General features: G+C 72.2%; 56 protein-coding genes (2 of these 56 only partly in view). 29 read left to right on the top strand and 27 right to left on the bottom strand.

The genetic code is table 11. The features are described from left to right. The 4 genes from pqqD to I4Q55_RS32710 all read right to left on the bottom strand — a co-directional run. Positions 1-214: the 5' portion of a pyrroloquinoline quinone biosynthesis peptide chaperone PqqD gene (gene pqqD, locus I4Q55_RS32725; RefSeq protein ID WP_206793354.1), read on the bottom strand. The gene continues 53 nt to the left of window position 1, outside the view; the window shows 214 of its 267 coding nt (coding positions 1-214); the start codon lies at positions 212-214; its stop codon lies off the left edge, out of view. Continuing rightward, positions 211-900, bottom strand: a complete 690-nt coding sequence (gene pqqC / locus I4Q55_RS32720) for a pyrroloquinoline-quinone synthase PqqC (RefSeq protein WP_206793352.1) — start codon at positions 898-900, stop codon at positions 211-213. Before pqqC ends, pqqD begins: the two co-directional genes overlap by 4 nt. Positions 901-903: 3 nt before the next feature. Further along, entirely contained in the window at positions 904-990 is an 87-nt protein-coding gene (gene pqqA, locus I4Q55_RS32715) for a pyrroloquinoline quinone precursor peptide PqqA (protein ID WP_043776987.1), read from the bottom strand. A gap of 107 nt (positions 991-1,097) precedes the next feature. After that, entirely contained in the window at positions 1,098-2,462 is a 1,365-nt protein-coding gene (locus tag I4Q55_RS32710; RefSeq protein ID WP_206793350.1) for a wax ester/triacylglycerol synthase family O-acyltransferase, read from the bottom strand. A gap of 80 nt (positions 2,463-2,542) precedes the next feature. Between I4Q55_RS32710 and I4Q55_RS32705 the strand changes: the two genes are divergently transcribed. From I4Q55_RS32705 to I4Q55_RS32665, 9 genes are all read left to right on the top strand, one after another. Then, positions 2,543-3,718, top strand: coding sequence for an FAD-binding oxidoreductase (locus I4Q55_RS32705; protein ID WP_206793348.1), 1,176 nt, complete (start codon positions 2,543-2,545; stop codon positions 3,716-3,718). A 44-nt stretch (positions 3,719-3,762) separates the two neighbouring features. Next, entirely contained in the window at positions 3,763-5,385 is a 1,623-nt protein-coding gene (locus I4Q55_RS32700; protein WP_307793369.1) for a thiamine pyrophosphate-binding protein, read from the top strand. Then, complete coding sequence (locus tag I4Q55_RS32695) at positions 5,382-7,400, top strand: hydantoinase/oxoprolinase family protein (protein ID WP_206793346.1); 2,019 nt, start codon at positions 5,382-5,384, stop codon at positions 7,398-7,400. Before I4Q55_RS32700 ends, I4Q55_RS32695 begins: the two co-directional genes overlap by 4 nt. Further along, entirely contained in the window at positions 7,397-9,097 is a 1,701-nt protein-coding gene (locus tag I4Q55_RS32690; RefSeq protein WP_206793344.1) for a hydantoinase B/oxoprolinase family protein, read from the top strand. Before I4Q55_RS32695 ends, I4Q55_RS32690 begins: the two co-directional genes overlap by 4 nt. Before the next feature lie 2 nt (positions 9,098-9,099). Beyond that, entirely contained in the window at positions 9,100-9,879 is a 780-nt protein-coding gene (locus I4Q55_RS32685) for an SDR family NAD(P)-dependent oxidoreductase (protein WP_206793342.1), read from the top strand. 4 nt (positions 9,880-9,883) lie between these two features. After that, positions 9,884-10,597 (top strand): GntR family transcriptional regulator, encoded by a 714-nt coding sequence (locus tag I4Q55_RS32680; protein ID WP_206793340.1) that lies wholly within the window; start codon positions 9,884-9,886, stop codon positions 10,595-10,597. A 279-nt stretch (positions 10,598-10,876) separates the two neighbouring features. Beyond that, a complete protein-coding gene (locus I4Q55_RS32675) occupies positions 10,877-11,854 on the top strand; it encodes a helix-turn-helix domain-containing protein (RefSeq protein ID WP_206793339.1) in 978 nt (325 codons plus the stop codon). Positions 11,855-11,868: 14 nt separating this feature from the next. Then, on the top strand, positions 11,869-13,050 hold the full coding sequence (locus I4Q55_RS32670) for a CaiB/BaiF CoA-transferase family protein (RefSeq protein ID WP_206793337.1): 1,182 nt from the start codon (positions 11,869-11,871) through the stop codon (positions 13,048-13,050). Positions 13,051-13,083: 33 nt separating this feature from the next. Then, entirely contained in the window at positions 13,084-14,352 is a 1,269-nt protein-coding gene (locus I4Q55_RS32665; RefSeq protein WP_206793335.1) for an aspartate aminotransferase family protein, read from the top strand. A 199-nt stretch (positions 14,353-14,551) separates the two neighbouring features. On the opposite strand, the gene I4Q55_RS32660 is transcribed toward I4Q55_RS32665, so the two are convergent. The 6 genes from I4Q55_RS32660 to I4Q55_RS32635 form a co-directional block, all read right to left on the bottom strand. Continuing rightward, complete coding sequence (locus tag I4Q55_RS32660; protein WP_206793471.1) at positions 14,552-14,968, bottom strand: VOC family protein; 417 nt, start codon at positions 14,966-14,968, stop codon at positions 14,552-14,554. After that, positions 14,968-15,165, bottom strand: coding sequence for a hypothetical protein (locus tag I4Q55_RS32655; RefSeq protein WP_004561810.1), 198 nt, complete (start codon positions 15,163-15,165; stop codon positions 14,968-14,970). Before I4Q55_RS32655 ends, I4Q55_RS32660 begins: the two co-directional genes overlap by 1 nt. 133 nt (positions 15,166-15,298) lie before the next feature. Further along, entirely contained in the window at positions 15,299-15,802 is a 504-nt protein-coding gene (locus I4Q55_RS32650; protein WP_307793367.1) for a GNAT family N-acetyltransferase, read from the bottom strand. Between the two features lie 31 nt (positions 15,803-15,833). Then, entirely contained in the window at positions 15,834-16,619 is a 786-nt protein-coding gene (locus tag I4Q55_RS32645; protein ID WP_206793469.1) for an IclR family transcriptional regulator, read from the bottom strand. A gap of 164 nt (positions 16,620-16,783) precedes the next feature. After that, on the bottom strand, positions 16,784-18,244 hold the full coding sequence (locus tag I4Q55_RS32640; protein ID WP_242547225.1) for a PH domain-containing protein: 1,461 nt from the start codon (positions 18,242-18,244) through the stop codon (positions 16,784-16,786). A 71-nt stretch (positions 18,245-18,315) separates the two neighbouring features. Beyond that, a complete protein-coding gene (locus tag I4Q55_RS32635; RefSeq protein WP_206793333.1) occupies positions 18,316-18,825 on the bottom strand; it encodes a PH domain-containing protein in 510 nt (169 codons plus the stop codon). Positions 18,826-18,998: 173 nt separating this feature from the next. Here I4Q55_RS32635 and I4Q55_RS32630 point away from each other — a divergent pair, with 173 nt between their 5' ends. Further along, complete coding sequence (locus I4Q55_RS32630) at positions 18,999-19,916, top strand: proteasome assembly chaperone family protein (protein WP_206793331.1); 918 nt, start codon at positions 18,999-19,001, stop codon at positions 19,914-19,916. After that, positions 19,913-20,647, top strand: coding sequence for a class I SAM-dependent methyltransferase (locus tag I4Q55_RS32625; protein ID WP_206793329.1), 735 nt, complete (start codon positions 19,913-19,915; stop codon positions 20,645-20,647). Before I4Q55_RS32630 ends, I4Q55_RS32625 begins: the two co-directional genes overlap by 4 nt. A gap of 4 nt (positions 20,648-20,651) precedes the next feature. On the opposite strand, the gene I4Q55_RS32620 is transcribed toward I4Q55_RS32625, so the two are convergent. Next, the gene (locus tag I4Q55_RS32620; RefSeq protein ID WP_307793366.1) at positions 20,652-21,074 is read right to left on the bottom strand and encodes a MarR family winged helix-turn-helix transcriptional regulator; all 423 of its coding nucleotides are present in this window, start codon (positions 21,072-21,074) and stop codon (positions 20,652-20,654) included. A 64-nt stretch (positions 21,075-21,138) separates the two neighbouring features. Between I4Q55_RS32620 and I4Q55_RS32615 the strand changes: the two genes are divergently transcribed. After that, positions 21,139-21,546, top strand: coding sequence for a PaaI family thioesterase (locus tag I4Q55_RS32615; protein ID WP_206793325.1), 408 nt, complete (start codon positions 21,139-21,141; stop codon positions 21,544-21,546). Between the two features lie 728 nt (positions 21,547-22,274). On the opposite strand, the gene I4Q55_RS32605 is transcribed toward I4Q55_RS32615, so the two are convergent. Both I4Q55_RS32605 and I4Q55_RS32600 read right to left on the bottom strand, forming a co-directional pair. Continuing rightward, positions 22,275-23,246: an MCE family protein gene (locus I4Q55_RS32605; protein ID WP_206793323.1), complete on the bottom strand. Its 972-nt coding sequence runs from the start codon at positions 23,244-23,246 to the stop codon at positions 22,275-22,277. A 4-nt stretch (positions 23,247-23,250) separates the two neighbouring features. Next, complete coding sequence (locus I4Q55_RS32600; RefSeq protein ID WP_206793321.1) at positions 23,251-24,486, bottom strand: FAD-dependent monooxygenase; 1,236 nt, start codon at positions 24,484-24,486, stop codon at positions 23,251-23,253. A 114-nt stretch (positions 24,487-24,600) separates the two neighbouring features. On the opposite strand from I4Q55_RS32600, the gene I4Q55_RS32595 reads away from it, so the two are divergent. Further along, positions 24,601-25,260, top strand: a complete 660-nt coding sequence (locus I4Q55_RS32595) for a TetR/AcrR family transcriptional regulator (protein WP_206793318.1) — start codon at positions 24,601-24,603, stop codon at positions 25,258-25,260. Here I4Q55_RS32595 and I4Q55_RS32590 read toward each other — a convergent pair. Both I4Q55_RS32590 and I4Q55_RS32585 read right to left on the bottom strand, forming a co-directional pair. Beyond that, a complete protein-coding gene (locus tag I4Q55_RS32590) occupies positions 25,257-25,532 on the bottom strand; it encodes a YggT family protein (protein WP_206793316.1) in 276 nt (91 codons plus the stop codon). The two genes, I4Q55_RS32595 and I4Q55_RS32590, sit on opposite strands and share 4 nt — an antisense overlap. 113 nt (positions 25,533-25,645) lie before the next feature. Further along, complete coding sequence (locus I4Q55_RS32585) at positions 25,646-26,809, bottom strand: right-handed parallel beta-helix repeat-containing protein (RefSeq protein ID WP_206793314.1); 1,164 nt, start codon at positions 26,807-26,809, stop codon at positions 25,646-25,648. 255 nt (positions 26,810-27,064) lie between these two features. On the opposite strand from I4Q55_RS32585, the gene I4Q55_RS32580 reads away from it, so the two are divergent. From I4Q55_RS32580 to I4Q55_RS32570, 3 genes are all read left to right on the top strand, one after another. Next, positions 27,065-27,397, top strand: a complete 333-nt coding sequence (locus I4Q55_RS32580) for a hypothetical protein (RefSeq protein ID WP_206793312.1) — start codon at positions 27,065-27,067, stop codon at positions 27,395-27,397. Between the two features lie 82 nt (positions 27,398-27,479). Beyond that, entirely contained in the window at positions 27,480-28,067 is a 588-nt protein-coding gene (locus I4Q55_RS32575; RefSeq protein WP_307793365.1) for an RNA polymerase sigma factor, read from the top strand. A gap of 34 nt (positions 28,068-28,101) precedes the next feature. After that, a complete protein-coding gene (locus I4Q55_RS32570; protein ID WP_206793308.1) occupies positions 28,102-28,860 on the top strand; it encodes a hypothetical protein in 759 nt (252 codons plus the stop codon). A gap of 107 nt (positions 28,861-28,967) precedes the next feature. On the opposite strand, the gene I4Q55_RS32565 is transcribed toward I4Q55_RS32570, so the two are convergent. Beyond that, positions 28,968-29,930 carry a zinc-binding dehydrogenase gene (locus tag I4Q55_RS32565; RefSeq protein WP_206793306.1) on the bottom strand — a complete coding sequence of 321 codons (963 nt, stop codon included), beginning with the start codon at positions 29,928-29,930 and terminating at the stop codon, positions 28,968-28,970. Between the two features lie 81 nt (positions 29,931-30,011). Here I4Q55_RS32565 and I4Q55_RS32560 point away from each other — a divergent pair, with 81 nt between their 5' ends. Further along, positions 30,012-30,593 (top strand): TetR/AcrR family transcriptional regulator, encoded by a 582-nt coding sequence (locus I4Q55_RS32560; protein WP_206793304.1) that lies wholly within the window; start codon positions 30,012-30,014, stop codon positions 30,591-30,593. A 43-nt stretch (positions 30,594-30,636) separates the two neighbouring features. Here the strand turns inward: I4Q55_RS32560 and I4Q55_RS32555 are convergent, their stop codons facing one another. Continuing rightward, positions 30,637-31,299, bottom strand: coding sequence for a TetR/AcrR family transcriptional regulator (locus I4Q55_RS32555; protein WP_206793302.1), 663 nt, complete (start codon positions 31,297-31,299; stop codon positions 30,637-30,639). A gap of 110 nt (positions 31,300-31,409) precedes the next feature. Between I4Q55_RS32555 and I4Q55_RS32550 the strand changes: the two genes are divergently transcribed. Both I4Q55_RS32550 and I4Q55_RS32545 read left to right on the top strand, forming a co-directional pair. Then, positions 31,410-34,088 carry an MMPL family transporter gene (locus tag I4Q55_RS32550; protein WP_206793300.1) on the top strand — a complete coding sequence of 893 codons (2,679 nt, stop codon included), beginning with the start codon at positions 31,410-31,412 and terminating at the stop codon, positions 34,086-34,088. Continuing rightward, the gene (locus I4Q55_RS32545) at positions 34,088-36,046 is read left to right on the top strand and encodes a YhgE/Pip family protein (protein ID WP_206793298.1); all 1,959 of its coding nucleotides are present in this window, start codon (positions 34,088-34,090) and stop codon (positions 36,044-36,046) included. Before I4Q55_RS32550 ends, I4Q55_RS32545 begins: the two co-directional genes overlap by 1 nt. A 49-nt stretch (positions 36,047-36,095) precedes the next feature. Here I4Q55_RS32545 and I4Q55_RS32540 read toward each other — a convergent pair whose 3' ends face one another. The 5 genes from I4Q55_RS32540 to I4Q55_RS32520 are packed head-to-tail and all read right to left on the bottom strand — an operon-like array spanning position 36,096 to position 41,086. Further along, a complete protein-coding gene (locus I4Q55_RS32540) occupies positions 36,096-36,641 on the bottom strand; it encodes a TetR/AcrR family transcriptional regulator (RefSeq protein WP_206793296.1) in 546 nt (181 codons plus the stop codon). Then, positions 36,641-37,918, bottom strand: a complete 1,278-nt coding sequence (locus I4Q55_RS32535) for an amidohydrolase family protein (protein WP_206793295.1) — start codon at positions 37,916-37,918, stop codon at positions 36,641-36,643. Before I4Q55_RS32535 ends, I4Q55_RS32540 begins: the two co-directional genes overlap by 1 nt. After that, positions 37,915-39,402, bottom strand: a complete 1,488-nt coding sequence (locus I4Q55_RS32530) for an FAD-dependent oxidoreductase (protein WP_206793293.1) — start codon at positions 39,400-39,402, stop codon at positions 37,915-37,917. The genes I4Q55_RS32535 and I4Q55_RS32530 overlap by 4 nt, the downstream gene beginning before the upstream one ends. Further along, positions 39,399-40,295 carry an alpha/beta fold hydrolase gene (locus tag I4Q55_RS32525; RefSeq protein WP_206793291.1) on the bottom strand — a complete coding sequence of 299 codons (897 nt, stop codon included), beginning with the start codon at positions 40,293-40,295 and terminating at the stop codon, positions 39,399-39,401. The genes I4Q55_RS32530 and I4Q55_RS32525 overlap by 4 nt, the downstream gene beginning before the upstream one ends. Beyond that, positions 40,292-41,086: an alpha/beta fold hydrolase gene (locus I4Q55_RS32520; RefSeq protein ID WP_206793289.1), complete on the bottom strand. Its 795-nt coding sequence runs from the start codon at positions 41,084-41,086 to the stop codon at positions 40,292-40,294. Before I4Q55_RS32520 ends, I4Q55_RS32525 begins: the two co-directional genes overlap by 4 nt. A gap of 57 nt (positions 41,087-41,143) precedes the next feature. On the opposite strand from I4Q55_RS32520, the gene I4Q55_RS32515 reads away from it, so the two are divergent. Then, positions 41,144-41,812, top strand: coding sequence for a TetR/AcrR family transcriptional regulator (locus I4Q55_RS32515; RefSeq protein ID WP_206793287.1), 669 nt, complete (start codon positions 41,144-41,146; stop codon positions 41,810-41,812). Here the strand turns inward: I4Q55_RS32515 and I4Q55_RS32510 are convergent. Next, complete coding sequence (locus tag I4Q55_RS32510) at positions 41,778-43,355, bottom strand: glycoside hydrolase family 44 protein (protein WP_307793364.1); 1,578 nt, start codon at positions 43,353-43,355, stop codon at positions 41,778-41,780. The genes I4Q55_RS32515 and I4Q55_RS32510 overlap by 35 nt on opposite strands. A 159-nt stretch (positions 43,356-43,514) precedes the next feature. Further along, positions 43,515-44,171, bottom strand: coding sequence for a TetR/AcrR family transcriptional regulator (locus I4Q55_RS32505; protein ID WP_206793283.1), 657 nt, complete (start codon positions 44,169-44,171; stop codon positions 43,515-43,517). Between the two features lie 132 nt (positions 44,172-44,303). Between I4Q55_RS32505 and I4Q55_RS32500 the strand changes: the two genes are divergently transcribed. The 8 genes from I4Q55_RS32500 to I4Q55_RS32465 are packed head-to-tail and all read left to right on the top strand — an operon-like array spanning position 44,304 to position 52,541. Beyond that, complete coding sequence (locus tag I4Q55_RS32500) at positions 44,304-45,428, top strand: VOC family protein (protein ID WP_206793281.1); 1,125 nt, start codon at positions 44,304-44,306, stop codon at positions 45,426-45,428. Then, a complete protein-coding gene (locus I4Q55_RS32495; RefSeq protein WP_206793279.1) occupies positions 45,425-46,354 on the top strand; it encodes a fumarylacetoacetate hydrolase family protein in 930 nt (309 codons plus the stop codon). Before I4Q55_RS32500 ends, I4Q55_RS32495 begins: the two co-directional genes overlap by 4 nt. Further along, positions 46,351-48,228: an acyl-CoA synthetase gene (locus I4Q55_RS32490; protein WP_206793277.1), complete on the top strand. Its 1,878-nt coding sequence runs from the start codon at positions 46,351-46,353 to the stop codon at positions 48,226-48,228. Before I4Q55_RS32495 ends, I4Q55_RS32490 begins: the two co-directional genes overlap by 4 nt. Further along, positions 48,225-48,566: a DoxX family protein gene (locus I4Q55_RS32485; RefSeq protein WP_206793274.1), complete on the top strand. Its 342-nt coding sequence runs from the start codon at positions 48,225-48,227 to the stop codon at positions 48,564-48,566. Before I4Q55_RS32490 ends, I4Q55_RS32485 begins: the two co-directional genes overlap by 4 nt. Then, a complete protein-coding gene (locus tag I4Q55_RS32480; RefSeq protein ID WP_307793363.1) occupies positions 48,563-50,011 on the top strand; it encodes a bifunctional 3-(3-hydroxy-phenyl)propionate/3-hydroxycinnamic acid hydroxylase in 1,449 nt (482 codons plus the stop codon). Before I4Q55_RS32485 ends, I4Q55_RS32480 begins: the two co-directional genes overlap by 4 nt. A gap of 12 nt (positions 50,012-50,023) precedes the next feature. Beyond that, positions 50,024-51,208 carry a cytochrome P450 gene (locus I4Q55_RS32475; protein ID WP_242547187.1) on the top strand — a complete coding sequence of 395 codons (1,185 nt, stop codon included), beginning with the start codon at positions 50,024-50,026 and terminating at the stop codon, positions 51,206-51,208. A gap of 14 nt (positions 51,209-51,222) precedes the next feature. Next, positions 51,223-51,420: a ferredoxin gene (locus I4Q55_RS32470; RefSeq protein WP_206793272.1), complete on the top strand. Its 198-nt coding sequence runs from the start codon at positions 51,223-51,225 to the stop codon at positions 51,418-51,420. Then, on the top strand, positions 51,417-52,541 hold the full coding sequence (locus I4Q55_RS32465) for an NAD(P)/FAD-dependent oxidoreductase (RefSeq protein WP_206793270.1): 1,125 nt from the start codon (positions 51,417-51,419) through the stop codon (positions 52,539-52,541). The genes I4Q55_RS32470 and I4Q55_RS32465 overlap by 4 nt, the downstream gene beginning before the upstream one ends. Before the next feature lie 7 nt (positions 52,542-52,548). Here the strand turns inward: I4Q55_RS32465 and I4Q55_RS32460 are convergent, their stop codons facing one another. Together I4Q55_RS32460 and I4Q55_RS32455 are read right to left on the bottom strand one after the other, a co-directional pair. Next, the gene (locus tag I4Q55_RS32460) at positions 52,549-53,064 is read right to left on the bottom strand and encodes a pyridoxamine 5'-phosphate oxidase family protein (protein WP_206793269.1); all 516 of its coding nucleotides are present in this window, start codon (positions 53,062-53,064) and stop codon (positions 52,549-52,551) included. 203 nt (positions 53,065-53,267) lie between these two features. Then, complete coding sequence (locus tag I4Q55_RS32455; protein WP_206793267.1) at positions 53,268-53,864, bottom strand: TetR/AcrR family transcriptional regulator; 597 nt, start codon at positions 53,862-53,864, stop codon at positions 53,268-53,270. Between the two features lie 251 nt (positions 53,865-54,115). Between I4Q55_RS32455 and I4Q55_RS32450 the strand changes: the two genes are divergently transcribed. Beyond that, positions 54,116-54,619 carry a DUF2218 domain-containing protein gene (locus tag I4Q55_RS32450; protein ID WP_206793265.1) on the top strand — a complete coding sequence of 168 codons (504 nt, stop codon included), beginning with the start codon at positions 54,116-54,118 and terminating at the stop codon, positions 54,617-54,619. Positions 54,620-54,643: 24 nt separating this feature from the next. Here I4Q55_RS32450 and I4Q55_RS32445 read toward each other — a convergent pair whose 3' ends face one another. Further along, positions 54,644-55,418, bottom strand: the 3' portion of a protein-coding gene (locus I4Q55_RS32445; protein ID WP_206793263.1) for a M56 family metallopeptidase. It continues 161 nt past the right edge of the window; the window shows 775 of its 936 coding nt (coding positions 162-936); its start codon lies beyond the right edge, outside the window; it ends in the stop codon at positions 54,644-54,646.

The raw sequence follows: 55,418 nt of genomic DNA, 5'->3' as shown, positions 1-55,418 counted from the left end.
CGTCCTGCGCGACCACGCCCGAATACCGCCGGGAAAGCGCCGTCGTGATTTCGGTGACGGACCGGGTGCCGTCGCAGAGCTCGAGGATCGCGGTCGCGGTGGCGTTCGGCACCAGGACGCCTTCGGGGAACAGCAGCACGTGCGTCTCCCGGACGTGGTCGAAGGACAGCCGCACGCCGCGACGCAGCTGCGGAACGGACTCGGCGGTGATCACGCGGCCGCCCGCTCGATCGCGTCGAGCATCGACCACAGGACGTCGCACTTGAACGCCAGCGCCGCGATCGCGCGGTCCTGCTGCTCGCGCGTGACGCAGTGGCGGACCACGATGTCGAGCGTGTCCTTGCCCTCGCCGGCGACCTTGTCGATCCGGTTGGTGAAGTAGGCGAGGTCCTCGCGGGCGATCCACGCGTAGTGCGCGAGCATGTCCGCCACTCGCTGCTGCATCAGGTGCCCGGCGAACATCTCGGTCAGCCCGGACGCGACGGCCTCCTGCCACGGCTTCGTGCGCGCGAAAGTTACGTAGGCGTCCACCGCGAACCGGACGCCGGGAGCGACGTGCCGTTCGTCGAGAACCTCGTCGCGGGACAATCCGACGGACGTGCAGAGCCGCAGCCAGCGTTCGATGCCGCCGGTCCCGGCGCTCGTGCCGTCGTGGTAGACGATCCGGTCGAGCCACTGGCGGCGGACCTCCGGCAGCGGGCAGTTGCTGATGATCGCCGCGTCCTTCTGCGGCAGTACGCACTGGTAGTACCAGCGGTTCGCCGCCCAGATCCGCAGCGCGCGCTCGTCGAGCTCGCCCGCGTGCAGCCGGCGGTGGAACGGGTGCGTTCCCCAGTACCGGCCGGAAAGACCGCGCAGCGCCTCGATGAAGGCGCTTTCCGGCAGTGGCTCGACCGGCATCCGTCAGTCCGCCATGCGGGCCGCGTAGGCGGTGACCTCCATCGGGGTTTCGTACTCGACGAAGTCCGGGGTCGTCCACTCCTCGGTCATGCCCTGCTCCTCTCTCCGGGGTGATCGTCGCCACCCTAGGAGCGCGCGGAGCGGACTGACCAGCGAGCCCGGCGGGATTCCTCCCGATGGCGGAGCCGGTGAGCGGGCTACCGGACCGCGGCTTCGAGCTCCACCAGGGCGGTGTCGAGGTGGCTCAGGATCCGCTGCAGGTGCGGGACGCTGCGGCGGCACCCGGTGACGCCGAAGTCGAGGTTGTCGCCGTTGCTCGTCAGCGTGATGTTCACGGCCTGGCCGTCGAGCAGCACCGACGCCGGGTAGATGCCGTCGAGCTGGGCGCCGTTCCAGTACATCTGCTTGCGCGGGCCGGGGACGTTCGAGATCACCAGGTTGAACGGCGGCCGCGTGTTCTTGACGATGCCCGGGATCGGCGAGACGCCGAGCTGCGCGACGTTCACCGCCGAGAGCAGCAGCGTCTGCAATGGCGTCAGCTCCGAGAACAGCCGCTTGCCGTTGCGCATCGACTGGTGGATCGTGACGAGCCGCTTGCCCGCGTCCGGCAGGTCGGTGGCCAGGTTGCACAGCAGCGCGCCGATGTTGTTGCCCGCGGCCTCGCCGGGGTCGTTCTGGCGGCGCAGCGACACCGGCACCATCGCGATGAGCGGCGCGTCCGGCAGCGCGCGCTGCTCGATGAGGTAGTCGCGCAGCGCGCCCGCGCACATCGCGAGCACGACGTCGTTGCGCGACACCCCGGCCGCGGTCGCCACCTGCCGGACGCGGTCCAGCGACCACGACTGGGCCGCGAACCGCCGCGCGCCGCCGATCGGCACGTTGAGCATCGTCTTCGGCGCCTGCCCCGGCAGGGTCAGGGTGTGTTCGCCGAACGCCTCGCGCGCCACCTTCATCGCGGCGGGCGCCAGGCCGGCGAGCTGGTTCGCGGTCTTCCTGGCCGTCCCGAACAGCGACCGGGGCCGCTTCGCGCGTTCGTCGCCGGGCTTGCGCCGGGTGCCCCACCACGGCGGGCAGTCCAGGTCCGCCGGATCGTCCGACAGCGTGCCCTGCAGCTGCCGCAGCGCGGAGACGCCGTCCATCAGCGCGTGGTGGACCTTGGTGTAGACGGCGAACCGGCCGTCGGCGAGCCCCTCGACGAGGTGCGTCTCCCAGAGCGGGCGGTGCCGGTCGAGCAGGGTGCTGTGCCAGCGGCCGGTCAGCTCCAGCAGCTCGCGGATGCGGCCCGGCCGCGGCAACGCCGAGTGCCGGAAGTGGTAGTCGAGTTCGAGATCGGTGTCGTTCGCCCAGGCCACGTGGCCCATCGTGTTCACCGGCCGGGCCGGGCGGCGCCGGAACACCGAGCGCATGTTGTCCGATTCGAGCAGCGAAGTGCGGAAGTCGCGCAGGTACTCCGGGCCGGCGCCGTCGGGTTTCTTGAACAGCTGCAGACCGCCCACGTGCATCGGATGCTCGCGCGTTTCGACGAGGAGGAACATCGAATCGGTCACGGGCATCATCGCCATGGGACATCACCTCTCGAGCTCGGCACGCCGACTCTACGCGCTCGGCGGCCGCCGGTGGATCACGTTCTACTCTGGCGAGTATGACCGCCCGCGGCGCAGGGGAAACGTCCTTGCCTCCGATGGCCGAATGCGTGGTGATCGGCGGGGGCGTGATCGGCGTCAGCTGCGCGTTCCGGCTCGCCGAGGCCGGCGTGGACGTGCTGCTGCTCGACCGCGGCGAGCTGGGCGGCGGCTCGACGGCGAAGGCCGCGGGCGGCATCCGGTCGTCGTTCACCAGCCCCGTGAACGTCGAGCTCGGCCTGCGCGGGCTGGCCGCGTACAGCGCTTTCTCGCGCGACTTCGGCACCGAGATCGACTTCCGCCGCGACGGCTACCTCTACCTCGTCACCGACCCCGCCGACGTCCCCGCCTTCGAACACTGCGCCGAGCTGCAGCGCGAGCACGGCGTCCGCAGCCGGCTGCTCGACGCGGGCGAGGCGAAGAAGGTGCTCCCGCTCGTCGAGACCGACGGCGTCGTGGCCGCGCTGTGGTCGCCGGACGACGCCAAGGCGACGCCGGACGCCGTCGTCCAGGGCTACGCGCGGGCCGCCCGCGCGCACGGCGCGAAGCTGCGGACCGGTGTCGAGGTCACCGGGATCGAGCGCGACGGCGACGCGCTGACCGGCGTCCGCACGACGGCGGGGTTCGTCCGGACCGGCGCGGTGGTGTGCGCGGCCGGCGCGTGGTCGGGCCGGATCGGCGAGCTGGCCGGGCTGGACCTGCCGGTGCGGCCGTTCCGGCGGCAGGTCGCGTTCACCGGGCCGGTGCCCGGGCTGCCGGAATCGGTTCCGCTCACCATCGAGATGCCGTCGGCCTTCTACTTCCACCGTGAAGGCCCCGGCCTGGCGATGTCGTTCTCCGACGGCGACGGCGTCCCGGGCTTCGACACGCGGTACGAGGCGGGCGAGTGGCTGCCGCGGCTGGCCGAGCTGGCGGGCCGCCGGATCCCCGCCGTGCTCGACGCCGGCATCCGGACAGCCTGGGCCGGGCTGTACGAGACGACGCCGGACCGCAACCAGATCATCGGGGAAAGCATCCTGCTGTCGCGGTTCTTCTACGCGACCGGCTTCTCGGGCCACGGCTTCCAGATGGGCCCGGCCACCGGCGAGCTGATCCGCGACCTCTACCTGGGCCGACCGCCCGCGGTGGACATCACCGGGCTCGACGTCCGCCGGTTCGCGACCGGAACGGCGAGTGCCGAGCACAACATCGTCTAGGGGCTGATTGCCCGATCGTTGAACGATCTGGCAGTATCCGAGCCGTGGCTGTGAGTGGTGCTCGGGAGCTGGTGGACGCGCTGGAAGCGCTCGGAACGGAGATCGTCTTCGGCCTTCCGGGGGTGCACAACCTGCCACTGTGGGAGGCGCTCGGTGAAGCCCGCATCAAGCTGGTCGGCGTTCGCCACGAACAGACCGCCGGGTACGCCGCCGACGGCTACGCCCGCGCCACCGGCAAGCTCGGCGTCGCGCTGGTCACCACCGGCCCGGGCGCGGCCAACACCCTCGGCGCGGTCGGCGAAGCCATGGCGTCCGCGGCGCCCGTGCTGGTCATCGCCACCGACATCCCCTCGACGCTGCGGCGGCCCGGCGTCGTCCGCGGCGTGCTGCACGAGACGTCCGACCAGCAGGCGATGTTCGCGCCGGTCACCAAGGGCGGCTTCACCGTGCGGGCCCCCGACCAGATCGGCACCACCGTCCACCGCGCCGCCCGGCTCGCGCAGCTCCCGCAGAGCGGCCCGGTCTACCTCGGCGTGCCGACCGACTACCTGCGCCAGCAGGTGCCCCGCCGCCGTCCGCCCGCCCCGCACCGCAAGCCCGACGTCGACGTCCCCGATCTCGCGCGCGCCGAGGCGATGCTGTCGGACGCGCACCACCCGCTGATCTGGGCCGGCGGCGGCGCGTTGCGCTCGGGTGCCGGTGAGGCGATCGGCGCCCTCGCCGAGAAGCTCGCCGCGCCGGTGATCACCACGTTCGCCGCCCGCGGCCTGCTCCCGCTCGACCACCCGTGCCTGGCGCCGAACCCGGTGCACACGCCGGAGGTCGGCGAGCTGTGGGACGAAGCCGACGTCGTGCTCGCCATCGGCACCGACTTCGACGGCCTGATGACGCAGAACTGGCGGATGCCCAAGCCGCCGCGGCTGATCGCGGTCAACGTCGACGCCGACGACGCCGCCAAGAACTACCGGCCCGACCTGACGCTGGTCGGCGACGCGCGCTCGATCGTCGAACGGCTGCTGCCGAAACAGCGGGACGGGCTCGACGACATCACGCTGCGGCTGGCCGGCATCGGCCGGCGCGTGCGCCAGCGGGTCCGCGACGAGGAACCGCAGGCCTACGACTTCCTGTCCACTTTGGACGAAGTGCTGCCGACGGACGCGGTGCTCGTCTCGGACATGTGCGTCGCCGGGTACTGGGTCGGCGGCTTCCACCGGGTGCGGGCGCCGCGCAAGCTCGCCTACCCGATGGGCTGGGGCACCCTCGGCTACGGCTTCCCGGCGTCGCTCGGCGCGGCGGCGGCCGGCACCGGGCGCGCGATCTGCATCACCGGCGACGGTGGTTTCCTCTACGGCTGCGGCGATCTGGCGACGCTCGCGCAGGAGCAGCTGCCGGTCACCGTCGTCCTGGTCGACGACGGCGGGTACGGGATGCTGCGTTACGACCAGGACCGCGAGGGCCTGCCGCACCGCGGGGTCGACTGGGACAGCCCGGACTTCGTCGGCCTGGCCCGCTCGTTCGGGGTGCACGCCGACCGCGTCTCCGGCTTCGGGCGGGCGTTCCGGCGGCTGCTCGGCGAGTTCGTCGAGTCGGACGAGCCGAACGTGCTGGTCGTGAAGGCCAAGCTGAAGCCGCCGCTCAACACCTCGCCGCGGTGGTACCGGACATGAGGATCGGCGTCGACATCGGTGGCACGTTCACCGATCTCTGCGCGGTGGACGAGACCGGGATCGTCGCCGTCGGCAAGGTCCTGACCACGCACGACGAGCCGGCCCGGGCGGTCGAGGAGGGCCTGGCCGCGCTGCTGCCGGACCTCGGCGCCGTCGAGCAGGTGGTGCACGGGACGACGCTGGTCACGAACGCCCTGATCGAACGCACGGGCTCGCGCACCGCCCTGCTGGCCACCGCGGGCTTCCGGGACGTCCTGGAGATGCGTCGCGAGCACCGGTACGAGCTGTACGACCTGGGCATCGAGCTGCCCACGCCGCTCGTGCCGCGGCACCTGCGCTTCGACGTGCCGGAGCGGATCCTCGCCGACGGTTCCGTCCACACCGGACTCGACGAGGAGTACGTGCGGAAGCTCGGCCGCGAGCTGGCCGCGCGGGGGATCGAGGCGGTCGCCGTCTGCTTCCTGCACTCCTTCACCAATCCCGCGCACGAACGCCGGGCAGGCGAGATCCTCGCCGAGGTCGCGCCCGCACTGAGGGTGGCGCTGTCTTCGGAAGTCGTCCCCGAGATCCGCGAGTTCGAGCGCACGTCGACGACGGTCGCCAACGTCTACGTCCAGGACCTCACCGAGCGGTACCTGCGCGATCTCGAACAGCGGCTGCACCGGCGGGGGATCCCGCGCGCGCCGCACATCATGCTCTCCAGCGGCGGTCTGGCCACTGTGGACACCGCGGCCCGGTTCCCGATCCGGATCCTCGAGTCCGGCCCGGCGGGCGGAGCACTGGCGGCCGCGGAGCTGGGCCCGCCGGACCTGCTGGCCTTCGACATGGGCGGCACCACGGCCAAGCTGTGCCTGATCGCCGGGGGCGAGCCGCTGGTGACCCACGAGTTCGAAGCAGACCGCAAGTACCGGCTGCTGCCCGGGTCCGGGCTGCCGGTGCGGGTGCCGGTCACCGACATGATCGAGATCGGCGTCGGCGGCGGCTCGATCGCCCGCATCGACGCGCTGGGCCTCCTCACCGTCGGCCCGGATTCGGCCGGGTCCGAACCCGGCCCGGTCTGCTACGGCCGCGGCGGCACCGAGCCCACGGTCACCGACGCCGACCTCGTCCTCGGCTACCTCGACCCGGGCTACTTCCTCGGCGGCAGCATGCGCCTGGACGCCGACGCGGCGAGAGCAGTGCTCTCCGAGCGGATCGCCGCTCCGCTCGGGGTGAGTGTCGAAGAAGCTGCCTGGGGCATCCACGCCAGCGTCAACGAGGACATGGCCAACGCCGCCCGCGTCCACGCCGTCGAGCGCGGGCACGACCCGGCGAAGCTGCCGATGTACACCTTCGGCGGGGCGGGCCCGGTGCACGGCGTCGGCGTCGCGCGAGCACTCGGGGCGCCGTCGGTCGTCGCACCGCCCGCCGCCGGGGTGCTGAGCGCGGCCGGGTTCCTGACCGCGCCGCTGGCGTTCGACTTCGTGCGCTCGGCGCGCGCGGCCGTCCACGACCTGGCGTGGGCGCAGGTCGACGCGTTGTTCGCCGAGATGGAGGCCGAGGGCGCGGCGCTGCTCGCCAAGTCCGGAGTGGACGACGTGACGCACCACCGCGTCGCCGAGATGCGCTACGCCGGGCAGGGCTACGAGATCCGCGTCCCGGTCCACGATGGTCCCTGGCCGGAAACCCTGATCGGCGAGTTCACCCGCACCTACCGCGCGCTCTACCGGCGCACCGGGCCCGAGGTCGGCGTCGAGGTCCTGAACTGGCGGGTCGTTTCGAGCGGGCCGAAGCCGGCCGTGATCCTGCGGCTGACCTCGGCTTCCTTCGGCGAGGCGCGGAAAGGCACCCGGCGGGCCTGGTTCCCGTCGACTGGTGGATTTGTCGACACGGCCGTGTTCGACCGGTACCGGCTGGCATCCGGAACCCGCGTCGACGGACCGGCCATCGTGGAGGAACGCGAGTCCACAGTGGTCGTCCCGCCCGGCGCGCACTGCGTCGTCCGGGACGACGGCGCGCTGGAGGTGACGGTGTGAGCGTCGACCCGATCCTGGCCGGGTTGTTCGGCAACCGCCTCCACTCGATCCTCGCCGAACAGCAGAACGCGCTGGTCAACACGGCCTTCTCGGCGGTCGTGCGCGAGTCGCTCGACCTCGCCTGCGCGGTGTTCGACTCGCGCGGGGAGATGATCGGCCAGTCCGTCGGCGGCACGCCGGGGCACATCAACGCGATGGCGACCGGCATGCACCACTTCGTCGCGGCGTACCCGCCGGAGACCCTCGCACCCGGTGACGTGCTGCTCACCAACGACCCGTGGCAGACCGCGGGCCAGATCAACGACATCACGGTGGCGACCCCGGTGTTCCACGGCGGCCGGCTGGTCGCGTGGTTCGCGTCCTGCTGCCACGCGCCGGACATCGGCGGGCGGCTGGTGTCCGCCGAAGCGCACGAGGTCTTCGAAGAAGGCCTGCGCCTGCCAATCCTGAAGTTCCTCCGCGCGGGCGAGGTCAACACCGATCTCGAACGGCTGATCCGGGCGAACGTCCGGACGCCGGAGGAGACCATCGGCGACCTGTACGCGCAGGTCACCGGCAACGAGGTCGGCGCGGCGAGCCTGCTGCGGCTGCTGGACGAGCTCGGCCTGGACAGTCTGGTCGAAGTCGCCGCCGAGATCATGGACCGTTCGGAGCGGGCGTTGCGCGACGCGCTGCGGGAGCTGCCCGACGGCACGTACACCAACGAGATCGTCACCGACGGCTTCGCCGACGAAGAGATCGTCCTGCGCGTCACGGCCACTGTGGACGGTGACGAGATCCACCTCGATTTCGCGGGTTCCTCGCCGCAGAGCCGCCGGGGGATCAACGTCGTGCTCAACTACACGCGGGCGTACGCGTCGTTCGCCGTAAAGGCGGCGATCTCGCCGGAGGTCCCGCACAACGCCGGGTCGTTCCGGCCGGTGCGCGTCACCGCGCCCGAAGGCTCGGTGCTGAACTGCCTGCCGCCGGCGCCGGTCGCGTCCCGGCACCTGATCGGGCACTTCCTGCCGTCGTTGCTGATCGGCGCGCTGCCTGCCACGGCGATCGCGCCCAGCGCGGACGCGTTGTGGATGACCATCTGGCGCGGGCCCGGGTTCATGCTCAACGTCTTCCAGACCGGCGGGATGGGCGCGCGGCCGGACAAGGACGGCTTGTCGACCACCGGGTTCCCGAGCGGCCTGCGGTCGACGCCGACCGAGGTCATCGAGACGATGGCGCCGCTGGTCCAGCACGCGCGCGAACTGCGCGTGGACTCCGGTGGCGCGGGCCGGTTCCGCGGCGGACTCGGACAGGTGACCACGATGGGCGCACTCGGCGTGCCTTCCTGGAGCGTCAACGGGAACGTGGACCGGGTACGCGCCGCGGCGTCCGGTGTGGCCGGCGGACAGCCCGGTACGCCCGGCCGCTTCGGCCTGCGCGGCGGGGCGGACCTGCCCGCGAAGAGCCGGGTGCCGCTGGCCGCGGAGTCCGTCGTGGACGTCACGCTGCCCGGTGGCGGCGGGTACGGGCCGCCGTCCGAGCGGCCGGTGGCGGCGGTGCTCGCCGATGTCGTCGAGGGTTACGTCTCGGTGGCCGCGGCGCGCGAGGTGTACGGCGTCGAAGTGCGGTACCTCGGGGAGCCGGACGCGCTCGTCCGGCTGCCCGGGGACTACGCGGTGGACGAAGAGCAGACAGCACGACTGAGAGCGGGGCAGTGAACATGGGTCGGTTGGCCGGCAAGGTTGCGGTCGTCTTCGGCGGCGCGCGGGGCATCGGCCTCGCCACGGTGAAGGAGTTCCTCGCCGAGGGCGCGACGGTCTTCGCCGCCGACATCCGCGAGCCCGCCGAGGAGATACCCGGCTACTCCGTTGTGGACGCCACGGACGAGGAGCAGGTCGGCGCGTTCGTCGACGGCGTCATCGCCGAGGCCGGCCGCATCGACGTGCTGTTCAACAACGTCGGCATCCACCTCGGGAAGTCCCTTGTGGACACCACGCTCGCGGAGTTCGACAACATCTTCGCGCTCAACGTCCGGGCCGCCTTCCTCGGCACCCGCGCCGTGCTGCCGCACATGATCGAGCGGAAGGCGGGCAGCATCGTCACGACGTCGTCGAACGGCGGCGTGATGGGCCGTCCCGGCGACCCGGTGTACAACGCCACCAAGCACGCGCTGGTCGGGCTGACCAAGTCCATCGCCGTCGCCCACGCCCACCAGGGCATCCGCGCCAACACGGTGAACCCGGGCGCGATCGACACGGACATGCTGCGCAGCACGCTCAACTCGCCGGAGGAGTTCGAGACCAAGCAGCACCAGCTGGTCGCGAGCACGCCCGCGGCCCGCGTCGGCGAGGCCTGGGAGGTCGCGAAGGCCGTGGTGTTCCTGGCGAGCGACGAGTCGCGTTTCATCAACGGCGTCGTGCTGCCGATCGACGGCGCGAAAGCCGCGGGGGCGATGCCGGGCAACCGGTACAGCCTCGATTTCGAACTCGGCGTCAGGTAGTGCCGTGACCGTCGATGCCTCGGGACTGGAGAGCGCGCGGCACCTGCTCGAGCGCAGCGGCACGGCCGAGCGGGTCGCGGCGATCCTGCGCCAGTACATCACCGACGGCGTCTTCGCCCCCGGTGAACGGCTGTCCGAGCCGGTGATCAGCTCGGCGCTCGGCGTCTCGCGCAACACGCTGCGCGAGTCGTTCCAGCTGCTGGCTCACGAACGGCTGGCCGTGCACGAGCTGAACCGCGGCGTGTTCGTGCGCGAGCTGACGACGGAGGACATCGAGGACCTCTACGTCGTGCGCCGCGCCACCGAATGCGGTGCCCTGCGCCGCGCGGCCGAACTGTCCACAGTGGATCTCTCGCTGGTGGAGAAAGCGCTGCACGACGGCCGGGCGGCGGCCGAGGCGGAGGACTGGCCGTCGGTCGGCACCGCGAGCATCCACTTCCACCAGGCGCTCGCGGACCTGGCCGGCAGCGAGCGCCTGTCCGCGACGATGCGCCAGGTGCTCGCCGAAACGCGGTTGTTCTTCGTGCTCAACGAGAACACGCGCGAGTTCTACGAGCCGTTCCTGGACTACCACGAGAAGATCCTGCGCGAGCTGCGCCGCGGCCGGTTCGACGCCGCGGAGGCCGCCCTGGACCGCTACCTGCGTGCCGCCGAAGCCCGGTTGCTCGAGCTCAGCGCACCGGTGCCGGGAACCGGGAACACCACGCCGGCGGAGTAGACCTTGCGGGCGGTGACGGGGTGGTAGCGCCCGTCACCGCCGGCCACCCAGCCGAGCCAGGCGATCGTGCGGAGGACGGAACACACGCGGTAGCCGGCGGCGGGCGGCTCGGCGGCGCGGGCCGTGGCGGCCGGTGCCGAGGCGAACAGCACGGCGGCCACGGCGGCGGCTGTTCTCGCACGTCGGAAGCACACCAGTTCACTCAACCCCGGGACAACCCCCGACCGGAAAGGATTCGAGCCGGTTCAAATCCGCCGCCCCGGCTGCTACCGTCGGTCAGTGTTCACGCTGCGGGTCGATGCCGAGACGGTGGCCAGGACACGGTTTTCCCCGTCGCTGGCGGCGGAGTCGCTCGCCTGGCTGAAGCTCGCCGCCGACGCGGCCCGGCACCCGGTGTTCGGCGATCCCGGCCCGCGCGCCCGCGCGGCGCTCGCCCACCCCGACGTCGCCCTGCTCCTGGACCTGCTGCCGCGCCCCGGCGAGGTGTACACGCCGGACCTGCTCACCCCGCAGCCGGGCACGGCCACCCGGCCGCGTGACCTGCTCGACGAGCAGCTCGCCCGGATCGAGGCGACCACCCAGGACGAGATCGAAACCCAGGTGCTCGCCTACACGCGGGTCCACTGGACCAGACCGCTGCCGGCCGCGGCCCGGCGGAGCGTCGAGTCGGGGTCGATGCCCCGGCGGCTGGCCAACGGCCTCGCCCGGTTCTGGCGCGAGGCGCTGGCCGGGGACTGGGCGGGCCTGCAGGCGGTCCTCGACCGCGACATCACCCACCGCGCGCAGGCCATCGCCCGCCACGGCGTCGGCGGGGTGCTCGGCGGCCTGCATCCCACGATCGGCTGGGCGGGCGACGCGATCACCGTCCTCAAGCCGTTCGACGGCGAGGCCGACGTCTCCGGCCGGGAGCTGGTGCTCGCCCCGGGCGTGCTCAGCTGGCCGGGCACCAGCATCCAGATCGACGTCCCCGGCCAGGTCGTCCTCTGCTACCCGGCGCACGGCGTCGGCACGGGCACCGACCAGCGGCCGGGCCGGATCGCCCCGGTCGTGGGCGCGGCCCGGGCGGCACTGCTGGCCGACCTCGAACCCGCGCGGTCGACCGCGGAGCTCGCCACCCGCACCGGGTACAGCCCGGGCACCGTCTCCTACCACCTGAGCGCGTTGCACCGTGCGGGCCTGGTCAGCAAGGTCCGGGACGGGCGGTACGTGCTCTACCGGCGGACCGCCCAGGCCGTCGCGCTCCTCGAGGCCGGGTAGAAAGCGAGCCATCGATGCCCCCTGCCGTCCGCCCGCTCGACGGGATCAAGGTCGTCGACCTCTCCCGCATCCTGGCCGGGCCGTACTGCACCCAATACCTCGGCGAGATGGGCGCGGACGTCGTCAAGGTCGAGCCGCCCGGCCACGGCGACGACACCCGCGGCTGGGGGCCGCCGTTCGTCGGCGACGAAGCCGTCTACTACCTGGCGGCGAACCGGAACAAGCGCGGGATCGTGCTCGACCTCAAGAGCGACCGCGGCCGGGAAGCCCTGCGGCGGCTGGTCGCGGACGCCGACGTCCTGGTCGAGAACTTCCGGCCGGGCACGCTCGAGAAGTGGGGCATCGGGTACGCTGAGCTGTCCGCGCCGAACCCGCGGCTGATCCACGTGTCGATCACCGGGTTCGGGCAGACCGGCCCGTACCGCGACCGCGCGGGGTACGACCTGGTGGCGCAGGCCCTCGGCGGCGTGATGTCGCTGACGGGCGAGCCGGACGGCGCGCCGGCGAAGGTCGGGCTGCCGGTGGCGGACCTGAACGCGGGGACGTGGGCGATCATCGGCGTGCTGATGGCGTTGCAGGCCCGGCACACCACGGGCCGCGGGCAGTACCTCGACGTGTCCCTTTTGGACAGTCAGCTGGCCTGGCACGTGTATGCGGCCGGCGCGGTGTTCCATGACGCGCCACGCCCGCGCCGGATGGGCTCGGCACACCCGAGCATCGTCCCGTACCAGGGCTACCACGTCGCCGACGGCTGGCTGGTCATCGCGGTCGGCAGCGAGAAGCTGTGGCACGCCTTCTGCGGGGTGCTCGGCCTGGACATCGCCGCCGACCCGCGGTTCTCCGCCAACGCGGCGCGCGCGGCCCACCGCGACGCGTTGAACGAGCTGCTGGAGCCGGTGCTCCTGACGCGCACGGCGGCGGAGTGGATGAAGGCGTTCGACGCGGCGGGCATCCCGGCGGCCCCGGTCAACGAGCTCGACGACGTCTACGCGGACCCGTGGGCGGCGGCGCGCGAGCAGGTGGTCAGGCTGCCGCACCCGACGGTGGGGACGTACGTCGGCACGGGCTTCCCGGTGAAGGCCTCGGACACCCCGGCGCGGCCGACGTCCGCCCCGCCGACGCTGGGCCAGCACACCGGGGAAGTGCTCGCCGAGCTGGGGTACTCGCCGGCGGAGATCGCGGAGTTCCTGGACTGATGGTAGGGATGGGGGCAGGACTGAGGAGGACCGATGTCAGCACAGCACGCCCTCTGGCACCCGTTCGCCGACATGGGCGCGGTGGACGGCGACCGGATGGTCATCACCCGAGGCGAGGGTTCGTACGTCTGGGACGACGCCGGCCGCCGGTACTTCGACGCGACGGCGTCCCTCTGGTACGCGAACTTCGGCCACGGCCGTCCGGAGATCACCGAAGCCGTCGCCCGCCAGCTGGGCGAGCTGGACTCGTGGAACCTGTTCGGCTACAACGCGAACCGGCCGGCGATCGAGCTGGCGGACCGCGTGGCGGAGCTGGCCCCGGAGCCGGGCTCGAAGGTGTTCTTCGGTTCGGGCGGCGGCGACGTCGTCGACACGGCGGTGAAGCTGGCCCGCGCGTACTTCGCGCAGACGGGCCGTCCGGAGAAGGTCCACGTGATCGGCCGGGCCCAGGGCTACCACGGAACGCACGGTTTCGGCACGGCGGTGGGCGGAATCCCGGCGAACGCGGCAGGCGTCGGCCCCCAGCCACCATCGTTTTCCCACGTCGCCTTTGACGACGCGGCCGCGCTGGAAGCGGAGATCGCTCGCATCGGCGCGTCGCGCGTCGCGGCGTTCTTCTGCGAGCCGGTGATCGGAGCGGGCGGCGTCCTGCTGCCACCGGAGGGCTACCTCGAGGAGGTGGCGGCGATCTGCCGCCGTCACGAGGTGCTGTTCGTGGCGGACTGCGTGATCGCGGCGTGGGGCAGGCTGGGAACGTGGTTCGGCATCGACCGCTGGCCGGTCCGCCCGGACATGATCACGACGGCGAAGGGCATCACGGGCGGAACGATCCCCCTGGGGGCGCTGGTGGTGGCTCCCCGCGTGGCCGAGCCGTTCTTCACGGGAGCACCGGGAGCCCCGATCTTCCGCCACGGCCCGACGTACGCGGGCCACCCGGTGGCGTGCGCGGCAGGCTTGGCAACGTTGGACATCTACGAGCGCGAGAGCTTGATCCCCCGCGGACGCGAGCTGGAGAAACCCCTGGCGGACGCGGTATCCGGGGTCAGCGGGCATCCGCTGGTGAAGGAGGTCCGGGCCGGGTTGGGCTTCTTGGCGGCGGTGGAGCTGACGCCGGAGGTGGTGGACGCGGACCCCGGGGCGCCGGTGAAGCTGCAGCGAGCATGCCGGGACGAGGGCGTGATCGTGCGGAACCTGGGCCGTGGGGTGGCGGTGTCGCCCCCGCTGGTGGCGGCCGAGCCGGAGCTGGACCTCCTGGCGGCGGCCCTGCCGAAGGCATTGGACCGCTTGGCGGCGCAGGTCTGAGGTCGCGAATGACTCATTCGGGACGTGGGAGGTCCCGAATGAGTCATTCGCGACGCTTGTGCCGGTGGGGCCGGAACTCGCGTGTCCCAGCCCCGACCGCACCCAACCAAGCCGGCGGCGACCCCCCAGCCCACCGCCGACCCAGACTCATCCCGGCCCAGCGCGCCCCGGTCCGGCCTCGGCCGAACCCGCCCGAACCTCAGGAAACGCAGAACTCGTTCCCCTCCGGATCGGCCATGGTCACCCAGCTGTGCGGCCCCTGCCGCCCCCGGTGCAGGAACTTCGCCCCGCGAGCGGTGAGCTTCTCGACCGCCGCCTCGACGTTGGCCGCCCCGACCCACACGTCCACGTGGATCCGGTTCTTCACCGTCTTGGCCTCCGGCACCTCCTGGAACAGGATCCGCCGGGGCGGTCCGTCCGGTGGCGAGTCCGGATGCCGGATGCCCGCCCCCGTTCTCCACACCAGCGAACCCCGGTAGGTCCGCGTCTCCGCCTCCTTCGCGTACCCCTTCGCGATCATCTCGCGGATGAAGTCCTCGTCCGTCGGTTCCACGGACCAGCCGAGCGTCTCGGCCCACCAGTCGGCGAGCACGTGCGGGTCGGCCGAATCCACCACTACCTGGAAGTCATACGCCATACCGGCACGTTAACGACCGAGTCCGACATTTTCCGGAGCATCGGGTCCTCGGGCACCACCGTGAAGCGCCACTTGTCCACGCCGCCGCCCATGATTTCGGCGTACCGGCGGGCTCCGTCGGCGTTGGCGAACCGCACCTGCTGGCCGTTCGTCAGGTGGGTGATCTTGACCGCCACGACTACCTCCCGAAGTTTGTGGGCCGGCCCGCGGAGCTTCCCCCTCCGGGACCGGCAGGCACAGTAGAACACATGTTCGACCACGCGCGCCACTCTCTCCCCCAACTAGGGGAGCACCAAAAGAAACCGCAGGTCAGAGCGTTCTGATCAGCGCGACGCGCGGCCAGGCGTCGAGGCCGCGAGCCGCTTCGGCACGGCGGATCGAACGCAGCCCGTCCCCGATTTCCGCCTCCGGGACGACCCCGAACCCCAGCCGTTCGTAGTACGGCGCGTTCCACGGCACGGTTTCGAACGTGGTGAGCGTCAGTGCCGGAAGCCCGCGCGCGCGGGCCCACTCGGCGAGCGTCTCGATCAGCGCGCTGCCGATTCCCCGCCGCGCGTGCGACGGCCGGACCGAGACCTGCTCGATGTGCGCGCACCCGTCGACGACCGCCGCGATCAGGTAGGCCACCGGCCGGTCGGCGGAGTCGGCGCTCACCCACGCGCGGCCGGCGGCCTGGTACACCGCCAGGGTGGCCACCGAGCCGGGGTCGTCGTCGGCGATCGCCGCCATGCCGACGTCGCGGAACAGCTCACCCGCCTCCCGCTCGACGTCGATGAGCGCGGGCAGGTCGTCGGGCCGGGCGAGTCGGATCACCCGGGCAGTTCTACGCGCCCGGGCGGATTTCTCACAGCGAATAAGCCGCGATCGCCCGCTGGATCCGGATCGCGTACTCCTGCAGCGCGGTGATCGCCGTGTGCCGCGTCTCCTCGGTGATCCGGGCGGCCGGGCCCGCCATGCTCAGCACGGTCGGCCGCCTGCCGATCGTCTGCACCGGCACCGAACAGGCCCAGACGCCTTCGTCGACCTCGCCGGAGCTGACCGCGTACCGGTTCTCCAGCGCCCGCTTCAGCTCGTCGCGCACGGCGGTGCCGCGCCGCTCGACGATCGACGCCCACCGCCGGTCACGTTCGATCTCCGGCAGCAGCGCGAGCAGCATCTTGCCGGACGCGCCGACGCCGAGCGGCAGCGAATGCCCCGGCTCGAACGTGAACCGCATGGCGCGGTCGCATTCGACGCGGTCCGCGCAGACGGCCGAGTCGCCGAACTGCTGGAACAGCATCACCGTTTCGCCGAGTTCCCGCGCGGCCTCCTCCATCGCCGGCCGCGCCAGCCGCACCATGTCGTTCGCCAGCTGCGCGGCCCGCGCCAGCGGCATCACCTGGCTGGTCAGGTGGTAGTGGCCGGCCCGGCCCTCCTCGAGCAGCTGCAGCTCCTTGAGCAGGGCCACGTAGCGGTAGGTCGTCGCCACCGGGGTGCCGATCGTCGCGGCCAGTTCGGCGACGCTCGCCTCCCAGCGGAGCTCCGAAAAGGCCAGCAGGAGTTGGAGGACCTTGCGGGAACTGCTGGCGCCCGGGGTGCGGCGCGGGGAAGTGGTGGCGGAACCGTCGACGGCACTGACGGCAGGCGTCATCATGACCTCTCGGTGAGACAAAAACGACCTTCGCTATCACACGGGGTGAATAAATTAGCACGTAGTGTGAAAGGAAGGCCAGCAATCCCCCGCGGTATTGAATATCCACCGAAATGTGCCGAACTGCTTTTTGTTGTAGTACGACCGCCGTTTCCGGACGCCCGCTACGCGCCGCGCCGGTCAGCGGTGAGGAACGGCGTCAGCAGGCCGGGGACGGCCCGGTCGGCGAGCGCCAGCCCGTCGGCTTCACCGACGTCGAGCACGTGGTACCTGCCCTTGCCCGCGGCGACCGGCGCGATCAGCGTGACCAGCCCGGCCCGGCGCTGGAAGTACGAGCGCTCGACGACGATCCCGGTCAGCCCGTCGCAGCGCACAGCCGCCGTGCCGCGGTCGAGCGAGCCCGACCGCGTCACCAGGTAACGGCCGGTGAGCGCGTGGCCGAGGCTGCGGTAGCGGTCCCAGCCGACCAGCGCGGCGACCGGCACCAGCACGAGCGCGACCTGCCACGGCCAGTCCGGCAGCGCGCCGAGCCACGCCAGTCCGTAGAGCGCCGCGGCGAGCAGCAGCACGCCGAGAACGGCCCGGGACAGCCGCCGGTACAGCGCCCGGCGTGGATGCCGCGCCAACGGCGTCGCGGCGAGGTCCTCGCCGAGCACCTCCGCGACGACCTCGTGCGCGCGTCCCACGGGCGCCGGCGGCAGCAGCAGGCTGCCGCCCTTGTCCGCGCTCTTGCCCTCGCGCAGGCCGGCCGCGATGGCGACGCAGCGGGCCCCGCCGGCCAGCCGCAGCGGCAGCGGCTCGCGGATTTCGGCGCCGCGCAGGCGGTCCTCCTCGATCGACACCGACCGCGTCGTGATCAGCCCTCGCCGGACGTGCAGCGTGCCGGCGGGCTCGCGGGTGAGCCGGAAGTTCCAGAACGACAGCACGTACCCGCCGATCGACAGCAGCGAGACGAGCACCAGCAGCCCGGCGGCGGCCAGCACCAGGCTCAGCCACACCGGGGTGTCGGCGAAGTGCCCGACGACGACCTGGACCAGCGAGAACTGGATCGGGTCGAAGTGCAGTTCGTGCGCGAAGTGGTAGACGGTGCCGACGGCCGCGCCGACCACCGCCAGCCCCGACAGCGTGAACGGCGCGTACCGCAGCCACCGTTTGCCGACCGCGGCGATCAGCTGCTCCGGCGGCGCGGCAGCCTCTTCCGACGCCGCCTCGGCCTTGCGGTGCAGCAGCAGCGTCCGCAGCCGCTGGGCCTCGGCGATGGTGACGGCGTCGAGGACGAGCTCGTCCTTGCCCGGTCCCTTGCCGTGCGAGTGCCGCCCGGTGCCGATCCGCGCGGCGGCCAGCGAGAACAGCCGGTGCTTCGGCTCCGACGTCACGTCGACCGTGCGGATCCGGTCGCGCGGGATGGCCCGCTGCTTGCGCAGCAGCAGCCCGGTGTGCCACTCGACCTGCGACCCGGTGATCCGGTAGCGCGAGGTCAGCACGTGCGAGACGCCGGTGAACACGGCGATCGCGGTGAACACCAGGCCGATCCACTGCCACGGCTCGCCGTGGCCGAACAGCAGCGCGCCCAGCAGCACCGGCAGCGACTTCACCAGGTCGAGCACGGGCCGGATGAGCAGCATGCGCCGGTCGAGGTGGTGCCACGGCGCGTCCTGCGTGCCCTCGGCTGGCGGGGTGATCACTTCGGTCGTGCTCACGTCGCATCGCCCCGCACGGCCTGGGTCGTCTTCGTCAGCTCGTCGGCCAGCGCGAGCGCGCGGTCGTGCGCCAGGCCCGCGATGCGCAGCGGGCCGGCCGCGGACGCCGTCGTCACGGTGATCTTCGCCAGCCCGAACAGCTGCTCGAACGGGTCGCGCTCGATGTCGACGGTCTGGATCCGCGAGATCGGCGCGATCCGCCACTCCTGCTTCAGCCAGCCGGACTGCGTGTAGACGGCCTCGCCGGTGACCTCCCAGCGGTGCACGCGGTAGCGCCACTGGGGCATCACGACGAGGTGCAGCGGGCCGAGCACGCAGGAGAGCACCAGCGTCACGGTCAGGAACGACGGCGCGTCGTCGCTGGTCACCACGATGAGCGTCTGGACGCCGATCAGGATGATCCACAGGATCGCGGCGGTCACCGTCCAGTAGCCGATGGCCCGGCGGCTGACCCGGTGCGCGGGCGGCCGCAGCCGCGGCGCCGTGTTCGTGGTGTGTTCGCTCACCGCTCAAGCGTGCCCGATCGGGGCCTTGCGTGCCCAGGACAGTTGTCACGATGCCGATCCGTCCCGGCCTCGACCGCGTGCCGTTACGATCGGCGACACCGTCGGCGGAATGGAATCCCACCCGGGGTGTGTTGTGCTTGACGGACAGACGTGTGCGAGAGCAGGAGGATCCGGTGGGACTCGATCCCGACGACCTGTACGAGGTGGACTCGGACGTCCCCGACCTGACCGGGGTGGTGCTGCTGCACCACTTCGAAGGGTTCATGGACGCCGGCTCGGCGGGCCGTCTGCTGGCCGAGCACCTGCTGGGCGGCGAGCACCGGGTGGTCGCCCGCTTCGACGTCGACCGCCTCATCGACTACCGCTCGCGGCGGCCGACGATGACCTACGCCGTCGACCACTGGGAGGACTACGACGCGCCGGAGCTGGTGGTGCACCTGCTGCACGACACCGACGGCACGCCGTTCCTGCTGCTGTCCGGCCCGGAGCCGGACCACGACTGGGAGCGGTTCTGCGCGGCGGTCCGGAACCTGGTCGAACGCTGGGGCGTCCGGCTGACCGCCGGGTTCCACGGCATCCCGATGGGCGCGCCGCACACCCGCCCGCTCGGTGTCACCGCGCACGCCACCCGCAAGGACCTGGTCGGCGACAACCAGCCGCTGCCGAACCGGCTGCAGGTGCCGGGCAGCGTCGCCGCGCTGCTGGAGTACCGGCTCGGCGAGTGGGGCCACGACGCCATCGGCTTCGCCGCGCACGTGCCGCACTACCTCGCGCAGTCGACGTACCCGGCGGCGTCGCTGATCGTGCTCGACGCGCTGAGCCGGGCGACCGGCCTGAGCCTGCCCGAGGGTGAGCTGCGCGCGGCCGCGGACCTCGCCGACGCGGAGATCAACCGGCAGGTCGCGGAGTCCGACGAGATCGCCGACGTCGTCCGCGCCCTGGAGCGCCAGTACGACACGTTCGTCGAGGCCTCCGACCGGGGCAGCCTGCTCGCGGAGTCGGTCGAGCACATGCCGACGGCGGAGGAGCTCGGTTCCCAGTTCGAGCGGTTCCTGGCCGAGCAGAACGGTGGCGAAGGCCCCGAGCGGTGACGGCGCGCTACGACGAGATCGGCGTCGGCTACGCGCAGGGGCGGCGCACCGACCCGCGCTGGTTCGAGCCGGTGGTGGCCGCGCTGGGGTCCGCGGCTTCGGTACTGGACGTCGGGTCCGGGACGGGTTCCTACGAGCCGCCGGCGCGGGACGTCGTCGCGGTCGAGCCGTCGGCGGAGATGATCCGGCAGCGCGCGGTGGGGGCGGCGCCGGTGGTGCGGGCGGTGGCGGAGGCGCTGCCGTTCGCCTCGGGCCGGTTCGACGCGGCGCTGGCGGTGCTGACGGTGCACCACTGGCCCGACTGGCGCGCCGGTCTCGCCGAGCTGCGCCGGGTCGCGTCCCGTCAGGTGGTGCTGGCCTACGACACGGCCCTGCACAGCGACTTCTGGTTCGTCCGGGAGTACGTGCCGGAGGTCGCCGCCCTGGAGGCGTCGCGGCCGTCGGCGCCGGAGATCGCGGACTTCCTCGGGGCGGCTTCGGTGTTGCCGCTGCCGGTGCCGTGGGACTTCACCGACGGGGTGTTCCCGGCGTACTGGCGCAGGCCGGAGGCCTACCTCGAGCCGGCGGTGCGGCGGTCGTGCTCGGCGCTGGCGCAGACAGCGCCGGAAGCGGTGTCCCGGGGAGTGGCCCGGCTGCGGGACGACCTGGAGTCCGGCCGCTGGCGCGCGGACCACGCGGAGCTGCTGGACCTGCCGGAGTGGGACGCGGGCTTCCGGCTCATCGTGGCGTAGCGGCTCACCACTCGCCGCGGGCGAGCTTGCCGACGCCGTCGACGGTGTCGCGGAACCCTTGCTCGCCCAGGACGGCTCGCAGCCGCGCGTTGAACTCCTCGATCGCCGGGCCGACACGGGCCAGCGCTTCCTCGCCGGCCTCCGTCAGCCGCAGGGAGACCGCCCGGTGTTCGCGCGGGTGCGGCCGCTTGGCGACCAGGCCCGCGTCGACGAGCCGGGTGACCATCGCCGTCACGGCTGACTCGCGCTGGCCGAGCTGTTCGGCCAGCTCCCGCTGGGTCAACCCGCCTTCGCGGACGGCGAAGAGCGCGCCGAGCTGGGCTGTGGTGATGCCGGCCGCGGCGAGGCAACGGCGGTCGGCCGCCACGCGCAGGCGGTGGGCGGCCTGCTGGAGCAGGAAGAACAGGCGCTGATCGGGTTCGGGCACGCCCCGATCTTGACAGCCTCGGCGGTCCCGCGCCATTCTGACTTCACTAGTGAAGTGAGGGGTCATGCTCGATTTCGCAGCAGCGCGCGCGGGGCTCGCGAGCCAGCCGTTCAGCCGCCTTCTCGGCGCCCGCCTGACCGAGTTCGGCGACGGAGCGGCCACGCTCGAACTGGACATCCGCGAAGAACTCCAGCAGCAGAACGGTTACCTCCACGGCGGAGTGCTGGCCTACGCGGCCGACAACGCGCTGACTTTCGCGGCGGGCACGGTCCTGGGGCCCGCGCTGCTGACGGCCGGCTTCACGATCGACTACCTCCGCCCTGCGGTGGGCGAGGTCCTGCGCGCTCGTGCTGTCGTCGTGCAGGCCGGGCGGTCGCGGGCCACCTGCCGGTGTGAGGTGTACACAGTGGACGGTGATGGGGAGGCGGTGCTGTGTGCTGCCGCGCAGGGGAGTGCGCGGTTGAAGCGTTAGCCGTGGCGAAGTCTCGGCAGGTTGCCTGTTGTGCCGCGGTTTCGGCTGTTGATCAACCGGGCCGGGCGCCGCAAAGCCGAGGTTCCTGCCCTGTCGGAATCCCCTCGCTTCTCGGGGGCCGCAAATTCGCGGCGACGTTGGCGACAGCACCAACGTCCATCGGTCGCCCGCGAAGGAGCGCCCGTCGCGGGCCCAGTGCAGCCGGTTCTCGATTTCCCGGTGTCGGCGTGGGGGGTGGCGATGGACTCCCGCGCCGCTGGGGCGGGCGAATGTGCCGCGTGACGATTTGCCGTCCACCGCGGTCGCCGCGGGGATGGCGGTGAGCCGGCCGCTGATTGCGGCCTCGAGTCGGGCCGGCACCCGTTGTGGTGCGTCGGCGGCCCATTCCCCGATCGCGGTGAACGACTGCGCTCCCGCAGCGACCGCGACCGGCGCCCGGACCGATCCCAGCGAATGCCGCACCCCGCGCCGCTTCCGCGGATCAGGCACCAAGGTCAGATGATCGCGCAGATCAGATCATGGGTTTCGCCAACCGCATGATCACCACCGAGAGCCGTGCCTGCTGCCACGACACGACTTTGCCGGAACCGCGGGGGCGCCCCCCGGGTCCAGCGTATCGGCCGCCACGGACAAAACCGTCGCCAACGGCCATGATCCGGCAAACTTGTCCACAACGAACCCGGCTTGTGGACAACCGCTCTGTTCACCGCCCGTCGGCGCGCGAAACCCTAGCCGTGGCAACCTTCTTCGTTCAACGGCCCGAACGACGGCAGTACCAGCCCGCAAAGATACCCGTCGATGAACCGGCCTGTCCCGGCGATATTGGTCCCCAGCCGGACGAACGGCGCGAAACCCCGGATCCCCGCCGCCAGCGCGTCCTGGTTGCGTTGCAGCATCGACGTCAGCTGGTCCAAATCAGCCAGCAACGGACCGACCTGGGACTCGCCGATCAGCCCGGACAGCTCCGACGACAACCGCCGGGAGCCGTCGAGCAGCGTGCTGATCGCCGTCTCGCGGTTGATCACCTCCGCGAGCAGGTCGTTGCCGTCGTCGAGGAGCCGGCGCACCGCCGCGTCGCGGTCGACCAGTGTCTGCGAAATTACGCGGGTGTTGCCCAGCAACGCAGCCAGCCGGCTGTCGCGCGAGGCGATGGAATCCGACAGCCGGGAGAGCCCGGTCAGCGCGGCGCGGACGCTCTGCGGCGTGTTCGCCAGCGTCGCCGACAACGTGTCGAAACTCTTCGCCAGCTGCGTGGTGTCGATCCGGTCCACTGTGGACGAAAGCTGGCCGAACGCCGCGAGGATGTCGTAGGGCACGGTGGTCCGGGACCGCGGGATCGGCCGTCCCGGGTCGAGCGTGCCCTCGCCCTGCGGGTCGAGAGCGAGGTACTTCTGGCCCAGCACCGTCTTCAGCCGGATCGCCGCACTCGTCGCGTCGCCCAGCCAGGCGCCCTTGGCCTTGAACGACACCAGCACGTGGTCGCCGCGCAGGCGCACGGCCGACACCCGGCCGACCTCGACGCCGGCGATGCGGACGTCGTTGCCCTCGCTCAGCCCGGCCGCTTCGCCGAATTCGGCCGAGTAGGTCGTCCCGTCGCCGAGCACCGGCAGGGAGCGCACGTTCAGCGCGGTGACCACGCCCAGGACCAGCACGCTCAGGCCGGCGAGTGCGGTCCTGACCGGAGCCCGAGGTGTTGACATGGCGTCAAGAGTGACCCACCTCACGCCGGGCCGCCACCCGAGTCCCCCGATGAGCGGAATCCGGCGCGGGGTACTCACGGTATTCCAGCGCGTTGGCCGCGCGGTCGGTCATCCAGGTGAAGATGCCGCCGAAGACCCGCGTGCTCAGCATCCGGTAGGCGCGGTTGCGGCCGCGGATCTTCGCGGCCGTGCGCGGCACGAGGAAGTTGCCGGAGCCCCTGCCGTTCTTCTGCCCGATCGTGGCCGGCTTCCGCAGCCGTTCCTCGTACTTCGCGAACGCCGTCACGTGGTCGCCGCCGGCCGCGGCGAGCTCCCCGGCCAGCACCTGGGCACCCATCATCGCCAGCCCGGTGCCGGACCCGCCCGGCCCGGCGCACCAGGCGGCGTCGCCCAGGAGCACGACCCGGCCCTTCGACCAGCGGCCGAGGTGGATCTGGCTGACCGAGTCGACGTACAGGTCGTCGGCCGCGGGCAGCGCTTCGAGCAGCTTCGGCACCTCCCAGCCGGTGTCCGCGAACAGCCGCGCGATCAGTGCCCGCTGTTCGCCGGGACCACGGCGCTGGAACTCGACGCCGTCGGCCGCGAAGACCAGGCCGACGTGCAGCCGGTCCGGCCGCCGGTGGCTGCCCACGGTCACGCCGCGGCCGGGTTCGTTGTACATGATGCTGGTGTGGTCGAGCCCGAGGTGGTTGGGCGCGGTGAACCCGGCGATGCCGTAACCCAGGTCGGTCCGGAAGCCCGGCTCCGGCCCGAAGGCGGCGGCCCGCACGCCGGAGTGCACGCCGTCGGCCCCGACGACCAGGTCGAACGTCCGCGGCGCCCCGTGGTCGAAGGTGACTTCGACGCCGTCCGCCGTCTCGGTGAGGCTCGTGACGCGGTCGCCGAAGACGTACTCGGTGTGGTCCGCGGTGCGCTCGTACAGGATCCGCGCGAGGTCGCCGCGCAGGATCTCGACCTCGCCGCTCCAGGCGGAGCCGGGCACGGTCAGCGCCGGACGCCCGTCGAGGCCGAGCACGGTCTGCTCGCCCATCGCCGTCTCGTGCCGGCGGATCTCGTCGAGCACGCCCATCGCGGCCAGCAGCTTCAGCTGCTCACCGCGGAAGTCGACGGCCTGGCCGCCGGGCCGCGGGGCGGGCGCGGACTCGACGACGGTCACGCGGTAGCCGCCGCGCCGCAGCCAGTGGGCCGCGGACGGGCCGGCGATGCCTGCCCCGGAGACGAGCACGGTCTTGGTGGTCATCGGTGGTTCCTCTCGAGCCGGTGGGTGCCGACGTCGAGAGTGCGGGCGGGCGCTGACCGTTCTCGCACGGTCCGCTGACGGCTCGGCCGCCCGCGCGCGGTTGCAGTCGCTAACATGACCCGGGTGGACCGTGCCGCCGAAGGCCGGATCCAGGAGGACGGCGAGGGCGTCGTCGAGGCACGCATCCTGGAGGCCGCTGCTCACCTGATCGCCGAAGAGGGCTTCGGCCGGCTGAAGATCGGCGGCGTCTGCGCCCGCTCGGGCTACGCGCGGTCGGTGGTCTTCCAGCACTTCGGCGACAAGGACGGGCTCGGGCGGCGGCTCGTCGAGCACGCCGTCGAGCAGTTCACCGACGCCTACAGCGAGGCTGTCGCGGCCCGGACCGGGTCGGCGAACGCGACGCCGATGGACATGCTGCGCGCGCTGCTGGACATCATCTTCGAGCTGATCCGCACGATGCCGACGCTCAACCAGGCGTTCCTGGCGCTCTGGGGCGACGCGGCGGCGGAGTACTCGGGCCTGCGCGGCGCGCTGACGGAGGCCGACCGCCGGTTCCGGTTCGCCATCGCGCAGACCGTGGCCAGCGGGGTCGCGGACGGCTCCATCACCGGTGTCCACGACCCCGACTCGTACGCCTCGGCGCTGCTCGCCCAGCTGCGCGGGATTTCGATGCAGGCCCTGATCGACCCCGACGGCGTCGACCTGCGCGGCCTGCGCGCCGAGCTGGAGCGCGGCGTCGACCGGCTTTCCGCGGGCTTCCGCGGCACACTCTAGAGGGCGTACACGATGCTCCGCAGCACGATCACGCCGATGAAGACCAGCGTGAAGGCCAGGTCGAGCGAGAGCCCGCCGATCCGCACCGGCCGCACGACCCGCCGCACCGGCCCGATCACCGGCTCGGTGGCGGCGTAGGCCAGCCCCCGCGCGCGCCGCGCCCACGGCGGCGTGTTCGCCACCGCCGCGACCCAGTCGAGCACCATCCGCGCGACCAGCACCAGCAGGTACAGGCTCAGCAGGAATCCGAGCAGTGTTCCCAGCGCACCCATGGGTCCCTCCGTTCTCCACCTGGAGAACGCGCGGGCGGCGCCGGGAGTGCCAGGTCTGTCCGGTTCACAGCATTTCAACAGGATCGGGGTGACGACGGTCACCGCGCCTAGGGTCACCCGCCGAAGGTGACCACGAGCCGTCCGTCGGAAGCGAAGGACCATTTCATCGTGCCGGCGTAGGACGAGCAGCGTGACCCGTTCCTGCCGGTCCAGAACTGGTCCGAGCTGTCGACGTCGCCGACGGTCTTGTCGTTCGAGCCGCCACTGGCGAACCGGCACGAGGTGTCGTTGCGGAACACCGAAGTCCCGGTGTCGAAGGAGAAGTTGCGTTCGGCGTTGTCGATGCCGACGTTGTCCGAAACGGTCATCGTCCCGGGGTTGCTGTTGTAGGTGAACCCGTGGTGGCCGTTGCGGTAGGCGATGTCGCGCCGGACGATGTGGTTGACCGCGATCTTGTCGCCGCCGAGCTTGTAGCCGTTGCGGTCGCCGTTCTCGTTGACGGTGCCGTTGCTGAGGGTGCCGTTGGCGTAGGCGAGGGAGTCCTCGATGGTCACCGGGCCGATCGGGCCGGTGTCGGTCTTGGTGTAGAGGTCCCAGCCGTCGTCGATGTTGTGGTGGGCGACGTCGTAGCGGAAGACGTTGCCGGGGCCGGCGGTGAGCTTCGCGGCGAACCCGTCGGCGTCTTCGCCGTCGGAGTCGGCGTTGTCGTGCGACTCGGAGCTGACGACGAGGTTGTTCGACGGCCACTGGTCCTTCGGCGTGCTGGAGGCGATCCGCGAGATCTGCAGCCCGGAATCGCGGTTGAAGCGGGTCACGACGCGTTCGATGACGTTGTTGCTCCCGCCGACGAAGATCCCGTTGTCCCCGGCGCGTTCGACGACGATGCCGGCGACGCGCCAGTACGACCCGTTGACGGCGAGCCCCCGGTTGGCCGGATCTTCTTTCATGGCGGAGAAGTTCAGCACGGGCTTCTCGCCGGCGTAGGCGGACAGCGTCTTGCGCGCGCCGGAGGTGCCGTTGTTGCCCGGCGCGATGGTGACGGTCTGGGCGTAGGAGTAGGTACCACCCCGGAGCGAGATGGTGCCACCGGCACCGACGCGGGTGAGGGCCGAGGTGAGTGTGGTCGGATCCGATTGCGTACCGGCGGCGGAGTCCTTGCCGTTGGGAGCCACGAACAAGGTGGTGGCAGCGGCGGCGGACGGCGGTGCGAGAGCGGCCATCGTGACCAGCGCGGCGGCCGCTGTAAGCGCTTTCTTGGTGCTTCCGTGTGAACCCATGCGCGCCTCCTTGCGAGCAGGAAGTTGCCGAAGCCGAGAGCGCTCCCGGAGAACCGGAGCGGGGTCTGTCGGTGAGGCGACGGTAGCACCGGGTAGCGGCGGCTCGAGTGGGCCAAGCGGGTCGTCTGTACTGAAAACGCTTTCAGAGCGGCGGTGACGCTCACCGAGGAGGCAGCCGGCCCCCGGAAACTGTCGGTGTGTCCCGATAAGCTGGAGACCGGGGGGCGGAGGCCCGCGCCGGTGGATACTCACCCGGTGCCGAAGCTCCCGAACGACGCACCGTTCCCCTTCCACGGCCGGATCGTCTGGCTCACCCCCGGCCAAGGCGGCCGCACGACCGGCCCACCGCAGCCGGCCGACGGCCACACCTACGCCGCGAACGCCTACGTGCCGCCCCGGACGGCCGTCACCGGTCTGGCCTCCTTCGTCCTTCGCGGCTTCGAACCCGGCGCCCTGGTGTCCACCGCCGACGGCCGCTGGCTCGTGGTCGAGAACACGGGCGCGTTCCGGGTCGAAGCGGGCACCGTCGTCGTCATCACCGAAGGCCCTAAAACGGTCGGGTACTTCCACGTCGAGCACGCCGGGTAGGGGGTGGGGCTTCCGAGCGCCGCGGCGATGGACCATGATGGCGCGAACAACGCGGTGGGGCTGACCGCAAAGGATGCGTGTGGTGCTGGAGTCGGTCCCTAACCGTGCCCGGCGTACGTCCGGGGAGCCCGTCGACGACCTGTCGGCGACACTGGTGCGGGCGCAGCGGGGCGACGAGGACGCCTTCCGCCTGCTGTACCGGTCGGTGCAGCCCGGCCTGTGCCGGTACCTGCGGGTCCTGGTGGGACAGGACGCCGAGGACGTCGCCTCCGAAGCGTGGCTGCAGATCACCCGTGACCTGGCTTCGTTCCGCGGTGACGCGGACGGTTTCCGCGCCTGGACCGCGACGATCGGGCGGAACCGGGCGCTGGACCACCTGCGGCACCGGCGCCGCCGCCCGGTCGCCGAAGCGCCGGCCGAGTGGTTTCCCGAGCGGCCCGCGCCCGACGACACCGCCGGGGCGGCCATCGAGGCGACGGCCACCGAGGCGGCGCTCGCGCTGATCGCCACACTGCCGCGTGACCAGGCCGAAGCGGTGGTGCTGCGGGCCGTGGTCGGGCTCGACGCCAAGGCGGCCGCGGCCGTGCTGGGGAAGCGGCCCGGCGCCGTCCGCACTGCCGCCTACCGGGGACTTCGCACGCTCGCCGACCGGCTCGGCGGCCGGGTGTGACACTTTCGAGCGGCCCGACGCTGAGGGGTGTGTGATGAGCAAGCAGCAAGGACGCCGGATCGACCGGCACACCGCGGAGCAGTTGCTGCGGGGTGCGCCGGCCGACGCCCCGGACGCGCTGGCCGGCCTGCTCGCCGCCGCGGCCGCCCCACCGCGCGACGGCGAGCTGGGTGGGGAGCCGGCGGCCATGACGGCGTTCCGCGAGGCGGCTCAGCATGCCCGTTCCCCGCTACGCCGGAGCCCCTCGATGATCAAGACAAGGTGGGCGAAGCTGCTCACGGTGAAGGTCGCGGCCGCCGCGGCGGCGGTCTTCACCGTCGGCGGCGTCGCCGCGGCCGCCGTCACCGGCGCGCTGCCCTTCCAGGCCGGTCACGCGCCGTCCCCGGCACCCGCGGCGTCCAGCCACGCCCAGCCGCCCGCCGGCGACTGGGCGACCGAGACGACGAAGACGCACGCGCCGGACGGAACCCGGCCGGCGGACCAGCCGTCGCCGTCACCTTCGCTGGTGGGGCTGTGCCACGCGTACAGCGCCGGCGACAAGACCGAGCACGGCAAGGCGCTGGAGAGCCCGGCGTTCACCGCGCTGATCACGGCCGCGGGCGACAAGGCCAAGGTCGACGGCTACTGCGACGCGCTGCTGAAGGACGAAGCCGCGAAGCCGGCGCACCCGACCGGCGCACCCGCGGACCCGGGCAACTCGGACAACGGCAAGGACCACCCGACGCCGGCGCACCCGGCCGGAGCGCCGGCCACGCACCCGTCCGGCCCGCCGGCCACCCGCCCGAATCGCTGATCCGAACCGGCCAGCGGCGATTCCCTTCCCTCCCCCCGAGGGGATCGCCGCTCCCTGGACGGGCGGCGGCCGAACCCCATCACCGGGCCGCCGTCCGTCCACGAACTTCACGGAACGAGGAGTATCCGGCCGGACGTCCGCCCGGCCTCCAGGCGCCGGTGTGCTTCGGCCGCGTCGGCGAGGGGGAGGACGGCGTCGATGGCCGGCCGTGGCACGTCGCCGCGTCCGGCTGCCGCGAGGAACTCCGGGTAGTCCACGCCGAAGATGCCCGCGGCCCAGCCCGGACCACCACAGCCGACGACCTGCAGGCCGCGTTCGCGGATCTTCGCCGAGTCGACCACGGCCGGCGCGCCGCTGAGCGTGCCGTACAGCAGGATGCGCCCCGTGCTCGGCGTGAGGACGTCGAGCAGCCGCCCGGCGACCGCTCCGCCGACCATGTCGAACACGACGTCGACGGGCTCGGCGGGCAGCAGGTCCGGCCAGTCGGGCTCGGAGTGGTCGACCACCACCTGAGCGCCGAGAGCGCGCACCCGATCCCGGCCGGCCGCGGTGCCTGCCGTGGCGATCACCCGGGTGGCGCCGAGTTCGCGGGCCCGTCGCACGAGGTAGCCGCCGATCTTGCCCGACCCGCCCTCGACCAGCACCGTCTCCCCGCCGGCCAGCCCGGCCTTCCGTGCCAGGCCGAAGGCCATCGCGCCGGACGCCGCCATCGCGACGGCATCGGTGGGAGAAAGCCCGCTGGGCACGGCTGCCGTCATCGCGACGTCGACGGCGGCGTACTCGGCGTAGGAGCCCCGGCCGCCGGTGATGGCGACAACGCGGGTTCCCTCGAGCGCGGGGTCGACACCTTCGCCGATCCGCTCGACCACGCCGACGGCCTCGGCGCCGAGTACCAACGGGAACGGGAAAGGCATCGGAATGGCGCCGGACCGCAGCATCGTCTCGCCGCTGCTGACGGCGGCGGCCTCGACCCGCAGCAGTACCTGCCCCGGCCCGGGAGCGGGCACGGGGAGGTCTTCCGGGACGAGCACCTCGGGGCCGCCGGTTCCGCGCAGCACGACGGCGAGCATGAGTACCTCCTAAATGAACCTTCGGTCCAGTTAATTCTCGGTACTATATGAACCGACGGTCCAGTTGTCCAGGAGGGATGCATGCCGGAGCCGAGGCGGGAGCGCGCCGACGCGGCCCGCAACCGGGCGGCAATCTTGGCCGCGGCGGAGGAGTTGCTCGTCGCGAACGGCCCCGATCACGTCTCGCTGGAGCGGGTCGCCCAGGCCGCGGGCGTCGGAAAGGCCACCGTCTTCCACCGGTTCGGCAGCCGCTCCGGGCTGATGCGGGCCCTGATGGAAGACCGCGTGCGCAAGCTGACCGAGACGATCGAGACCGGGCCCCCGCCCCTCGGCCCTGGGGCACCGGCCACGGATCGATTGCTCGCCTTCCTCGACGCGGTCGTCGACCTCGCGACACGCAACGCCGCTCTGGTTGCGGCGTATGAAAAGGCGGCCGGGGAAGAGCGCCAGGCCGGCGATGTTTACCAGTACTGGCACCGCCACGTGAGCGGCTTGATCGCGCAGGCCCGCTCCGGGCTGGACGCGGAACTCCTGGCTCACATTCTCTTGGGAGCGTTGCACAGCGACCTGGTGGTCCACTTGGTCCGCCGCGGCGACACCGATCGGCTGAGGACGACACTTCACGAACTGGTCGGCAGCCTGCTTGCCCCGAAGGCGCGGTAGGCCGGGCGACGACGTGGTTTCCTGAAGTGGCCGGCCGAGGCAGTCAGCCGTTGCCCGGCGCGACCAGGGCGGTCAGCAGGCGGGGCAGCACCTGGGTCACGTAGCGGTTGTCGGCCCGGTCGGGCAGCTCGCCGAGGATCGCGCGTTCGAGCATGGTTTCGTACAGCCGGACGATCGTGATGACGGCGCTCTCGGGTTCGACGGTCAGGCGCAGGTCCAGCCGGCCGAGCATGTCGAGCAGGATCTCGGTGAGGGCGTCGTGGAACCGGCGCTCGGCGGCCGCGGTCGGGGCGCGCAGCTCGGGCTGGCGCAGGGCCTGGGCGCGGAACTCGACGTTGAGCAGGTACCAGGTCTCGTCCGCGGTCAGTGACTCCATGAAGAGGGCGCCCGCCTCCTGCAGCACGCGCGTGACCGCGTCCGCGGACGCCGGGTCGACCGCCGCGGTGGCTTCGGCGACCGCTGTGCGCAGGCGCTCCGTGCGCTCCCGCATCCGCACCTCGTAGACCGCGAGGAACAGCTCCTCCTTGCTGGCGAAGTTGGAGTAGAAGGCGCCGCGGGTGAACCCCGCGCGGTCGCAGATCAGCTCGACCGGCGCGTCGCGGATGCCCATTTCCGAGAAGACGTCGTGCGCCGCCTCGATGACCCGTCGCCGCGTCTCCGCGCGTCGCCGCGTCATCCCTCTCGGGCTCGCCTCGCCGGTCGTCATGCCGTCACCTTACTTTCCCTGATCCACCCGGAGGAGTGATGCGATGCACTCCGCATCGGATACATCTTGCATTACGATACACGACGTATCCAACGTGGTCAGGAGTCCTCGTGTCGTCGTTCCTCTACCGGCTGGGCCGCGCCGCCGCCCGTGCCCGGGTGCTCGTGCTGGCGCTGTGGGTGGTGGTGCTGGCGGCGGCCGGCGGGGCGGCGCTGCTGTTCAACCAGGGCACCGATGACGCCTTCGCGATCCCCGGCTCGGAGTCGCAGGACGCCCTCGACCACCTCGGCCGGGTTTTCCCCGAGGTCAGTGGCACGTCGGCCCAGCTGGTCCTGGTCGTTCCGGAGGGCGCGAAGGCCGACACCCCGGGCAACCGCGCCGCGGTGGCGCAGGCGGTGACCCGGATCGGGAAGCTGGATCAGGTCGCCACGGTCGTGAACCCGTTCGACGAGAACGTCAACGGCGCGGTGTCGGAGGACGACCGGGCCGCCTTGCTCGCCGTGCCGCTGAAGGTGCAGCTCGCCGCCGTCGAGCCGGCCACCAGGACCGGGCTCGCGACGATCGCCGAGGATCTCGGGAAGCAGACCGGCGCGAAGGTGTACACCGGCGGCGACGCGTTCTCCGACCGGGTGCCCAAGCTGAGTCCCACCGAGGGCATCGGCCTGCTCATCGCGCTGCTGGTGCTGGTGTTGATGTTCCGGTCCCTGATCGCCGCGGTCATGCCGCTGGTCACCGCGGTCCTCGGGGTCGGCGTCGCCATCGGGCTGATCTTCCTGGCCACGCTGGTCACGCCGATCTCCTCGACCGCGCCGATGCTGGCGGTGATGATCGGGCTCGCCGTCGGCATCGACTACGCCCTGTTCCTGCTCTCGCGGCACCGCGACCAGCTCGGCGAGGGGCTCGACGTCGAGGAGTCGATCGCCCGGGCCACCGCCACCGCCGGCTCGGCGGTGATCTTCGCCGGCCTCACCGTCGTCATCGCCCTGCTCGGGCTGGCCGTGGCCGGGATCCCGTTCCTGACCACCATGGGCGTCGCCGCCGCGGTCGCCGTCGCACTGGCGGTCGCGATCGCCGTCACGCTGGTGCCGGCGCTGATGTCCTTCGCCGGCAAGCGGTTGCGGCCGCGCGCCCCGAAACCGAAGCGGACCCGGCGCCGCCGGAAGCCGCAGATCGCGCGCTGGTGGGTGCGGACCGCGACGAAGGCACCGCTGGTCACCGTGCTCATCGTGGTCGCCGGGCTGGCGATCTGCGCGATTCCCGCCACGAGTCTGCGGCTGGCGTTGCCGGACAACGGCACCGAGGAACACGGCAGTCCCGCGCGTGACACCTACGAGGTGGTCAGCGAGCACTTCGGACCCGGCTACAACGGCCCGCTGATCGTCACCGCCGACATCATCACCAGCACCGACCCGATCGGCCTGGTGAACAAGCTCGCCGACGAGATCCGCCGCGTCCCCGGCGTCGCCTCGGTTCCCCTGGCCACCCCGAACCCCAAGGGTGACACCGGGATCATCCAGGTCGTCCCCACGACCGCGCCGGACTCCGCGCAGACCGACGACCTGGTCGCGAGGCTGCGTGGGCTGGAGCCGCACTTCCTCGACGCCTACGGGACGCAGACCGCGGTCACCGGCATCACCGCGGTCGGGATCGACGTCTCCGCCCAGCTCGGCAGCGCGCTGCTGCCGTTCGGGATCCTCGTCGTCGGGCTCTCGCTGATCCTGCTGGCCATGGTGTTCCGCTCGATCTGGGTGCCGGTCAAGGCCACCGCGGGCTATCTGCTCTCGGTCGCGGCGGCCTTCGGGGCGACGTCGTTCGTGTTCGTCCAAGGGCACTTCGCGGACGTCCTCAACGTGACGCACACCGGCAGCGTGATCAGCTTCCTGCCGATCATCCTCATGGGTGTCCTTTTCGGACTGGCGATGGACTACGAGGTCTTTCTCGTCTCGCGAATCCGTGAGGACTACGTCCACAAGGGCGATCCGCACCACGCGATCGAGTCCGGGTTCGTCTCCGCCTCGCGCGTGGTGGTCGCGGCGGCGGTGATCATGTTCGCGGTCTTCGCCGCGTTCGTCCCCGAAGGCAGCGCCACCATCAAGCCCATCGCGTTCAGCCTCGCCGTCGGCGTCTTCATCGACGCCTTCATCGTCCGCATGACTCTGGTGCCGGCGGTCCTCGCGCTGCTCGGCCGCCGCGCCTGGGGACTGCCGCCGAAGCTGGATCGGGTGCTGCCGGTGTTCGACGCCGAGGGTGACGCGCTCGTGCACGAGCTGCGGCTCGCCGACTGGCCCGGCACCGACGAGGCGGTCAGCGCCCGCGGCCTGCGCCTGGAGGACGACCGCGGCCATCCGGTGTACCGCGACGTCGACCTGCGCGTCCCCCACGGCGGTGTGCTGGTGCTGCACGGCACGGGGGCCTGCGGCAAGACCGCGCTGGCGTACACGCTCGCCGGCCGGGTCACCAAGTTCACCGGCGACCTCAAGGTGCTCGGCCGGGTGCTGCCCCAGCACACGCACGCCCTGCGCCGCGAGGTCGCCGTCATCCCGTGCCGCGCCGCGATGGACCCGGCCCGGCAGATCGCCCGCGACGGCGACGCCGGGCTCGTCGTGGTCGACGACGTCGACCTCGTGCTCCGCGCCGACATCCGCGACCACGTCCGCAGGCTCGTCGCCGAGCGGGGCGCCACGACCTTCGTGCTGACCTGCCAGGATCCCGAGCGGATCGCGGACCTGCTGCCCGCGGACGCTCACCGCCACGCCCTCACCGCCCTCCAGCCCGCCGAGGTCTTCTGATGCTCAAGCCCTTCGCCAACTCCGCCCGTGCCCTCGCCACGGGCCCGCTGACCTGGCGCACCTGGACCGGCCTGATCGCCGTCCCGCTCCTCATCATGGGCCTGCTCACCTGGGCGTTCTGGGCACCGGACACCAATCACGGCACCGCCAAGGCCGCCGTGGTCAACAACGACGAACCCGTCCAGGTCAACGGCCAGACCATCCCGCTCGGCCGGCAGCTCGCCGGATACCTCACCCACAGCGAAGATTCGGCCTACGACTGGGTGCTCACCGACGCCGACGACGCTGCCGCCGGCCTCGCCGACGGCAGCTACGCGGCCACGGTGACCATCCCGAAGGACTTCTCCGCCCGCGCCACCTCGGCCGCCACCGCCAAACCACTCGAGGCCCGCCAGGCACAGGTGCGGGTGCGGACGTCCGACGCCGCCGGCGTCAGCGATCCCGGCCTGGCGGACCACATCGCCCAAGCCACGCAGCGGACTTTGAACCAGCAGGTCGTCCAGACCTATTTGGACAACGTGTACGTCGGCTTCACGACCCTCCACCAGAAGGTCGGCCAGGCCGCGGACGGCGCGGCGCAGCTCGCCGACGGAACCCGGCGGCTGGACGACGCCGCCGGGCAGCTGCGCACCGGCGCCGACCAGCTCGCCGCCGGAACCGCCCAGCTCGCCACCGGCTCCGGCAAGCTCGCCGCCGGGCTCACCCAGGCCGAGCGCGACACCGCGCAGCTGCCCGCGCTGACCCGGCAGCTGGCCGACGGCGCCGACCAGGTCGCCGACGGCAACGAACAGCTGGCGACAGTGTTGGTGTCGCTGGCCAACCGGATCATCGCCGCCATCGACGCCGTCCCCTCGGCCGGCAGCGCGGCGAAGCAGTTCCGGCAGCTCGCCGACGAGTGCACCGGCACCCCGGCGTTCTGCGGCGAACTCCGGGCGACCGCGGACCGGTTCACCACCGACGCGGGGAAGATCGACGGGGTCAAGGCCACCGTCCGCGCCAACGTCGTCAAGACCCGCGACGCCGTCCAGGCCCTGGCCACCGGGGCCCGCAAGGTCGCCGACGGCAACGCCCAGCTCGCCACGAAGTCCAAGGAGCTGGCCGCCGGCATCGCGTCCGCCGCCAGTGGCGCGAGGCAGCTCGACGGCGGCGTCCGGCAAGCGAACTCCGGCGCGCAGAAACTCGCCTCCGGAGCCGGACAGCTCAAGGACGGCACCAAGCAGGCCGCCGACGGCGCCGGGGAACTCGCCACCCAGCTGGACCAGGGCCGCGACCAGGTGCCCAGCTACACCGACGCCGAACGCGCGCACCTCAAGACCGTCGCCGCGGAGCCCAGCACCGCCACGACCGACGGCACGCCGATCGGCACCCTGGCCCTGACGCTGTTCGCCGCGCTCGCCCTCTGGGCGCTGGCCCTGGCCACCTACATCGTCACCCGGGCCGTGCCGGACGGTGTCCTGACCGCGCGCGAGCCCACCTGGCGGATCATCCTCCGCGCCGCCATCCCCGGCGCGACCGCGGCCGCCCTCGCGGCACTCGCCATCACCGCGATCGCCGTCCCCGTCCTGAAACTCGGCGTTCCCGGCGCCGTCGGCTTCCTGCTGATCGCGCTGCTGGCCGCGTCGGCGTTCGTCGCGCTCAACCAGGCCGCCACGGCGCTCTTCGGCCGTGCCGGCCGGATCGCCTCCCTGGCCGTGCTGGTCCTGGCGGGCGCGACCGGCGTCGTCTCGACGCTCCCCGGACCGCTGTACGCACTCGCGGACTACCTCCCGACCCACGGCGCGGTCCTGGCGCTGCGCGCCGCGGCGACCGACGGCACCGGCCTCACCACGGGCGTCGCCCAGCTCGCCGCGTGGCTGGTGGTCGGCACCCTCGTCTCGATCCTGATCACCGATCGCCGCCGCTACCTGTCCGCCAAGAGCATCCGGCTTCGCCACGCGCACCCGCTCGCAGCCGTCTGACGAGAGGCCCCGCGCCGGATCGTGCCTGCCGAGCCGCCCGAGCAGCGGCTCACTGCTCGGAGCCGGTCAGGCCGTGGAGGACGAGGTTCGTGACCACGTCGGGGACGCGGTCGTCGCCGGTGGGCAGGGTGTGGTTGAGGCCGGCGAGCATGAAGCCCACCGCCGTGGCCACCAGTTCGGGGTCGCCGGGGAGCGGCTCGCCGCGGTCGCGCCGGTCTTCCAGGTGCTTGCGCAGTGGGGCCGTCCAGGTGGCCAGTTCGTCCCGCAAGCGGCCGGAGGCCGGGGCGGCGGCGGTCGCCGACTGCAGCAGGGCGATGGCCGTGGGGCGGTGGGTGCGCAATGTGGTCCAGCAGGCCGTGACGTGGCCGCGGATCGAGTCGTCGGGGGCCGGTGGCTCGGCGAGCTCGCCGCGCAGCACGGTGAGGAGCTGCTCCTTGTCGCGGAAGTGGCTGTAGAACGACCCCACGGCCCGCCCGGCCGCGGCCGCGATGTCGGTGACTTTGGTGTCGAGGTAGCCGCGCTCACCGAACAACCGCTTCGCCGCGGTCAACAGGTCCGCCCGGGTGCGGCTCGCCAGCTCGTCCCGCGTGCTCATCAGCCGGTGACGTGGGGGAGGAGCCGGGCCGAGGAGTCCCGCAGCTGGTCCCGCACGGCGTCGATGTCCACGTCCAGGAGGGTGTGGTCGCGTTTGCGCCAGCGTCCGGCGATCATGACCGCTTCGATGTCGCGGGCGGTGGCGTGCAGGGCGGCGGCGATCGGGTTCGGTGCCGGGGCGTCGATGACGACGAGATCGGCTTGCATGCCTGCGTCGAGCCGGCCGACGCGGTCGGCGAGGCCGAGAGCGCGGGCGCCTTCGACAGTGGCCCAGGCGAGTGCCTGCTTGGCGGTGATCGTCGTGGTGAGGGCGAAGGAGCCGGTGGTCTGCCGGTGGTGGTCGTGGTCGTGGCCGCGCTGGTGCGCCAGTGCGGTGCGGGCGGCGGAGAGCACGTCGGCGGGGGTGACGGCGTCGGTGTCGGTGCCCAGCGAGGGCGCGGCGCCCAGCCGGAGCAGGTGCCCGGTGACGGGGAAGCCGTGGCCTTGGCCGAGTTCGTTCTCGGGCGTGCTGGTGATGCTCGCGCCCGCGTCGACCAGGATCTTGAGCCACTCTTCGGTGAGCCCGGCACCGTGGACGACGTTGGTGTCCGGGCCCAGCAGCCCGGCGGCCCGCACGGCCGCCCACGCGGGCCCGGGTGCTCCGCCGCTCTGGTGCATCGACACGACGAGCCCGCGTTCGGCGGCGGCGCGGAAGTCGGCGATCGCGGTGTCCGGTGTGGACAGTTGCGGGCCGCGGACGGCCACGCCGATGGTGAGCAGTGGTCCGCCGGCCAGGCGGTCGACCTCGCTGAACGGATGGGTCGCGTCGGGCGCGGAGTAGGGAGTGCCGTGCAGGAACACCCCGCGGATGCCGGAGGCGCGGAGGCCGTCGAGGGCGGCGTCGGTGTGTTCGGGGGTGGGGGTGTTGTGGCACCAGTCGCCGAGGGTGGTGGTGCCGCGGTCGAGCTGGCTCAGCGCGCCGGCGAGGGTGCCGATCCGCATGTCTTCGGGGCGGTAGTGCCCGGCCACGGCGCCGTGCATGCGGCCGAGGTAGTCCGCGAGCGTCCAGTCGGTGCCGACGCCGCGCAGGGCCGTCTGCCAGGTGTGCAGGTGGGCGTTGACCAGGCCGGGCAGGACGATCCGGTCGGTGAGGTCGACGATCTCCGCGCCGGTCGCGTCGAGGTTTTCGCCGACGGCGGCGATGGTGCCGCCGTCGATCAGGATGTCGGCGTGTTCGGTGTCGGGGCGGTGCGGTGCCATGGTGATCACGCGTGCGCCGCGCAGCAGGGTGCGGCTCATGCGGCCACCTCCGGGGTCATGGCGCGCACGGCCGCGCGGGTCGACTCGAGGAAGTCGTGGGTCGCGATGTGCCCGAGGTAGCCGTCGGGCCGGACAAGCAGCAGCGCGTCACCCTCGATCCCGTAGTCGCGGCGGAAGCTGCCCGGTCCGTCGACGGTGATCCGCCGGAGCGGCGCTCCCGCGGCCGGCCAGGCGAGTTCGTCGCTCGCTGCCGCGGCCTGGGTGCCGTACGCGACCAGGGTGAAGTGCGGGCCCCGGTAGACGTCGAACAGCCGTGAACCGCCCAGGTCGGTGTCCGGTGCCCGGTCGCCGGCCTGCAGCGTCGTCGTGCGGTCGGTTCCGCCGGGTGCGAGCGGGCCGCCGTGGTAGGTCAGCGACAGCTGCTGTTCGTCCTTGCCGCGGCGCAGGCTGGAGGGGTCGAGTTTGGCAAGTCCTTCGTACTTCTTCGTGGACAGGCCGAGCACGCCCGCGGCGATGGGCAGGCGTTCGGCTTCGTAGGTGTCGAGCAGCTGTGGGTCGGCTCCGGCGAGGACCTGGGCGAGTTTCCAGCCGAGGTTGTAGGCGTCCTGGATGCCGGTGTTGAGACCCTGGGCCCCGGCGGGGGTGTGCACGTGGGCGGCGTCGCCGGCGAGGAAGACCCGCCCGCGGCGGTAGGCCTCGGCCAGGCGGATGTTGGGCCGGAACACCGACCGCCACCGGATGTCGCGCACGGCGATGTGCCGGTTGCCGGTGTGCGCCCGGATCCGCCGGGTGATCGCTTCTTCGCCTTCGGGCGGTTCTTCGTCCGGGGAGAGGCGGATCATCCACTGGAACAGACCGGTGTGCGGCAGCGGGCAGGCGCCGGCGAACCGGCCTTTCACGCCGGGCCAGACGTGCCACCGGTTTTCGGACAGGCCGGTGGTGACGGCGTCGACGATGAGCATCCGGTCTGCCTCGCGGGTCTCGCCGAGGAAGCCCAGCCCGAGGTGCTTGCGGACGGCGCTGGCTCCGCCGTCGGCGCCGACGAGGTAGCGGGCGGTGATCTGTTCGGTGCCGTCGTCGCCGGTCACGGTGGCGGTGACCGACGTGGCATCCTGGGTGAATTCGGTGAGTTCGCGGCCGTATTCGACCTTGCCGCCGAGCTGCTCGAGCCGGTCGTGCAGCACGCTGTCGGTGCGGTACTGCGGCATCAGCCGGGTGTTCGGGTAGGGGACGTCGGCGCTGCGGTCGCGGTTGCGGAACATCCGCCACGGAACGGTGACCGGACCCAGGTGGATGCCGAGGCGGGGGTAGTCGCTGCTGCCGGCGAGGACGTCGCCGAGCACGCCGAGGTCGTCGAACACTTCCAGGGTCCGCGGCTGGATGCCCTTGGCGCGGGAGCCTTCGAAGGAGTGCGGGGCCTTGTCGACGATCCGGACGGCCAGGCCGCGGCGGAGCAGGTCGATGGCCAGGGTGGTGCCGGCCGGGCCGGCGCCGGCGATCAGGACGTCGAGGGGTTCGTTCATGGTTGGAGCCGATCCGGGTGGGGAACGGCGAACGACGCGAGCAGGTCGCCGACGTCGTCCGGCCGTTCGTAGGGGGCCATGTGGCCGCATTCGGTGATGACGTGGGTCCGCCGCGGGCGCAGCAGTTCGCGGACGGTGCCGAGGTGGGTGATCGGGGTGACCTGGTCGTCGTCGCCCCACACCAGCAGCACCGGAAGGCCGAGGCTGCCGGTCCGCCGGAAGAGCTCTTGCCGTTCGTACAGCGGGAAGTCCTGCAGGGTCTGGAAAAACGCGTAGAGGGAGCCTTCGTAGCGGTAGGCGTCCCGCACCATGGCGACCAGCCGGGCGGAGAGGGCGGGGTCGCGGACGTTGTGCCCGAGGTGGCCCTCCAGGAGGTTGCGGCCGAAGCGCCGGGCGATGACTCCGGCGAGCAGATCGTTGCGCAGCAACCGCTGCGGCAGCGGACGCGCACCCAGCCCGGCCGGGCCCACGATCGTGAGCGTGGCCACGGCCGCCGGGTCCCGGTTCGCATAAGCCATCGCGACCAGGGCACCCATCGACGTGCCGACGACGTGGTGCGGCCCGGTGAGGCCGAGGGCGGCGGTGAGCTCGGCCAGCTGCCGGACGAACAACGCCTCGTCATGAGCGCCCCGGACCCGGTCGGAGTAGCCGCGGCCGTAGGCGCTGCAGGCCAGGGTGCGCAGGCCGCGGGCGTGCAGCCGCGCGGCGAGTGCGTCCCAATAGGACAGCGGGATGGTGATCCCGCCGACCAGCACGGCGAGCTCCCCGTCCTCGGGGCCGGTCAGCTCGTAGTGCGTCACCCCGTCGGACAGGGCGACGAAGCTGCCGCGCAAGGTCCGGCGTGCGGTCGCGTCGAGCCGGCGGTCCTCATCCGAGGCGACGAAGTACTTCATCGCAGGAACTCCTCGATCGCCGCGGCCACCCAGTCCGGGTCCTCTTCCGGCAGCAGGTGGCCACCGTCGGCGTGGACGCGCTCGGTGGCGCCGGGGATGTCGCGGGCGAAGTGCTGCCCATCGACACTCGCGCTGCGCAGAACCAGCGTCGGCACCGCGATCTTCGGGATTTCGCCGCTGCGGTCGGGCTGGTCGGTGTTGGCGAAGTCGACGAACGCCGACCGGTTGCCCGGACGGCTGGTCAGCGCGTGCACCCGGTCGACCATGGCGTCGTCCACGATCGCGGAGTTCGCGCCGACGGCTTCGCGCAGCCCGCGTTCGGTCGCGCCGCGCGGGAGCCAGCGCCGCAGCAACGGGCGCAGCAGCGGGTTCCGGGCCAGCCGCAACCCGGCGGGCAGCGTCTTCTCCGGGTAGCCGGTGGCGTTGACCAGCACCAGCGCGTCCACCCGGTCCGGGGCGTCCAGGGCCAGGTTCCACGCGATGTTGCCGCCGAGCGAATTGCCCGCCAGCGCGAAGTGCGGCACATCGAGGGCGGTCAGGAAGCGGGCGATCGTGCCCGCGTAGGTCCGGACGCGGTAGTCGCGGTCGGGCCGCGGCCCCGTCCGCCCGAACCCGGGCAGGTCCGGGCGGATCACGTCGTGTGACGCCGACAACAACGCCGCTACGCGCTCGAAGCCTTCCAGGGACGACCCGCTGCCGTGCAACAGCACCACAGTGGGCCCTTGACCTGCGCGTTCGTAGTGCACGCGCAGGCCGTCGACCGAAACTGACCGGGTGTGGGTGGTCTTCATAATGGCAACAGTGTTGCCGTTATTGCGGAGGGTGTCAACCGCGGCCATACTGGGCGGGTGACCAGTTCGTCCCCGGCCGCTCGGCGGTCACGTGGCCGTCCCGCCGTCCCGCTGGACCGGATCCTCGCCGCGGCGCTGCGGCTCGTCGACGAGGAAGGCGCCGAGGCGCTGTCGATGCGGACGCTCGCCCAGCGCCTCGAATCCGGCACGGCCACGCTCTACCGCCACTTCGGCAACCGGGCGACCTTGATCACGCACGTGGTCGACCGCGTTTTCGGTGAGGTCGACCTGGACGCCGCGTCGCTGGCGGAACTGGACTGGGACCAGGCCTGCCGGACGGTCGCGCGGGCGATGTTCGAGGCGCTGGGCAGGCACCGGCGGATCGCGCCCCTGCTGATGGAGCAGACGCCGACCGGCCCGAACGCGATGGTGCTGCGAGAACGCTGCCTGGCCATCCTCCTCGACGGCGGGCTCCCGCCGCACCTCGCCGCGCGCGCCTACGCGACCCTCGCGCGGTACGTCCTCGGCTTCGCGATCCAGCTCGCCGGATCGGGCGACGCTGCCGAGCAGACGCGGGCGTCGGCGCACTTCCACCACGTGTCGCCGGCGGAGTTTCCGGCCACCCTCGCGGTCGCGGACTCGCTGCCGGTGCCGCTGGAAGACGAGTTCGCCTTCGGCCTGGACCTGATCGTCAACGGCCTGCGCGCGGCAGGACGAGCAGGGTGATCGAGTTCGCCGGGTACGTCGCGGTGACGCGGCCGCGGTGCACCGCGAGGTCCTGGCCCCGCACGATCGAGGAGAGATCGGCCGGGCTGTAGGTGAACCGCTGCGCCTTGCCGGTGCCGCAGCCGGTGATCGACAGCGGAGAGCTGAGTTCGGTGCCGGTCTTGTTGATCACCATGAGCGTGAGTGCCCCGTCGCTCCGGCGTTGCGCGCCGTAGATCGCGAGCTGGCCCTGGTCGGTGCTGGCCGCCGAGACGCTGATGTCGCCGAACTTGCTTCCGGCGCCGTCGTAGTTGCGGTACATCCGGAACGCGTACGCGCCCGGGTCCGTGGGCTTGGGCTCGCCCCAGATGGTGGCCAGGTCGAGCCCTTCGCGGCCGAAGATGCCGAGGACGTCGGCTTCGGCGAGGGCGCCGTTGATGTCGTCGAGGGCGCCCCAGTTGTACTCGGTGATGGCGGTCTTGGTGCCGGGGTTGTACTGGGCGATCCACTGCTTCATCGTGCGGATGAACTGCAGGGGTGGCGCGTTGACGCCGGTCGGGCCGATCCAGGACTCCTCGACGTAGGACGGGTCCCACAGCGAGCGGGTCGACCGCAGCCGCCACGCGTTGGCTTCGGGGGTCTTGTCGCCGCTGATCTGCGGGTAATAGTGCTGGTCGAAGTAGTCGAGCAGCCGCTTGCCCGCGGCGTTGCCCGCGTCCTTCATGTTCTTCAGGAACCACTGGGACAGGTTGAGCCCGCCGTGGGCGGCGGCGTCGGCGCCCGGCGCGCAACCGTCCACACCGGACGCGACCCATTCGCAGTAGCCCCACCCGGACGGGCCGAGGACCGCCGCCCGCGGATCGGCCTTCTTGATGGCCGCCGCGGTCGCGGTGCTCTTGGTGCCCAGTTCGTCGTTGGACACGGGCTGGGGGTGGACGTCGCGGTGGGTTGCGCTCCACAGCACCGGTTCGTTGTCGAGTTCGTAGATCGGGACGCCGCCGCGCGCCGCCGGGCCGAACTGGTTCACCAGGTGCGACACCATTTCGCCGGCGAAGGACGCGTCCGCCGGGATCGAGGTGTCGGTGGGCTCGGCGCCGGTGAGGTCGGTGTTGTTCAGGCGGCCGTTGCCGCAGTTGGCGTCCCACTGGTCGAAGCTGTCCTGCTGCGGGAACCGGGTCGCCGGGAACCCGCAGGCGAACGGGTGGGACGACGGCGAGTCCTTCGCCACCCAGCCGGACATGGGCACGGTGACCACCTGCTTGATCCCGCGGTCCCGGTTGCGCTGGACGTAGGCCTCGAGGGTGTTGTCCGGCCCGGCCACGATGTTCTCGAAGTACCAGTCGCTGCCGGTGTTGTAGGTGTGGTTCTTGAAGTTGTAGCGGCTGGTCGCGTTGCCGCCCCAGCGCGAGACCGGGATGCCGAGCTCGGCGACGAGTGCGGGGTCACCGCCGTTCATCCCGTAGATGTCGGGACTGATCGCGTGCCGGGCCGCGAACAGGTCCACCGACAGGCTGGGCCCGGCGGCGGAAGCCGGTGGTGCTCCGGTGGTCAGGAGCGCCGCCACCAGGCAACCGGTCGCGGCGAGGAATTTCCCGGACCGTAGGCGATTCCGCCGCTGAGCAGCCACCTGGAACTCCTGACGTCGACGTATGGGAGCGCTCCCATACGATACACATCCGCCACGGCGGCGGTTTGTAACTTTCCTCGGAGCCGGAACGCTGTGTCAGGCGGCGGTGTCCGGCCCGGTCGCGGTCGCGTCGAGGTCGGGCAGCGGGCGACCGCAGATCTCGTGGGCTTCGGCGGCGGTGAGGCCGAGCATGCGCAGCAGGTCCTCGGTCACCTGGTCGGTCGTGGCGGCGTCGTCGCGCTCGGGCCGGCAGTGCAGCAGGTGGCCGAGGCCGAGTGCGGCCCCGGCGACGGTGACCATGGCGAGTTCGGCGTCGGTGACGGTGAAGCGGCCGGCTCGCACGGCTGCCTCGATGTCGCGACGGGCACGGGGAGCGAGTCCGCTCTCCGAGGTGGCGAGCTCGAGGCCGTGGTGGAGGAGCACCTTGCTGAGTTCGGGATGCCGCCGGTGCAGGCGCCCGGTCAGCCGGAAGCTCTGCGCGAAGACCTGTGCCGGGTCGTCCAGGCCGGTGGTCAGCTCGTCCAGCAGGGCGCCGTGGACGTCGAGGGCGTCCTCGATCGCGGCCTGGTAGAGCTGCTCCTTCGTCTCGAAGTGGTTGTAGAACGACCCCATCCCGACGTCCGCGGCCTGGGTGATCTCCAGGATCGGCACCGCGGTCCGCCCCTCGGCGATGAGTGCCTGGGCCGCCCGGACCAGGGCCGCGCGGGTGCGCGCCTTGCGCCGTTCCAGTCGGCTCGGAGCGTGCTCCGGCATCCGTGCTCCCGTCTTCGCAGGTCCAAGCCGCATCGTAGCCCACGGCGTCACTGGTGAGGAAATCGTCAGAAACTCTTGACTGAGGATATGCTCGTAAGTGACGATATCGTCATCAACGTGGATGGAGGAGCCATGGGAGATCCGCACAGCGGGCTGCACAGCGAGCGCGGCGCGCTCGCGGGTGAGCACCCCGGCCGGGCGGCGAACCCGGTGATCAAGGTGCACGACCTGGCCTGGCTCGAGTTCGAGAAGCCGGACCTGAAGCGGGCGGAGGTGTTCGCCCGGGCCTTCGGGTTCACCACCGTGCTCAGCACCGGCCGCGAGCTGCACCTGCGGGGCACCGATGCCGGCGCGCCGTGCGTGATCATCCGCAAGGGCGCCCGGTCGAAGTTCCTGGGGCCGGCGTTCCTGGCCGCCACCCCCGGCGACGTCCTGCGGCTGGCCGAAGCCACCGGCCGGCCGGTCGCCCGGCTGCCGGAGACGCTGGGCGGCGTCGTCCTCGACCTGCCCGACCCGAGCGGCCTGCGGGTCCGGGTCGTGTCGGACGCGCACGAGCTGCCCGCGCTGCCGCCGCAGGACCCGCAACAGCTCAACTTCGGCCATGAGGTCCGGCGGGTCAACGCCACGCAACGCCCGCCCCGGGCCCCGGCGCTGGTGCAGCGGCTCGGGCACGTGGTGCTGCAGACGACCCGCTACCGCGAGGCACTGGACTGGTACCTGGACCACCTGGGCCTGATCGTCAGCGACTTCATGTACCACCCCGGCCAGCGCGGGCGCGGGCCGGTCATGAGTTTCATCCGGTGCGACCGGGGCGCGACTCCGGCCGACCACCACACGCTGGCCATGGTGCTCGGCCCGGCCGACCGCTACGTGCACTCGGCCTACCAGGTCGCGGATCTCGACGCGCTGGCCGCCGGTGGCGAGTACCTGCGCGAGCACGGCTACCACCATTCGTGGGGCATCGGCCGGCACATCGAGGGCAGCCAGCTCTTCGACTACTGGCGTGATCCGGACGGGTTCATGGTCGAGCACTTCAGCGACGGCGACCTGTTCGACAACACCCTCGAGCCCGGCTGGGCCCCGTTGACCACCTCCGGGCTGGCTCAGTGGGGACCGCCGGCCACCGCCGACTTCCTCGGCGTCAAGCCCGGCAAGGAATCCCTGCGCGAACTGCGCGCGGTGTTCTCCGCGCTCCGCGAAGACAACGAATTCGACGCCCGGCGCTTGCTGGGCCTGCTGAAAGTGGCCCGCTCATGACCTTGACCGTCCTGCGCACCGCCGACGCCTGGTACCTCGCCACCGCGGCCGGCGCGGCGAAGATCCCCACGACGGCGACGACCACCGCCGAACTGCTCGCCGACCGCGCGGCGATCGCCGCGGCGGGCCCGTTCACCGACCGGGTCGAGGACCTCGCACTGGTCTCCCCGGTCACCGCGCCCTGCCGCGTGGTGGCCCAGATGACCAACTTCACCTCGCACGTCACGGACGCCGGGATGGACCCGAAGACCGTGCCCCTGACGTTCTTCCGCAAGTCGTCCGGGTCGATCAGCGGCCCGTTCGACGACGTCGTCAAGCCGCCGCACGTGCGCCTGCTCGACTACGAGGTGGAGATCGGGCTGGTCATCGGCCGGGAGATCCCGGTCGGCAGCGAGATCACCGACCCGGAGGAGTGCGTCGCCGGCCTGGTCGTGACCAACGACGTCTCCGCCCGCGACGTCCAGCTGCCGCAGACCCAGTTCTACGAGGCCAAGTCGTACCCGACGTTCACCCCGGCCGGGCCCGCCCTCGTCCTCCTGGAGGCCGGTGAGCTGAAGCGGTTCGCCGACCTGCGGCTGCGGCTGTCGGTCAACGGCACGGCCCGGCAGAACGCGGTCGTCGGCGACGACATGATCTACCGCCCGCTCGAGGCCCTGCGGGCCCTGGCCCGGTTCCAGCGGCTGGATCCCGGCGACCTGGTGCTGACCGGGACTCCGGCCGGCACCGCGTTGTCCGCGCCGCCGAAAGCCGTGGAGAAGATCGCCGCGCTGCTGCCCCCGGCCCTGAAGTGGAAGCTGTTCTTCAAGGGACAGGCGAAGAATCCGAAGTACCTGGCGGACGGCGACGTCGTCGAGGCGTCGGTCGCGACCGACGACGGTGCCCTCGATCTGGGCACCCAGCGCACGGTCGTGAGGTACCGGCGATGACCGGCGCTTCCCTGTGGCCGCGCTACGCCGGACCCGCCGACCTGGCCGCGATCGAGGCCGTCCCGCTCACCGAACGGGGCCTGCCGGAGTCGACCTACGCCCTGCTGCAGCGGGCCGCCGGATGGTGGCCGGATCGCCCGGCGACCACCGTGCTGCCCGAGGCCGCGCGGTGGCGGGAGCCCGTCCGCCGCACGTTCGGCGAGCTGCTCGCCGATGTCCACCGCTACGCGAACCTGTTGCGCGACCTCGGGGTCGGGCGGGGCGATGCGGTCGCGTTGATGTCGCCCAACTGCGCCGAGCTGATCCCGGCGACCCTGGCCGCGCAGCTTGCCGGTGTCGCGGCGCCGCTGAACGGCGGCCTGTCCCGCGACCACCTCGGCGAGCTGCTTCGCCTGTCCGGCGCACGCGTGCTGATCACCGCCGGGCCGGAACTCGCCCCGGAAACCTGGGACACCGCCCGGACGCTGGCCACCGAGCTGGACGTCGTCCTCGTGCTGCGCCCGACCGGCGCGGCCGGCGAACCGCCCGCGTTGCCCGCCATCGACGGGGTACGCGTCGGCTACCTCGCCGAGCTCTCCGCCACAATGGACCCGTCCGATTTCGCCGGCGAACCCCCGGTGGCGTCGGATCTGGCCGCGTTGTTCCACACCGGCGGCACCACCGGCGCGCCGAAGCTGGCCGCGCACACGCACGCCAACGAGGTCGCCGACGCGTGGATGATCGCGGCGAACTCGCTGCTCGACGTCGGCTCGGTCGTCTTCGCGGCGCTGCCGCTGTTCCACGTCAACGCGCTCGTGGTGACGCTGCTCGCGCCGCTGTTCAAGGGTCAGCACGCGGTGTGGGCCGGCCCGCTCGGCTACCGCGAACCCGCCCTGTACGGGCAGTTCTGGAAGATCGTCGAGCACCACCGGATCGCGGCGATGAGCGCGGTCCCGACCGTGTACGCGGTGCTCGCGCAGTGCCCGGTCGACGCCGACATCGCCAGCCTGCGGTTCGCCATGGTCGGCGCTTCACCACTGCCGGCCGCCGTGCGCGAAGGCTTCCAGGCACACACCGGCGTCACGCTGGTCGAGGGCTACGGGCTGACCGAAGCCACCTGCGCCAGCGCGCGCAGTTTTCCCGATGTGACGCGCCCCGGCACCGTCGGGCAGCGCCTGCCCTACCAGCGGATGCGGGTCGTCCACCCGGAAACGGGGGAGGAGCTGCCCCGCGGCGAGACCGGGGTGCTGGCCATCAGCGGCCCCACGGTGTTCCCCGGCTATGTCGTCGGGCGTGACGAAAACGCGTACATCCTGGACGGCCTCGGCAAACTCCGCGACGGCTGGCTGAACACCGGTGACCTGGCCCGGCTGGACGCCGACGGGTTCGTGCACCTGGCCGGCCGGGCCAAGGACCTCATCATCCGCGGCGGCCACAACATCGACCCGGCGATGATCGAGGACGCCCTGCTGACCCACCCGCAGGTGACCGCGGCCGGCGCGGTCGGCCGCCCCGACGAGCACGCCGGCGAGGTGCCCGTCGCCTACGTGACCCGCACACCAGGCGCCACGGCGACCGAGGCCGACCTGCTCGCCTGGGCCGCCGACCGCGTGCCCGAGCGGGCCGCCGCGCCGAAGGCCGTCACCGTGCTCGACGCGCTGCCCGTGACCGACGTCGGCAAGCCCTACAAGCTCGCGTTGCGCGCCGACGCGACCCGCCGCGCGATCGCCGAGGCCCTCGCTCCGTTCGATCGCGTGACCGTCGACGCGGTGATCGAGGACGGCACCGTGACCGTCGTGATCACTCTTCCGTCCGAAGTGGACGAATCCAAGGTGAGGGCCACCCTCGGCCGCTACACCGTCCCTGCCCGCCTGACCTTCGGAGAAACCTCATGATCGCGTTGTCGGTTCTCGGGGCGGCCATCTTCTTCCTCTTCGGCGCGGCCAAGCTGTTCGCGCTCGCGCCCATGCGGGAACGCGCCGCGCACGCCGGCTTCTCCGTCACCGCCTACCGCGGCATCGGCGCGCTGGAGATCGCCGGGGCCGCCGGTCTCCTGGTCGGCTTGGCCGTGCCGGTGCTCGGCGCACTGGCCGGGGCCGGCCTGCTCCTCCTGCTCGCGGGCGCCCTCGTCACGCACGTGCGCAACCACGACAAGGCCCGCGACCTCGTCCCGGCGCTGGTCTGCGCGGTGCTCGTCGCCGGCTACCTCGTGGCCCTCGGGGTGTCGCCGTGAGGGTGCCCGTCGTCATCGTCGGGGCGGGCCCGGCCGGGCTGACCGCCGCGGCGCTGCTCGGCCGGTACGGCGTCGAGTGCCTGGTGCTGGAGCGGTGGGAGTCGGTCTACCCGCGGCCTCGTGCGGTGCACCTGGACGACGAGGTGCACCGCATCCTCGGGCGGCTCGGGCTGGCCGGGGAGTTCGCCGCCATCTCCTGGCCCTGCCACGGGCTGCGGCTGCTCGATCCGGACCTGCGGGTGCTGGCGGAGTTCCGCCGTTCCCCGGGCGGCGGCCGGCACGGCTACCCGGAGGCGAACATGTTCGACCAACCCGACCTGGAGCAGCTGCTCCGCACCCACCTGGCGACGGCCGGCACGGTCACCCTGCGCGGCAACACCGAGGTCACCGGTATCCGGCAGGACGGGACCGGCGTGCGGGTCGAGACGACCGACCGCGGCACCGGCGCGCGCGAGACGATCCACGCGGACTACGTCCTGGGCTGCGACGGCGCCAACAGCCGCACCCGGACGGCGATCGGCGCGACGATGGCCGACCTGAAGTTCGACCAGCGCTGGCTGGTGGTGGACGTCGCCACCACCGCCGACCTCGGCCAGTGGGAAGGCGTGCACCAGGTCTGCGACCCGCACCGCGCGGCGACCTACATGCGCATCGGGAAAACCCGCCACCGCTGGGAGTTCCGGCTGCTGCCGGGGGAAACCGCCGGCGACTTCGACGACGTCCGTCGGCTGCACCCGCTGATCGCGCCGTGGACCGGGGAGATCGACCTGGAGATCGTCCGCGTCGCCGAGTACACCTTCCGCGCGCAGCTCGCGGACCGGTGGCGCGACCGCCGCGTGTTCCTGCTCGGCGACGCCGCCCACCTCACACCGCCGTTCATCGGCCAGGGCATGGGCGCCGGGCTGCGCGACGCGGCCAACCTCGCCTGGAAACTCGCCGGTGTCCTCGACGGAACCCTGCCCGCCAGCGCACTCGACACCTACGAGGCGGAGCGCAGGCCGCACGCCCGCGCGATGATCCGGCGGGCGGTGCTGGTCGGCAAGGCCATGACCGAAGGCGGCCGGTTCGGCGACCTGATCCGCCGGGTGGTCGCGCCGCGCCTGAACGGCCGCGTCCTCGACAGCGCGACGCCGGCACTGCACCGCTCGGACCTGGTCGTGCGGTCTCGCTTCCGGTCGTCCCTGGCGGGACGGTTGTGCCCCAATGCCCTGCTCGACGACGGAACCCGGTTCGACGACGTGGCAGGCGGCCGCTTCGCCGTCGTCACCACGAGCACGCCGTCGGAGACCGAGCGAGCCGCCATCCGGGAGTCCGGCGCGGTCCTCGTCACCACCCGGATGTCCGGCGAGCTGCACCGCTGGCTGCGTACCGGCGCGGCCGTCGTCCGACCGGACGGCACGGTGCTGAGCGCCGCTGACAGCCTCTCGCGGTGCTGGTACCCCTGACAAGGAGCAACGATGCCCCAACGCCACGAAGTGCCGGTGTACCGGCCGGACATCTATTCGCCGCAAGCGATCCTGGACCCGTACCCGCACTACGCGAACCTGCGTGAACTCGGGCCGGTGGTGTGGCTGCCCAAGCACAACGTCCACGCGCTGCCCCGCTACGCCGAATGCAAGGCCGTGCTGCTGGACGACAAGACCTTCGTCTCCGGCGACGGCGTCGCCCTCAATCCGATCGCCAACCGGCTCTCCCGGGGCACCACGCTCAACAGCGACGGCGAAGACCACGCCCGCCGCCGGGCCCTGGTCGCTCACCGGCTGACACCCCGGGCGCTGCGCGCGATGCGGGACGTCGTGGAACGCCAGGCGGCCGAGATCGTCGACGCCGCGGTCGCCCGGCGCACCGTCGACGGCGTCGAAGTCGCGGCCGCACTGCCCGCGGCGGTGGTCCCCGACCTCGTCGGGTGGCCGGCGGAGGGGCGGGAGAACCTGCTGCGGTGGGGTGCGGCCACCTTCGACATCCTGGGGCCCTTGAACGGCCAGGCAGTGCAGGCGGTCCCGGCCGGCCTGGGCATGGCGCGGTTCGCGCACACCGTCGCGAAGCGGCGGAATGTCCTGCCCGGCAGCATGGGCGACGACCTGCTGCGCGCGGCCGACGCGGGTGAACTCCCGCACGCCGAGTGCCCGGCGCTGATGGTCGACTACCTGGTGCCGTCCCTGGACACCACGCTCAGCGCGATCGCGAGCGCCCTCCACCTGTTCGCCACCCACCCCGGCCAGTGGCAGCTCCTCAAGGCCGACCCGGGCCTGATCCCCAACGCGGTCAACGAGATCGTCCGCTACGAATCCCCGTTGCGTGCCTTCAGCCGCAAGGTCGCACGCGACACCGAGGTCGCAGGCACCGCACTGCCCGCGGGCTCCCGGGTCCTCGTCCTCTACGCCTCCGCCAACCGGGACGCGCTGGAGTGGGACGACCCCGACACGTTCGACATCCGCCGGGACGCCGCCCGCCAGCTCGGCTTCGGCCACGGCACGCACGGCTGCGCCGGGCAGGGCCTCGCCCGCCTGGAAACCCAGGCAATGCTGCGCGCGCTCGTGACCCGCGTCGACCGGATCGAGCCGGCCGGGCCACCCGAGTGGGCGCGCAACAACATCATCCACCGCCTCGGGCGGCTCCCGATCGAACTCGTCCCGGCCTGAAAGAAGGACATCCGGTGCAGATCTCCGCCGACTACGACCGCTGCGAAGGCCACGGCCTGTGCGCCGAGCAAGCTCCCGCGATCTTCGAGCTCGACGACGACGCCGAACTCGTCCACCACTTCGAAGGCACCGACATCCCGCCGGGGCAGCTCGCCGCCGCGCGGGCGGCCGTCACCTCGTGCCCGGTCGCCGCGCTGCGGGAGCTCCCGTGACACCACCGCGCTCGATCGTCGTCGCCGGCGAGTCCATCGCCGGCATCACCGCGGCGAGGGAGCTGCGAGAACGGGGCCACGCGGGTCCGATCACCGTGATCGGCGCGGAAGAGTGCGGCGCCTACGCCCGGCCTCCGCTCTCCAAGGCCGTGCTCAAGGACGACCGTGCCGACAGCACGCTCGGCTACCGGCTCGACGGGCTCGGCATCGACGTCGTCCGCTCGCCCGCGGTGACCGCCGACCTCGACCGGCGGGTGGTGGCCACCGCGAACGGCCGGGAGATCGGCTACGACGCGCTCATCATCGCCACCGGCGCTCGTGCCCGGCGGATCGCCGCTCCCGGCCAACGCGGCGAAACGGTACTGCGAACCCTGGACGACGCACGCCGGCTGCGCACACGGCTCGACGCCGCTCGTTCGGCGGTCGTCGTCGGCGCCGGCTTCCTCGGCCTGGAAGTCGTCAGCGCCTGCGTGGCCCGGGGCATCCCGGTGACCGTGGTCGACGTCGACCCGCCGCTGCGCCGCATCCTCGGCCCGTTCGTCTCCGGGGCGATCACCACGCGGGCCGAAGAACACGGCGTCCGCGTCATCGTCACCGGAGGACCGGCGAAGTTGACCGGCGATCCGGTCGACGGCGTGCGGCTGGCGGAGGGCACCGCCCTCACCGCCGACCTGGTCGTCACCTGCTGTGGCGAGGTGCCGAACACGGCCTGGCTGGCGGAAGCCGGACTGGCCGGTCCCCACGGCGTCGCCATCGACCCGGCCTGCGCCACCGCGATACCGGGCGTGTTCGCCGCCGGGGACGTGACGTGCCTTCGCACCGGCGGGACGCGCACCCCGTTCTGGTCCACCGCCGTCGCCCAGGGCAAGGCGGCCGCCGCGTCGGCACTGGATCTTGTCCCGGCGGGGCCGCCGCTCGACGACTACTTCTGGACGGAGATCCTCGGCCTGGCCGTCAAGGTCGTGGGCCCGTTGCCGCCACCCGGCGAGCCGGACCTCGTCGAGGGAAGCGTGCCAGGCGGATCGGCGCTGCTGACCTGGTTCGGCGAAAACGGGCAGCGCACTGTCGTCGCGTACGGAAAGCGCGTTCCGGTGCCGAAGCTGCGTGCACTGGCCGGCTGACGGCTGGTCACTTGGCGATGAGCTTCGCGGCGTCGGGGGCGTAGACGGTCATCCAGTGCGGACGCAGCCGGTAGTAGCACACGTCCTTGTCCCAGTCGGTGTGATCGCCGTAGAAGTCCTTGAGGTACGCGAGCAGGTCTGGCCAGTCCGCAGCCGGCTCGCCGACCTCGGGGTTGAGGATCTCCACTGTGCCGTGCGTGAACACGCCCAGGTCCTCGCCGCGCATGTGCGCGACGCTGGCGGCGGGGCGGGCCGCGAGGTGCCGGGCCTTGGCGGCGCTGCGTGCGGTGCCGAAGTACCACTTGCCGTGCAGGAAGTGCCCGTCCACGCCGCTGATCCGCGGCTCGCCCTTCGCCGTCACGGTGGACAGGGCGAGGGTGCACATGCCGACCAGGATCCGGGTGAGCTGCTCGGCGGTCGAGGTGTGCTCGGCGACGATCGAACGGAGGTGATCGGTGGAGCGGGACAGCGATGCGTCGAGCAGGGCCTGGAGCTCATCGAGTTCTTCGGGCGTTTCACGCATCAGTTCACAATAGCCACCGCCGGACCTGGCAGGGAGCTGACAGAGTCCGGCCGCTGATCGCAACGCGACACGCTCGCAACAACCCGGTTCAGGTCGGCTACTTGTCCTTTTCGGACAGTGGCTCAGGTCCCCGGTCGGTTCCCAGGCCGCCGCATCCACAGCGGTTCGCGTCCGTGCGCAAAGACTTCTCCTGCGGGCAAACCTCAAGCAGTGCCCGGCGGGCGGAGGCCGGCGAGGGTGACCTCGACCAGCCGCTCGGCCGCCGCGTCGGAGGGGAGCCCGCCGGCCGCGGTGAGGGCGTGCAGGCAGTAGGTGGCCAGTTCCTCGGCGGCGACGTCGTCGCGAACAGCGCCGGCCTCGGCTGCCTGCTCCAGCAGTTCGCGGAACATCTCGTGCAGATGCCGTTGTGCGTGGGCGACGTGCTCGTCCGGGTGCAGGAGGGCGGCGAGTTCGGCGCCGTGCGGCTCGTTGTGGTGCCGCACCCTCTCGCGGTGGATCAGGGCATAGGCCTTCAGGACGCGTTCGAGGCGGGCGGCCGGGTCCGCGGTCTGGTCGCGGACCGCGGCGAGTTCGTGCAGGTGCGCGCTGATCCGGCGTTCGTGCCAGGCAGAGAGGATCGATTCGACGTCCGGGAAGTACTTGTAGAGCGTCGCCCGCCCGATGCCGGTCTTCTCGGCGATCTTCGACATCGTCACCGACGTGAGACCGTGCTCGGCGACCAGTGCGGCGGTCGTGTCCAGCGTCGCGTCGCGGACCGCCTGGCGGTGGGTCTCGATCGTCTCGTTCCACAGCTTGGGCACCAGCGGAGGATACACAACGGCACGGTCAATACAGCAAGGATTGACAGCGACACTCTGTCTCGATAAAACTTGCCGCATGGTTGAAGCCAGGGCACACCCGCAGGTCGTGCGCGGTCCCGACGATCTCTACGTCACCCGTCCACCGTGGGACATCGGCGCGTGGTTCGCCGCCCTGACGAGGAGCTGAGCCATGCCGGCACGCCGAGGCCATGGGAGCCCGGAAGCCGCACCGAGGCCAGGAACGTCCCGAGGTGGTCCGTGTCGAATGGACCGACGAGGCGGGGCTCATCGAGTTCACGTGGGGCCGGTGCACGCTGCGGAGCACCGCGGAGGAACTGGCGGTGCGGCTCGACGTGGACGGTGACGACCGGCTGCGGGTGATCCGGGATCTGCTCACCGCCGACCTCGAGCGGTTCGGGCAGCGGGAAGGTGTGAAGGTCATCTGGCAGGGAGCGGAAGCGCCGGCATCCGACGTGGTGAGCCGGCGTGGGACGAAGATCGCCCTGGTCGCGGCGGTGGTGCTGGCCGTCGTCGCGCACGTCGCGGTCGGCAGCGCCGCGCTCACGTCGTGGCGCTGGACCAGCGTGGCCGCGGACGTCGTGCTCGCGGTCGTCGTCCTGAAGATCGTCGTCGTGGCCGTGCTCGCCCGGCGGCGGGTGCGCGCGCACCGCATCCCGAGCTTCGCAGCACATGCGCGGAGGAGGGCCGTCAGGTCACCGGCGCCGACCCAAGACCGGCGACCAGGTTCCCACTGACCGCGGCAGGCCTGCTGACGGCTCTCACGGGCACGAAACCAGGCTGGTCCCGACCACCAAAGCGACGGCGACCGCGGCGGGCGCGACCAGTGCGGCGAACCCGCCGGCCACGGTCACCGCCCGGGACACGAGTCGCGAGCCGGTGTGGGCGGTGAGCCGCTGCAGCCGGATCGTGGTGTCGCCGCCCGCCATGGCCAGCGACCGCCGGGGACCCTCGACCGCCCGGATCGACAGGAGCGCGGATCGCAGCGGCTCGCGGCCGCACTGCTCCGCCGCTGTCCGGTCGGCGGCCAGCTCGACCAGCAACTGGACCGCGCCGGGCAGCTCCCGCAGCAGCGGGACGAACCCGAGCGTGCGGCCCAGGACGTCCGCCACCGCGGTGAGCAGGTGGTGCCGGCTGTGGACGTGGGCGCGCTCGTGCGCCAAGACCGCGCGCAGCTCCCCGGCCGACAACCGGTCCTTCAACCCCGTGCTGGCGACGATCAGCGCCTGGCGGCCGCCGAGGCTGTAGGCGACCGGCTCGTCCTCCGGCACCCAGAGGGTCGGCAGCGGGCGGCCGTCGGCCGAGCCGGACAGCCGCAGCGCGAGCAGGTGGCGGCGGTGCAGGACGTTGCGGCGCCGGCGGCGGCCGGCCGAAGCCAGCGCGAGCCGGGCGGCCGCCGCCAGCACGACGGCCGTCGCGATGCCCCCGGCGATCGGATCGAGGGCGGGCAGGTTGCCGTGGCCGACCGCGGCCCAGCAGTCGTGCAGCACGGCCAGGACGGCCGCGGCCGGGCCGTGGCCGGGCAGCACCAAGAGC

This window comes from Amycolatopsis sp. MtRt-6 (genome assembly GCF_017308975.1).
GTDB lineage: Bacteria > Actinomycetota > Actinomycetes > Mycobacteriales > Pseudonocardiaceae > Amycolatopsis.
This window is presented reverse-complemented; position numbering and strand designations above follow the sequence as displayed.

What these genes read in the sequence shown, in the direction of transcription:
- pqqC (WP_206793352.1), bottom strand. Translation starts at nt 900, where the DNA reads ATGCCGGTCGAGCCACTGCCGGAAAGCGCCTTCATCGAGGCGCTGCGC.
- pqqA (WP_043776987.1), bottom strand. Translation starts at nt 990, where the DNA reads ATGACCGAGGAGTGGACGACCCCGGACTTCGTCGAGTACGAAACCCCG.
- I4Q55_RS32710 (WP_206793350.1), bottom strand. Translation starts at nt 2,462, where the DNA reads ATGGCGATGATGCCCGTGACCGATTCGATGTTCCTCCTCGTCGAAACG.
- I4Q55_RS32705 (WP_206793348.1), top strand. Translation starts at nt 2,543, where the DNA reads ATGACCGCCCGCGGCGCAGGGGAAACGTCCTTGCCTCCGATGGCCGAA.
- I4Q55_RS32695 (WP_206793346.1), top strand. Translation starts at nt 5,382, where the DNA reads ATGAGGATCGGCGTCGACATCGGTGGCACGTTCACCGATCTCTGCGCG.
- I4Q55_RS32685 (WP_206793342.1), top strand. Translation starts at nt 9,100, where the DNA reads ATGGGTCGGTTGGCCGGCAAGGTTGCGGTCGTCTTCGGCGGCGCGCGG.
- I4Q55_RS32670 (WP_206793337.1), top strand. Translation starts at nt 11,869, where the DNA reads ATGCCCCCTGCCGTCCGCCCGCTCGACGGGATCAAGGTCGTCGACCTC.
- I4Q55_RS32665 (WP_206793335.1), top strand. Translation starts at nt 13,084, where the DNA reads ATGTCAGCACAGCACGCCCTCTGGCACCCGTTCGCCGACATGGGCGCG.
- I4Q55_RS32645 (WP_206793469.1), bottom strand. Translation starts at nt 16,619, where the DNA reads ATGACGCCTGCCGTCAGTGCCGTCGACGGTTCCGCCACCACTTCCCCG.
- I4Q55_RS32640 (WP_242547225.1), bottom strand. Translation starts at nt 18,244, where the DNA reads ATGCTGCTCATCCGGCCCGTGCTCGACCTGGTGAAGTCGCTGCCGGTG.
- I4Q55_RS32615 (WP_206793325.1), top strand. Translation starts at nt 21,139, where the DNA reads ATGCTCGATTTCGCAGCAGCGCGCGCGGGGCTCGCGAGCCAGCCGTTC.
- I4Q55_RS32605 (WP_206793323.1), bottom strand. Translation starts at nt 23,246, where the DNA reads ATGTCAACACCTCGGGCTCCGGTCAGGACCGCACTCGCCGGCCTGAGC.
- I4Q55_RS32600 (WP_206793321.1), bottom strand. Translation starts at nt 24,486, where the DNA reads ATGACCACCAAGACCGTGCTCGTCTCCGGGGCAGGCATCGCCGGCCCG.
- I4Q55_RS32595 (WP_206793318.1), top strand. Translation starts at nt 24,601, where the DNA reads ATGACCCGGGTGGACCGTGCCGCCGAAGGCCGGATCCAGGAGGACGGC.
- I4Q55_RS32590 (WP_206793316.1), bottom strand. Translation starts at nt 25,532, where the DNA reads ATGGGTGCGCTGGGAACACTGCTCGGATTCCTGCTGAGCCTGTACCTG.
- I4Q55_RS32585 (WP_206793314.1), bottom strand. Translation starts at nt 26,809, where the DNA reads ATGGGTTCACACGGAAGCACCAAGAAAGCGCTTACAGCGGCCGCCGCG.
- I4Q55_RS32570 (WP_206793308.1), top strand. Translation starts at nt 28,102, where the DNA reads ATGAGCAAGCAGCAAGGACGCCGGATCGACCGGCACACCGCGGAGCAG.
- I4Q55_RS32565 (WP_206793306.1), bottom strand. Translation starts at nt 29,930, where the DNA reads ATGCTCGCCGTCGTGCTGCGCGGAACCGGCGGCCCCGAGGTGCTCGTC.
- I4Q55_RS32560 (WP_206793304.1), top strand. Translation starts at nt 30,012, where the DNA reads ATGCCGGAGCCGAGGCGGGAGCGCGCCGACGCGGCCCGCAACCGGGCG.
- I4Q55_RS32555 (WP_206793302.1), bottom strand. Translation starts at nt 31,299, where the DNA reads ATGACGACCGGCGAGGCGAGCCCGAGAGGGATGACGCGGCGACGCGCG.
- I4Q55_RS32545 (WP_206793298.1), top strand. Translation starts at nt 34,088, where the DNA reads ATGCTCAAGCCCTTCGCCAACTCCGCCCGTGCCCTCGCCACGGGCCCG.
- I4Q55_RS32540 (WP_206793296.1), bottom strand. Translation starts at nt 36,641, where the DNA reads ATGAGCACGCGGGACGAGCTGGCGAGCCGCACCCGGGCGGACCTGTTG.
- I4Q55_RS32535 (WP_206793295.1), bottom strand. Translation starts at nt 37,918, where the DNA reads ATGAGCCGCACCCTGCTGCGCGGCGCACGCGTGATCACCATGGCACCG.
- I4Q55_RS32530 (WP_206793293.1), bottom strand. Translation starts at nt 39,402, where the DNA reads ATGAACGAACCCCTCGACGTCCTGATCGCCGGCGCCGGCCCGGCCGGC.
- I4Q55_RS32525 (WP_206793291.1), bottom strand. Translation starts at nt 40,295, where the DNA reads ATGAAGTACTTCGTCGCCTCGGATGAGGACCGCCGGCTCGACGCGACC.
- I4Q55_RS32520 (WP_206793289.1), bottom strand. Translation starts at nt 41,086, where the DNA reads ATGAAGACCACCCACACCCGGTCAGTTTCGGTCGACGGCCTGCGCGTG.
- I4Q55_RS32505 (WP_206793283.1), bottom strand. Translation starts at nt 44,171, where the DNA reads ATGCCGGAGCACGCTCCGAGCCGACTGGAACGGCGCAAGGCGCGCACC.
- I4Q55_RS32500 (WP_206793281.1), top strand. Translation starts at nt 44,304, where the DNA reads ATGGGAGATCCGCACAGCGGGCTGCACAGCGAGCGCGGCGCGCTCGCG.
- I4Q55_RS32495 (WP_206793279.1), top strand. Translation starts at nt 45,425, where the DNA reads ATGACCTTGACCGTCCTGCGCACCGCCGACGCCTGGTACCTCGCCACC.
- I4Q55_RS32490 (WP_206793277.1), top strand. Translation starts at nt 46,351, where the DNA reads ATGACCGGCGCTTCCCTGTGGCCGCGCTACGCCGGACCCGCCGACCTG.
- I4Q55_RS32485 (WP_206793274.1), top strand. Translation starts at nt 48,225, where the DNA reads ATGATCGCGTTGTCGGTTCTCGGGGCGGCCATCTTCTTCCTCTTCGGC.
- I4Q55_RS32475 (WP_242547187.1), top strand. Translation starts at nt 50,024, where the DNA reads ATGCCCCAACGCCACGAAGTGCCGGTGTACCGGCCGGACATCTATTCG.
- I4Q55_RS32460 (WP_206793269.1), bottom strand. Translation starts at nt 53,064, where the DNA reads ATGCGTGAAACGCCCGAAGAACTCGATGAGCTCCAGGCCCTGCTCGAC.